We start from the raw sequence: 57025 nt of genomic DNA, 5'->3' as shown, positions 1-57025 counted from the left end.
GCTTCATCGCAACGGATAAACTCATCGACAACCGTCCATCCCTGTTTCGCTGCAAATTCAGTACAGCGCCGGACCTGATCTTCAATCGAGGTGGGGCGTTGCAAATCAGAGGAGAATCGAGCGTATATGGCGCATCTCATGGCTGCTCCTTGCCGTCGAGTTTAGCTCTTAAAGTGCCCGCGATCATGACTCTTTGTTGACGTTTTTCCGACCACAAAACACTAGATTAGCGCCGATATCTAGTCTTCGGATTCCACCTTCTGTGAATCGCAATCTGTGTCCCGATCCATTGGCGCAGAAGGTTTCCGATGGCGGCGGATATAGTGGTCTACCAAAGCCGGCACGAACCAGTCGTCGATAAATCCCTTCAACTTCGCGTCTGCGTCCTCAACGCCACAGGCATTGATCACTATTCGCGGGGTGAGTGGATGCGACTTGTCTTGGGCTGCCTTGCTCATCAGAAGAGCACTCCAGCCCCTAAGCTAGGTCAACAATCGGACCGCAATTATTACCTTTTCATCCCGCTCATTCCATCTGCGTCAATAATCGAGAGTCTCTACTTCGGCACGGAAGTATTCTCTGCTGGTCGATTTCAGAGCTTGCCAATTCGATCTCCAATCCCATGTTCTGCGCGTTGACCGGACACTGCTGCGGGTCTTAACCGCCGCCCGGCGGACAGCGCGGGCTCTGCTTGCCTTGGGAGGCGGGACCCTTGCATCGCTTCGCGTGGTGTGTCCCGGTCGCCTTCAGAGACAAGGGACCAAAGGAGATTTCAGAGATGGCAACCACGTCAGTAGCAACCGCACAACAGAGCAGCTTCACCAACCAGATCCTTCACGGCGACTGCATCGAGAAGATGCACGAGATGCCGGCCAACAGCATCGACTTCATCCTCACCGACCCGCCGTACCTGGTGAACTACCGCGACCGCGATGGACGCACCATTCAGAACGACGCCGATGCAACCTGGCTCAAGCCCGCGATGCGGGAAGCTTACAGGGTACTCAAGATGAATCGCGTAGCCATCATGTTCTACGGCTGGACGAAAGTGGATGAGTTCTTCGCAGCCTGGAAAGACGCGGGTTTTCAGCCGGTCGGACACATCGTCTTCCGTAAGGCATACAGCTCGAAATCGAGGTTCCTTAGCTATCAGCACGAGCAGGCGTATCTACTGGCCAAGGGTAGGCCGCCGTTGCCGAAGCAGCCGGTAGCGGACGTGATCGACATGCCGTACAGCGGCAACAAGCTGCATCCGACGCAGAAGCCGGTAGAGCCTCTGGCACAGTTGATTCGCAGCTTCACGTTGCCAGGTGAGTTGGTGCTCGATCCCTTCGCTGGCAGTGGTAGCTCCTGTGCGGCAGCATTGCTGACAGGCCGCAAGTACATCGGCGTGGAGATGGACGATGCGTACTACCAGCAGGCCAACGAACGCATGGGAAGAGTTCAAGCAAGGGGCGCCGCAAGGCAGTCCTCGTAGTTCGGCATTCCCACTCTCGTGGGATGTTGCCCGCGTACGCGCCACGCCTCAAGGCGAGCTATCGCTCTGAGTTGCGATGACCGCGGCCTTGACTCGCGTCACGTACGCGGATTGTTTGCCTGTCATGGTGGGAATGCCAATGTCTGCGCCTGCGCGGCGCGTATCGTGCAACTCTTCCGTGCCGTCCTCCATTGTGCGTCTCGCAGCCCTCAGCCTGTGCCTCTGGATTATTGACGCAGATGGAATGACCGGGACGAAAAGGTAATAATCGACCCCCCATTTCTCGCCTACCTTCGCTCCATGACATTGCAACGGGGAGTGCCACTCACCGACACGCAAATGAAAGGAGCACATGCAAACACTCATTCACATCAAACGCTCGCGCCTTCCGGCGCTGCGCTCGCACTGGCGGAGGGTCCTCATGCCTTCGCTGCTCTTCCTTACGGCACTGCCCGTGTACGCGCAATCGACAGGCAGTGATCCGTGGGACAACGCAGTCAACGTCCTCAAAACCTCTTTCACCGGCTCGATTGCCCAAGGTCTCAGCCTAGTCGCCATCGTGGTCGGAGGACTGATGTTCGCCTACGGCGAAGGCCAGTCCAAGAAGACCCTCGCTGGCATCGTCTTCGGCGTGGGAATGGCTATCGGCGCGGTCAAAGTTCTTTCGCTCCGAAGTGAAGACGTCCATCGTCCAGGGCATCGCCGTTTTCCTCTCGCTCTTCGAGACCGACCCGGATGTGCGCCGTGTCTTCTGCCCACCCAAAGAGCTCTACCAAGGAGAAGGCTGCGGCTCTGATCCTGACGGCATCGTCATGCCACCGTTCGACGAGCTGATCGAATCCGGCAAGGTCGTGGGTCTGAACTTTCCTGTTGCTTTGAACCCGGCGCTCGCCAAGACAATCGGCACCATGATGAAGATCGACTATCAGCGGGCGATGCTTCTGCGTATCCCCCGGATGGATGCCGAACCCAAAAAACACTATCGCCCATCGGTCTTCATCTGCGATGAGTACCAGAACTTCGCTACGGTAGGTGGCGACAACCCAACGGGCGATGATAGATTTTTGTCTCTGTCGCGGCAGCCCCGTTGCATTCCCATCGTCGCAACTCAGTCCGTCGCCAGCCTCAAAGATGCTCTGCCGAACGAAGGCGTGAAGACTCTCCTGCAGGCATTTCGCTCGAAGATTTTTTTCACCACTTCTGATCCTGAGACTGCCCGCTACGCGTCGGAGCTATGCGGCAAGGAAGACCGCACCCGGATCGGCTACACACTCTCCGAGACTTCGACCAATGCCAATGTCGGATGGCTCTCGGGCCGTACCTCCGCCAGCAAAGGCTCGGTCGCCGCCGTCAAGCAGTATCAAAAACAGAAAGAACCAGTCTTCGAGGAGAAGGTCTTCTTCGACCTCAAGAATGCGCAGTCCATCGTCGTCGCTTTCGATGGAATCAGCCCACAGCCAGCGACCTACTGTTATCTCAAACCGGACTTTCTGCCTATCACCATGAACTGGTTCGAGCAGGAAAGGATCGACTTCGATCCACAAAGGTTACAGCAATGAACCTTCGTGTCATCCCCGCATAGGCGATCGCAGCTAACAGGTTTTCAAACCACCCAACCTGCACAAACAAGAGGTATCAAGCATGAGCTTTGAAATCATTATTCCGTTCCTCAAACCCATCGCGCATCTACTCGCCAGCCGCACCATCTCTGAGATCATGGTGAACCCGGACAACTCCGTCTGGATCGAAGAGAAAGGGCAAATTCAGCGGCTCCCCGATATTCAATTCGACGATGGAGCATTACAAACCGGCCTCGAAGTCATCGCCAACCGCTTCGGTAAAAAGCTGGACGCTGACTCGCCCATCCTCAACCTGCGCCTGCCGGACGGCAGCCGACTGGCGGCGATGATTCCGCCTGTGGTCAATCCCCGGCCTTTGGTCACGATACGACGGTTCACGGCCAAGGACTTCAAGTTGGATGACTTGATACGAGTCGAGATGCTGACCGAAGAACAGGCGGAGATATTGACGGACGCAGTGCGCGCAGGTCAGAACATCCTCATTGCCGGTGGGACCGCCAGTGGCAAATCGACGCTCCTGGGTACGCTGGCCGATGCCATTCCTGACCATGAGCGTATCCTGCTCATTGAGGACACCGCGGAGCTGCACATCCGCAAACCGCACGTCGTCTCCGCCGAGTCCCAGACCGACACGCATCACAGTAGGATCACTTTCGACGATGTACTCAGAGCTATCCTCCGGCATCACCCGGACCGCATCATCGTGGGTGAAGTTCGTGGCGCGGAAGCCCTAACGCTGTTGGACGCCACAAATACCGGCCACCGTGGGACGCTGGCCACCATTCATGCCAGCAGCGCCGAAGAAGCTATCCGCCGACTCGCAAGCCTTGCGATCCGCAGTGCAGCCAATCTGCAACTGAACGTAGCCGAAGAGGACGTTCGGCGCGGCATTGATCTGATTGTCTATATCAGCCGACATCAGGGAAGGCGACACGTACAGCAGGTACTGAGCATCCGCAATTAGAATCCCGCACGGATCGACCGCGCATCGAAATCTTCGGAAAGTTCGCGTGGCATCCCCATTGAGGATTACAGAGAGCGCGCTTTCACGACACAACTGCGTAGGTTGCGGCGGAAGTTCGACGATGGATTGGCGCTTCGAATCTCAGGAGAACATGAAGTGCGCTGCCCATCTAATAAAGGTGTAACGCAGACCAGAACAGCCTGTGAAAGCAGTGTCGATTGTTCTGGCTGAGCCATCTGACATCCACTGCGAAGAAAGTTGCCAGTTCGAGGTCGAATTCACTGATTCAGAACCTCCCATCCCCGGTTGGTCAACTGGAGTCGCGCGATTTCGTTCGCTTTTGACGCGCCGTTTACTATCGCGAGCACGTCGCCGAATTCGTGCTGGATGTCGGGTCGCTGCGCCCAGGGCGCGAGGTTCGCAATCTTATAGGTGTAGGTGACCTCGGTCTGAGAAGATGCTCCCATCGTCACCGGCTCCATCCATTTCACAATCGAATAGACCGTCTTATCCCCGTAGCAGAACCCCGCGCGTTGACCGAGAGCGCCGGGAACCTGCTGCAGATATTTCTTGCCCTCCTCGGTCGGTTCATATCGCTTCACGCGTCGGGGCGCGCTCGGACCCAAGATGCCCGGAACAGCAGCTACGGTGTCTGAAGAACGGAGCAACCCGGCTACTTCAAGAACTGCCATCTGTGGGGCTGCTCCTGACTGGAGCTTCTGTTCGGATTCCGAAACATCCACGGGAAATGAGGTGACGACCCACGTACAGGTTTTTCCCTGTTTCGCCAGATACTGGTCTATGGCTTTTCTGAAATTGCCGGCGCTGGGTTTCCTTGCGCTGTCGCATGCGGTGAGAGCTACGACGCCTGCAAGTAAGAAAATTGAGAAGTTACGCATCCTATCCTCCGTATTGAGTTGTTCGATTCAAGCTTGGAATTCAATTGATTTCAAGTTTGCGCGCCAATAGTTGAGCGAAGAGACTGTCGACGATCTCCTTGAGCTTTCCGTACCTCTGATCGCGCCGCATAAAGAGCATCGTCTCAACGCCCAGATAGCGATCAGTCAGTGACTTGAATACTGTTCCCGAAAAGGAGATACGGGCGCTAGAACGGGGGAGCAGAGCGAGGCCCGCGCCATGAGAGGCGAACTCCAAGGCGTGCGCTACACTCCTTACTTCTCTGAAGACTGGTTGCACTCCTAGACTGCTGACGTATCTCATCACTCCCGCATAAAAGCGCGGCTGCGAAGATCGCGGCATCCAGAAGACCGTTTGGCGATCAAGATCATGTACAGTCAAAGCGGTTTTCTGAGTCAGCCGGTGGCTCCTCGGTAAGCAGACCGAGAATCCCTCCTGTCCGACACGCTGCACCCATAGATCCCGATCCACGATGGGGCCAACACCCAGGGCGGCATGCAGCTTCCCTCGAAGAACGCGCTCCACCAACTTCAGGGTGTTCGCCGTCTCCAGCACAATGCCGGAAGGTTCATCGCCGGGAGGATGAGGCGCTGGACTCAGCGCATTAAGAAGCGGCAGAAACGCGCTATGGGTGTACGGCGAGTAGCCGACGCGGTAGGGTCCACTATCGATCTGTGCCTGAAACCGGGCGAGATCCCAAGCCCGTTCGGCATGGCTCAGGGAGAGAGACGACTCCTGAACAAAGAGCCGACCGGCTGCGGTCAACTCCACGTTGCGCGTCGATCGATCAAACAGCTTGACGCCAATGCTTCTTTCCAGCCACGCAACCCTTCTGGTGAGGGACGGTGGCGCAATGCCCAGCTTCTTAGAGGCCCTGATAAAACTGCCCTCCTGAGCGATGATCACGATCAGGATGTTGACTTCCAGTGGGTTCCTGCTCTGCATGGAGACCTGCCTATAGGGTTACGCCGCATTTGCCCGAAGGCACTTTTGAGCGTCCCGCCATTTCAGGGATGTCCTTCGGCTTCCGCGCTTCAATCTCGGGAGAGGTTCGGCAGCCGCGGGAAAGCTGCCATGCACGCCTCAAGAGCGGATCATCTGACAAGCCAGGGAAGTTGATCTCGTAACGGTGAAGTCACCCTCGAAATCCTTGAGAATACGATTCGCCCCTTGCTTGCAGGAAGTCCAATGCTTTTTTGTGAGTCGGTTATTACTGCCAGTAATAAGAAGCGGCTACGCAAGTTTGGAACCAGAGATCACTCTGATGCGTCTAACGGAAATGGCATGTTGCGAGGGGATGGCCTTCGTCTCCAACTGAACGACAGGAACCTGAACTAATTGTTTGCCACTTGTCCCAGGAAGTATCGCTCGCAAGGGTAGTCTTCAGAACTACCCGAAATCAACGAAGGCATAGACACTGACCATCTCGTCCCTCCCATCCATACACCGTCGAGCAGGACAGGGGAGCAGGACTATGGCACGCAACGATACAAAGCACATGGAGTCGGTGATTGCCGTCTTTGAGGAATTGAGCTTCACCCTCGCGGCGCAGAAGACTCGCATCAGTCAACCAATGCTCACAAGAAACGTAGCCGAGGTAGAGGTCAACCTTGGTGTTCGGCTCTTTGAGAGAGATCGTAAAACCGTGAAGGTGACGCCCGCAGGTCGAGCCTACGTGGAGAAAGCTCGACTGTCGCTCCTCTATGGCGAACGGGCGTGCCGGGCGGCGCGCGCAGTCGGTCAGAATGCAGATGCGATATTGAATGTCGGCAGATCGCCCTACACCGATCCCTTCCTGATCTCGACGCTCCGTTCGCTCCAATTGCCGTCCTTCCCGCGCCTGAAGATTGAGCTATCCAGCCAATACTCGTGCGATCTCGTCCATGAGCTGCTCGCGGGAGGACTGGATCTGGCGCTTCCAACGAAGCCTCCCAAATCGCCGCTGCTGACAACGATCAAGGTGGCCGAATCGCCCTTTTACATTGCGATGTCAGAGCAGGACGAACTAGCGACGAATTCGTCCGTCACGCTCGATGCGATGGCTGGTCGAACATGGATCATCTTCGAGCGTCGGCTGCACCCGCCTCTTTATGACTCCGTCATGCTGGCCGCCGAAAAGCGAAAGGTCGTCCCGGCCAGGATTCAGCACATCACTGCGCCGGAAGAAGCTTTTCCGTTCGTACTCAGAGAATCCTGCGTGGCATTTCTAGTCAAAGCGGGTGCGCTGCTACTTGCGCGGAATGGTGTCACCGTCCGTCCTCTTCTAGAGGACGGACTTTCAGTGAAGACCTATCTTGCGTCCCGCGCGGATAACCGATCTAAGGCCATTAGTGAGCTGGTAAGAACCTTCATGCGAAGAATCTCCACCCCGAGTAAGTCCATGCCAATCCCAGCCTCTATCTCTGGATGAGTGATCAGGACAATGTTGTGACCTTGAAAGCATCGGCGGTGCATGTACTGAATCTCAGTGAGGCGGAGACGCGGTCGCATGACTTCCACTAAGAGATCAGCCGAAGTTGCACAGGGGAGCCATACCACCGCATGTTCCCAGCCGTTAAACAAGGAAGATCGTTATCTTGGGATATCCAGAGAACTGTAATCCTTCAGTACCTGAGGTTGCCCGCCTTCATCCAGCGTCAACTTCGCTTCGATCGCGCTCTTCAGGCAGACATTGAAGTTACTGCCATCCCCGAATTCGAAGTTGACCTCGGGTCCGCAATCACCATCCTCGAAGATCGTCACTTGACGAACCACTTTACCGGCAAGTTCTTTGCATTCAATCATGCTTTTCCCCCGATGTTTAAGCAAAACATAGCCAAGCTACGGCGTGCTTTACAAGTAAACGGATTCGTCAGATTTTAATTGCCTCGACAAACTACCCTGCTCGCTTCCGCGATTACCCATCCAGCGATGTATTGCTTCGGTCCAGCCCAGCCTGTTCGCTCAACCCGAAAGCGCATAAACGGTGAAAGAGTGCATGCACTAAATATAGTGCTTGCACTAAGTCAATGCTAGGGGAATGTCCTCTGATGTCTGCGTCCAGGTCGGCGAGAGAATCCGGAAGCTCCGTAAGAAAAACGGCTGGCGACAGATCGACTTGGCAGAACACTCCGGAATCCATGAGGTCCACATCTCCGACCTGGAGCGGGGGGTGCGCGAGGTAGGACTTCATCATCTGGCAGCTCTTGCCGGTGCCTTCGGATTGTCCCTGAGCGAGTTTCTCAAAGGGATCAACGGCGAGTAACCTCCGCTATTGGTAGGCTCCGATCCACGGCGCTCTGAATGGTGACGATGGTGACTCGGACGAGCCTTACAAGCGGATTGTCGGATCTCGCAAGTTGGCGATTTAGTTCCCATAAGCGACTTGCTTTTGCAACGAAGACCGGCGCTTTGCTTATGGCGCGCAATGGGGTCACCGCGCCCCCCCTCAACGATTCGAGCCTAAGGCTGAAACCTGTCTGGTCTGCCGTGCAGATGATGATTCAAAGATCGCTAGCGAATTCGTCCGCGCATACATGCGCAAATTGCGGGACAATAAGAGGCACCGACAACTGTCGCTCCCGATTTCGGCATGACGCAGTCACTCGGCCGAAGACGGCTTTCTCCGAGGCACATCAGCGATGACTTGTATTTCTATCTGCCCCGGCCATTCACAGTTCGGACAGTTCGCGATTCCGGTGGTGATTGCTCTTAGGTCCAATTCCGCAAGATTGATGACGTGTCCGCATTTTGGACAGACGTGAACACTCTCCCAGGATTGTCCATCTCCTTTGTGTGCGGAATCTACGCTCATAGTGCTCCCAAAGCTGCGCGGTAACTCAGGACAGGTCGACTTCTGAGAGCTTTCAGTGCTGCCCGCATGGACGGGACGGAGATCGCCACTAAGCGATGAGGGACACTTTGTCCTGCCATTCGGCAGCAAAGTGTCCCCCCCCACAAACGGGTGAACGAGACTCAGAGGCTGGCCATACCGCCGTCTACGAACAACTCGATTCCTGTTACGTAGGAAGACTCGTTCGAAAGAAGGAACAGCGCAGCCTTCGCGATGTCGTCTACGTGTCCGATACGCTTCAAGGGGTTTCTCTGCATCATGTCAGCGGCAAAAGCCTGAATCACATCGGAAGGCAAACCGAGCTTTCCGAAGATCGGGGTTTCAATCGGTCCAGGGCTAATCGTGTTGACGCGGATCTTCGGAGCCAACTCTGACGCGAGACTACGTCCGAAAGACCGGAGCGCGGCTTTGGTCGCGGAGTAAACGCTTGCCATGGGTTCCGCGATGCTCGTCACCATCGACGCCGTGAAAAGAATGGCGCCCCCGTCGGCAATGAGCGGAGCTGCGTGCTTGGCTGTGAAGTAAGCGCCGCGCACGTTGACGTTGAACTGCTCATCGAACATTTCGGGGGATGATTGGTCAAGAGGAGCAAACTTCGCTACACCGGCGTTCACAAAGAGCGCATCGATTTTCGTATACCGTTCCGCAATGGTCTTGAAGAGTTGCTCGACCGCCTTGAGATCACTGGTATCTGCCGCGATCACATCTGCCCCAGCCCCTAATGTCGTCTTGGCTTGGCCGAGTGTTTCCGGGTTACGGCCAGTGACGATAACCTTCGCGCCCTCTTTGATGAAGAGCTGCGCTGTGGCAAGACCGATGCCGGTGGTTCCACCGGTAATAAGTGCGATTTTGTTATCTAGTTTTCCCATTGTTTTCGTCCTTTCTGGAACGATTGGTCAAATTTAGCAAATGAAAGATCATAGAGTGGCCAGAGTGACTGCCACCACATTGTCGATCATTGCTTTGGTGGGTCGAGTCTTCGCCATAAGGTTAAGACCGAAAAAAGCATTGACCAGGAACTGCGCCAACGCAGAGACAGATGATGAATTCTTGAGTTCGTGAGCGTCACTCGCCTGGACCAGACAGCGCGTGAACAGTTCCTCCAGGCCGTCGCGGCCAATGCGAATTCTCTCTGCGACAGCCTGGTCGGAGGTGCCCAACTCCACAGAACAATTGGAGCCAAAACATCCGCGAGGGTCGCAGACTGTATGGGAAGCACGACTTTCAAAGATCGCCCGTATGAGCGGCAAGCCGCCTTTGGGATGCATCTTCATGATGTCGCTTAGCTGGTGCCCCTCCAACTCCTGATACCGCATCAAGGTTTGCAGAAACATCTCATGCTTCGATCCAAAGGTGTCATAGAGGCTTTGACGTTGGACGCCCGTAGCCTCCACTAGTTCTTGAATCGAGGTCGCTTCGTACCCCCGCTCCCAGAACAGGTGCATGGCGGCATCAAGAGCCTGTTCCTGATCGAACTCCTTTGTACGCGCCATTGCTCGGTTATACCTTTTCTGGAACGATTGGTCAAGTATTGAGCAAATGATCCAGATCCACTATCAAATGGCCCATATGCTCGCGCAACGCCAGACGGATCGATACGGACTCTTCATATGGTTGGGGACGTAACCGTCGTCGAATGGTAGTTGGTCAACATGAATAAAACAAAAAGCACCGCAGCGAACGCCCAGGTGAACACCTTCGCGGGAGCTTCAGTGGCGTAGTGCAACAAGAATGGCGCAGGAATGAGCCCGATTGAAACTGCAAGCTCGACGTACCCGTGAATCTGCAGTGGAACCAACTTCACCAGTCCCACAGAGAAGTTGGTGCAGGCGGTAAGCAGCAGATGGATTACAGCCAAAGCAATCAACAGGTGTGAGAAGTAAGGCGAGAAGAAGCCGAAGAGACCGGTGCCGATCAGAAAAACTACCGTCAAGTAGTCGAGGGTGCCGTGGATTCGTTCATTCAGTTTGAACATAGTTCTCCTTCAAAAAAGTGGGGTGACGCAGGTGATTATTGCCGTGCGTTGTTTTTATACATTACAGTATAAAAAGCGATCCTGGAGGATATTTGTTCAATATGGTACAAAAAACTGCAACGAAGCTCCGCGGCCGACCGCGTAAGTACGAAACGGAGACGGCGCTCAATCAAGCTATGGATGCCTTCTGGCGCGCTGGCTTCGCTGGCACCTCCATGGACGACCTGAGCGAGGCAACCCAGATGAATCGCCCGAGCCTCTACCATGCCTTCGGAGACAAGCGACAGCTCTATCTCTCACTTCTCGATCTCTACATTGCCAACACTGGGAGTGCCGTAGCAGAAGCCCTCGGTCCAGGTCGATCGCTTCGCGAGGCCCTAAAGGACTTCTACGCTACAGTCCTTAAGGTCTACTTCAGCCCCACCGGCGTTGCCCGCGGATGCTTTCTGATTGGTACGGCAGTGACTGAAGCGGGTGATGATGACGAGGTTCGCACGAAGTTAGCCGAAGCCCTGAACGGTTTTCGTACAGCGCTATCTACACGCCTGCGACAAGCCCGCAAGCAGGGCGAACTCGCGCCTGGAACGAACGTTAGCGCGCTCGCGGACCTCGCTTCCGCAGTGCTGCATTCTTTGGCGATCCGCTCCCGAGCTGGAGAATCTCTAGAGTCCTTGCTGAAGACCTCCAGTGCAGCCGTCGACCTTATCTGTACAAACTCGCTCAGCATCTGACTGAGCAGCTTCGGTCATAATTTCTGAAAGCAGGACGCCACTGTCACGTTGTGTGACATCCCGGCAGCATGTCTCGCTTTCGAGCGGTGCTGAGATCGAGTTCGTGGGTTACACAAAGTCTTCGAAAAAACGATGCACGAAGAGGACGAAATCAAGCCTGTGGGCTCGCCCGGAGCTTTCGCTGCTCCTGCACCATTACGCCGGTGCAAGTCTAATGTCGATATGCTTGATGTGAAGCATCCATACCCGATTGATCGAGCGTCCGTGAAGATGGATTTTCTCGCGACACCGCTTATACCTCTGCCACCGAGACACTGCCGAGTTTGCGCAGCGTTGCGAGAATAACTTCCGGATCGAGCCGCTTGGTGTAGTCCTCGTCGACGAACGACAAGATTGTGGTGCCACCCTTGTCCAACACGAAGGTGGCTGGCATAGGCAGTTCCAGGGCACCTTCCTTCCCGTTCTTTTTTTCGAGTCCGTGATTGAAATCTTCGTACGTCTTCAACAATTCGTCGGGCAGTCGGAATGCAATACCAAATCGTCGCGCGATGACGTTTCCGACATCACTGAGCACAGGAAAGGTAAGCGAATTTTTCTCTTCAGTCGAAAGCGAGTTGTCCGGTAACTGTGGCGAGATTGCGATCAACGACGCCCCGAGTTCCTTGATCTCAGGCAGGGCACGCTGCAGGCCGCGCAGCTCGATGTTGCAGTAGGGACACCACCCGCCACGGTAGAAAGTGACCACAACTGGACCTGTTTCAAGCAACTGCTGCAACTGCACCGGTCTTCCATGAGCGTCCATCAGAATGAAGTCGTCTACGCGGTCCCCCTCTTTGACTGCGGTTGATCGCAGGCCGCTGCGGACTAATGCGCTTGTGGCTTCGTCCATGATCTTCAATCGTTCGGGCGGAATCACGCGAGAGCGATAACGATCGCGCGCCTGATCGAGTTCAACCGTGGTTTGCAGGGCCTGCGTGGGCATCGTGCATCTCCTCGACGAAGTGAGAACCTTAGCTACTTTAGTGGTGACGCTCCAATGACATCGGCGTTAGCCTGGAGAATGAAATTACTTTGCTTGATCCGGCTTGCACCTTCGCCTCTGGAACACTCGGTCTCCAGTCCTCGCAGGGGCCTGCAAAGTGGAGGTACGTCAGCGTCTTCGGATACTAGCGCTCTATTCCAAACCGCATTCCTTCGAGTCTGCGGAAAGAAGAGAGAGGAGCTCCCGCGAGGGATGCTCCTCTCTTTGCTTGAGTTCACGATAGTGTCCTTGAGTTGCTTGAGTTCACGATAGCGTCCTTGAGGTCGCGTCGGCTCCTTGGAGTTTAGCCCACTAAGAGAGTTGTGCCGGAACAGTGTTTCTCGTTCCTTTCTTCATACTTGACCAACCGTTCTAGAAACAGTATAACGGTGCCATGGCTCGTACAAAGGAGTTCGATCAGGAACAGGCTCTGGATGCTGCCATGCACCTGTTCTGGGAGCGAGGCTACGAAGCGACATCGATTCAAGAACTGGTCGATTCTACGGGCGTCCAGCGCCAGAGCCTCTACGACACCTTTGGATCGAAACATGAGATATTTCTGCAGAGCCTGATGCGGTACCAGGCGTTGGAACACCACCATGCGAGCGACCTCATACAGAGTCATCCCAAGGGCGGCCTGCCGCTCATCCGGGCGATCTTTGAAAGCTGTGCCTCCCAGGCGGTCTGCGATGCTCGCGGATGCTTTGTTGTGAACTGCGCTGCAGAGCTGGGCACCTCGGACGCGGCCGTCGCAGAGAGGGTGCGGATCGGGCGCGACGGCATAGAAGGCCTCTTCACGCGCTGCCTGGTGCAGGCGAGGGAGGCTCGCCAGATCAAGAGTTCCTCTTCTGTTTCTGCGTTGGCTCAGTTCCTGGTCAATGCGATTTTCGGTCTTCGCCTGATGGCGAAGACGCGACCCACCAAAACAATGATCGATAACGTGGTGTCAGTCACTCTGGCCGCCCTCCGTTGATTCATTTGCCCCGAACTTGAACGCTCGTTCCAGAAAGGACGAACACAATGGGAAAGCTAGATAACAAGATTGCACTCATTACCGGTGGTACCACCGGCATCGGTCTCGCAGCAGCACAGCTCTTCATCAAAGAGGGCGCGAAGGTCATCGTCACGGGTCGTAACCCGGAGACACTTGAGCAGGCTAAAAAGGCACTAGGGTCTGGCGCAGATGTGATCGCGGCAGATACCAGTGACCTCAAGGCAGTTGAGCAACTCTTTAAGACCGTCGCAGAGCGGTACAACAAAATCGATGCTCTCTTCGTCAACGCCGGTATTGCGAAGTTTGCTCCTCTTGACCAGTCATCCCCCGAGATGTTCGATGAGCTGTTCAACGTGAATGTGCGTGGAGCGTACTTCACCGCCAAGCACGCAGCTCCGCTCATCGCTGACGGGGGCGCCATTCTGTTCACGGCGTCAATGGTGACGAGCATCGCGGAACCCATGGTAAGCGTCTACTCCGCCACCAAAGCCGCGCTCCGGTCCTTCGGGCGCAGCCTTGCGTCAGAGTTGGCTCCCAAGATCCGCGTCAACACAATCAGCCCCGGGCCCATCGAGACCCCGATCATCGGGAAGCTCGGTTTGCCGGCAGAAGTGATCCAGGGTGTTGCCGCTGACATGGCACAGCGCAATCCGCTGAAGCGGATGGGACACGTAGACGAAATTGCGAAGGCTGCACTGTTCCTTCTTTCGAACGAGTCTTCCTACGTAACGGGAATCGAGTTGTTCGTAGACGGCGGTATGGCCAGCCTCTAAGTCTCGTTCGTAAGGGACACTTTGCTGCAAAACCGTAGACCAAGGAGATTTAAATGTCAGTACCAACAATCGCGCAAAAGGGTCCATATCCGGTTCCAGTTGAAGCCGGCAAGAGCTACTACTGGTGTTCCTGTGGACTGAGCAAGTGTCAGCCCTTCTGTGATGGCAGCCACGCCGGCACAGGTCTTTCTCCGATCAAGTTTGAGGCCGCAGAAACAAAGACTGTTTACCTTTGCGGCTGCAAGAGCAGCAAGAGTGGCGTCTTCTGCGATGGTAGCCACGCTGCCCTCTAAAAAAGCGCTATCGTTCGCGGCCTGCCCCGTCAGTCGTGATCGCTTTTATTTCAATCTCACAGCCGCCGAGAGCGGACGAATCGAAGGAGAATATCATGAACACAATTAACCAAGTTACCCTGCAATCGGCCGGCCCTCTGGCCTTCAGTCCGGACGGGGTTCTCTTCGTAGGCGACAACAAACTCGGAGCAGTGTTTGCCTTCGAGACGGAACGCGGCCAGGCTCCTGCCTCGCTCGATCCCTTCCTCTTCGAGTCGATCGACGAGAAGATCGCCAAAGCGCTGGGCGTAACGGCGAAAAGCCTCGTCATAAACGGGATGGCCGTCCACCCTGTGACGCGCGAACCTTACCTGTCAGTCGGCGTTCGCAATGGCGATCGCCTGGAGCCCGCAGTCGTGAGCGTCTCGCTTGCCGGCGAGGTCCACCCATTTGACCTCTCATCGTCGAAGGTGACAGTTCACCAACTGTCCGACGTTCCCGACGAAGGTAAGACCTTTCAGTCGCGGGCCGGTTTTTTCCCATACCCGCCTGCGGAGGTCTTCAACGAGAAGGCGCGTACGCCGCTCCGTTCCATGACGATCGTGGACCTGAAGTTTCATGACGGTGAGGTCTTCGTCGCTGGTGTCTCGAACCAGGAATTCTCCTCCACGCTGCGGCGTATCTCGTATCCATTCACGGGAGCCGCCAGCGAAACCCAAGTGGAGATCTACCACCTCGCACACGGCAAATACGAAACGCGTGCGCCGATCCGGACGATGCAGTTCGGCACGGTCGATGGCGAAGACACGATCATCGCAGCCTACGCCTGCAGCCCGCTCGTTACCATTCCAGTCTCAGAGCTGAAGCACGGCGCGAAGGTGAGGGGCAAGACGATCGGAGACATGGGCAACGGTCAGCCCATCAGCATGGTCGCCTTCCGTGATGGAGACGAGGACAAGTTATTCATCACCAATCTCGCTCGCGGTCCCGTGATCGTTCCGCTCTCCGGAATCCGCTCCGCCGAAGGCTACACGCCTGCGAACCGGCCGACCCAGGACAAGATGCTGGACCAACACCCCACCATGCCTGCCGGGCCGGTCGGCAAACAGGTGCTGTTCGTCGGATCGTCATTGCGGGCAGACCTGTTCAGCGACCGCTTCTTCGTCTCGCTGACCCGCTACGCGGATACCGGCGATCTGACGCTTGAGACCCTGATGTCCAGCCCTCTGCCCGCGCGGCTGGACAAGATCTGGGTGGAGGCCGATTTCCCAGGCGTCCAGCAAAACCGCCTAAGCCAGCTACCTCAGCAGCAGGCTTGACCTCTGAGGGTGTCAGAGATGTACCTCTCTGACACCCCCCAACCCAGAACCGAAACAGCAAGAAAAGGAAAAATATGAAGAAACTCAATCTCCTCGCCACAGCAAGCGGCCTCATGATCGCCACGTTGGCTTTTGCGCCCGTGGCGGCTCAGGCAGCCCCCGTATCTGCTCCCGTCGAGTCCTCACGAGCCGCAGCGAAGCTACAGTACGCTGGGGCGCTTACGTTCAGTCCAGATGGTGTCCTGTTTGTTGGCGATAACATCAGCGGTGCGGTCTTTGCCTATCAGATGAGTGAAGGGGCGGCTTCCACGAAGGCAGCGGCTTTGGACATCGAAGGTGTCGATGACCGGATCGCTACGCTGCTCAAGACGCCCAAGTCCAGCGTCCACATCAATGGTATGGCGGTCCATCCCACCAGCCACGACGTGTATCTGTCGGTTTCATTCGGCGCTGGAAGCCCAGCCTTGGTGAAGGTCTCGCCATCCGGCGTTCTGACCCAAGTGAATCTGGCGCACGCCAAGCCCACCAGTTGGGTTATCTCCGACGCCCCAACGTCGGACGAACACTTCCGCGACCGGGCCGGCGATTTGCCCTTGCCGACGGCCGCCCGAGATCACCTTAAGGCGATGACGCCGATGCGTTCCATGACCATTGTTGACATGAAGTTTCACAATGGAGAGTTGTTCGTCGCGGGCATCTCTAACGAGGAATTCTCATCGACGCTTCGGCGGGTGTCCTATCCCTTTGACGGTCATTCTTCATCGACCGCCGTTCGTATCTACCATGTCGCCCATGAGCGCTATGAGACACGAGCGCCCATCCGCGCCATGGCGTTCGCCACCATCGATGGCCAGGACACGCTCATCGCCGCCTACACCTGCAGCCCTCTCGTCCTGATTCCGACCGCGGACTTGAAGGATGGCGCCAAAGTGACTGGAAGGACCGTCGGCGACATGGGCAATGGACAGCCACTCAGCCTTGTTTCGGTATCGTTCCACGGAGAGCCGAGCCTGTTCGTGACGAATGTGGGTCACGGCCCACGCATGATCCCGATTTCCGGCTTGCAGAAGGCGCTCGCCTACCTGCCTGAAAATTCGCCTCATGGCGGCGTTGGAGATTGGCGTCCCGAATACCCGCTGGGCCCGGTAGGCAAGTCGCTGATGTTTATCGGTTCCTCCCTGTTTGCGGACAAACTTGACGACAATTACCTGGTGTCCGTGACGCGGGACGCTCCTACGGGCTCTCTCAATCTTCAGGCAGTGCTGACGTTTCCGTTGCCGATTAACAATCTGGGCGAGGTCTGGGCGGAGCAAGATTTCAAGGGCGGCGGGCCCGCCGGAAAATGATCGCGGCCCTCATAGCCGGGATGGCGCTGGCCTTCACCAGCGCCGTTCCGCAAGTGGTGTCGATCTCGCCAGCGGCGAGATCGATCCCGGCCAACACCCTCCGTCTGTATGTCACCTTCGACCATCCGGCGCGGGGCGTTGTCTCGACGCGCGATCTACGACTGCTCGACGACGCTGGTCGAACAATCGACGGGGCGTTCATGGATTTCGGTCAGGATCTCTGGAGCCCCGATGGTCGGCGGCTCACAGTTTTATTTGATCCAGGCCGCGTCAAGCGGGGCGTCGAAGGGGACGGCGAAAGCGCCGCCCCACTGCAAGTCGGCCACAGTTTTACAGTCGAGGTATCCGGCAAGCGCTTTCACTATCAAGTCACACCTGCGGTTCGCACAGCGATCAACCCGCAAACCTGGCGCCTTGCCTTACCCAAGGCTGAGTCGCGTGACGCCCTTACGGTTACCTTCGACCGCGAGATGGACGACGCTCTCCTGCGCGATCAACTGGAAGTTGAAGACGCTCGGGGACGGCTCCAAGCAGGGCAAACGACAACATCCTCCAGCGGACGTGTCTGGTCTTGGCGACCGAAGCACGGCTGGCGCACCGGCGACTATCGACTCATTGTAGGAAACAGCCTGGAAGACGTTAGTGGGAACAGAGTCGGTGAAGCGCTCGACCACGAGGTTGGTTCACCGGACGCGGCCCGCGAGAGTGTGACCGTCCCTTTCACGGTCAAGCGTCATCGGGAGTGAATTTATGACTGAGATACCGATCCGCATCTCTCCTGAAGCCAAGGTGCTCCCGGCCAACACCCTGCGGTTCTACATCCATTTCCCAAGGCCAGGAGAGGCGCACTTCGATCGTGACCAGCTCTGCTTGCTGGACGACAAGGAACAGGTAGTCCATGACCCTTTTCTCGTCCTGTCGCAGGAACTCTGGTCACCTGACGGGCGTCGCCTGACGGTGTTGATGGAGCCAGGAAGAATCAAACGCGGTCTCGGAGCAGACCCGACCCACGAACCGGCGCTTGTTGTCGGGCGGACATACAGCCTTGTCATAACGGCGCTCGGACAGACAGCGCGCCATACCTTCCGCGTAAGCGCTCCAGTTCTGGACGCGGTCGACGAGACCGACTGGCGACTCATCTCTCCAACAGTGGGGAGCCTCGATCCCTTAGTCGTGCACTTCGACAGGGTGATGGATGCCGCCCTTTGCGAGGACGAGATCGGAGTCCTGACCCCTTCCGGAGAGGTCGTTCAGACGAGTGTGTCACTCGCATCGAGCGGAACCACAGCGCAGATTATCCCGAGCCGCCCTTGGAACGCCGGGGAACACCGCCTCGTTGTCTCTGAACGTCTCGAAGACGTTTGCGGCAACAGGTTGGGCGAGGCTCTGGATCATGACCTGAATACGGACGGACGACCGCGGGCTGGGACGATCAGCTTCACTTGCCATGACAAACAGGGCAAACAAGCTCCGCGGAACAGTTCCACTACCCCGGCACACCCGGACGCAACATCTGCTTAGGAAGGGGAACTATGACAAGCGAGATCCAAAATCCAAACACCCAATCCACCACTCCCATCGGCAAAGTTCTTGTGCCGGTTTTTCTCATCGTCTTCACAGACATCATGGGCTTTGGCCTGATGATCCCTCTGTTGCCTTTTTACGCAGAGCATTTTGGGGCTTCTGCCTTCACCGTTGGTCTGCTACTGTCGGTTTTCGCTCTCTGTCAGTTGCTCGCTGGACCGCCGCTGGGTCAGCTCTCGGATCGAATTGGCAGGAAACCTGTGTTGGTGCTTAGCCAGATCGGCACACTTGCGGGATACATACTGCTCGCGCTATCGAACACCCTATGGCTGATCTTCTTGGCAAGGATCATCGACGGCTTGACTGCGGGGAACATTTCGGTCGCGCACGCATACGTCTCGGACAATACGCCGCCCGAACAGAGAACAAAGGCATTCGGTATCGTTGGAGCTGCTTTTGGTCTAGGCATGCTTGTGGGGCCAAGCCTCGGCGGGCTCCTGGTCAGGCACAGCCTGACGACGCCGATTTGGGGGGCCTGCGTTCTTTCGGCTCTCAGCATCGTGGCGACGACCGTGCTGTTGCCTAAGGGAATAAGGGCTGAGCACAAAGGACCATCCAAGACTTTGCTTCCCGTCAAACCGATCCTGGCATGTTTTCGCGATCCAGCGACAAGCGGGCTCTTTTTACTCTTGTCTCTTTTCTATTTTGCCTTCAACACATTCATATCCGGGTTCGCTTTGTTTTTGGCCGGGCGCGTCACCTGGGGGGGAGAGCCGATCGGACCGCAGACCGCTGGCTTTATGTTCGCTTACGTCGGTCTCCTGGGTTTTTTCTTTCAGGCGATCGCTCTGGGACACCTTTTACGGTGGTTCCGGGAGCGCACCTTGATCTTCGCTGGTTTCCTGCTGATGACAATCGGATTTGGCGCGCTCTCGCTGAGCCACACGGTCCTCGTAACGCTGGTATTCCTTACCCTGAGCCAAAGTGGTGCGGCGGTACTCAGGCCGACGATCATGGCGCGGATTTCTAAACGTGTTTCACCACAGCGTCAGGGTCTGGTGATGGGCGTCAATCAATCGGTGATGTCGATGGCTGCAATCCTCGCACCTCTGGTGGTAGGCATTTTGATCAATCATGGTTTGTACGTTGGCTGGGCGCTCTGGATGTCCGCAATCGCCGTTGCGGGAGCTTTTGGCGTATCGCATATTTCTTCCATGAGCGATGAACCAGTGGTGAGTTAGCTACAGAAGGTTGAACGGAGGTCGATGCTACCTGACCCACGGTGTCCCACACTCGCTAAGAGATTCTGGATTCAACTGCATGAAAGGGTCTATGGACACCTCGCTGAGGGCATCTAAATACATCAGTGGCTATCAAGAAAAAACCGCCGGTGATGACGGAGTGCGAGGTAAAGGTGCGTGGGCGTTGGCTCCCATGCACGATCTACGAAGCCCTTACGGAACGCGATCAAGTCATGCGGTGCAAATATTGTCATGGCCCGGTACAAGCGCTCAAAGAATCCAGTAATGGAGCCCGAGCCCACATTGAACACCTGCAACGTCACCCCGGCTGCCGGTTCCCAGTTGGCACGTTCAGCGGGGTCGAATCGGAACATCCCCTCGCGCTGGAATAACGCGAAACCCAGAGTTGAAATTGCTGACGACATGCCGACTTTTCGTTCCTAATCCAGATCAGTCGGCATGTAAGAAGACAGACCCCTTGGCTAAATTCCGGCAGCTCGGAGTGACACGGGCGCCGCCTTTTCTCCCGCCATTAATTTAGCCCAGACCTCACGCAATAATTCCTAGGGACACTCTTGAACTGCGCAGCAAGTTTTTTCATTGCTGTATTTTCACGGATAACTTCACCAGCCTCTTTGCTGTGCAGAGTTATCTCTGCAGCGATTGAGCGACCGAGAATTCGCTGATCAATATTGCCATACGACCCAGGAACGAGGCTTCCCAACCAACCGACCCAGGCCGGAGTATGAGCGTTGCCGACAATGATGCCGGGGCGAAATACGGCGAGGCGGGCAAAGCCGACATGACGCACGGTGTCTTCCTTCATGCCCATTACTCGCGCATAGCGGAACCGGCTGCGAGCTGAGCTTCCTGCCGCAGAAAGCAGGCAAAACTGGGCGATTCCGGCGTCATGGCAGCCACGCGCAAAGGCACCCACGACGCCGAGCTCAAGTCGTCGCAATTCTTCTTCGCTCCAGCGCATCGATCCGGAACCGACACCCACACAGCTCACGGCGCTGGCGGGACCTTCGCTTAATACTCTGCGTGCAAGGGCGGCAGTGTGCTCGGCAAAGTCCGCAGCGCCCGTATCAAGAACGACGTTGCTCACCCGCGATCGCGGCGCAATGGGCTTTCTGGTGACCATCACCACTTCCCGGCATTCCGAAGTTGCCAGCAGCTCCGCGACGGCTGCACCGCCGACTTGTCCGGTGCCACCAAGGATAATTGCTGCGAAACTCTGCTTCACAAATGGGACCTCTGGTTAGGGTAAGGATGCTACACAACATCGGAGAGTGCGCCGAATTTCACGCCCGTCAGGCGCTCAGATTCTAGCCAAAGCCGCTTCGCAACCGTTTCGTCCAGCGCATTTTTCGGAATCGACGCAGCCCTCGGATTACCCTTCGCCTCCATGAAGCCGTCCGGGCCGTAATACCCGCCGGCGACTGCTTCCGGGGCAATCGCCGCATACAGCGTTGGTAATGCCCCGTGCGCAGCATCTTGTGCAAGGAACGGCTTCATCACTGCCAACATCATTAGTTGTGCCCGTCCCAAATGAGGCGCCTGAAGATTGGTCACTGCGTATCCGGGATGTGCGGCTGTGCTCAGAATGGGAGACCCGACTGCCTTCAGCCGCCGTTGCAACTCCCGCGCGAAAATAAGGTCGGCCAGCTTCGATTGCGCATACGCCTGCATCATCGGCTTATACACGCGTTCACCCTGCAGATTATCGAACTCGATTTTGCCTTGATTACTTGCACCACTCGCTACCGTCACCACGCGCGAGCCCGCCCTTTGTTTCATCGACGGCAGCAGCAGCCCGGTCAAGGCAAATGGCCCAAGATAGTTCGTCGCAAACTGACGCTCAAACCCATCCTCAGTTATTTCACGCGTCGGCAGCGCCATTACGCCCGCATTGTTGATCAGCAGATCGAGCGATTGTCCGGGAAATCGTTCCATCATGCGGTTCGCGAAAGCGTGGACGGAAGCTTGCACGGCCAGGTCGAGTATCTCTGGGTAAAGCTGCGCGCCCGGGACCTGCTTCAGAATGCGCGCGGCTGCATCGTCTGCCTTGGCCTGCGTCCTCGCGGGCAGAATCACTTCTGCGCCCCTGCGGGCCAGCGCCAGCGCCGTCTCAAACCCGATGCCGCTGTTTGAACCCGTTATCAGAGCCCTGCGCCCAACCTGCGAGGGAATATTTGCTGTAGTCCAATTCGTCTTCATGGGGCTATCTCCAAAGTTGAGTGTGGGTTGGTGACGGTGAGCGCTAAATGCTGGTCAGGCCCGCTTTGCCACTACGGCAGGCTCGTGCCGGTGAGTCGCTCGGCCTCGCTCCACAGCCGGGCTGCGAGCTCCATTGACCGCCCCGACCGCGGGATGGACGCCCGATGTGTCCGACCCACCATCGCCCACCAGCGGGGGCCGTAGTACGCGCCTTGCTCGGCTTCCGGTGCCGTCGCAGCGTACAGCAGTGGCTCCGAGCCGACCTCGACCCCCTGCGAGGGGAGCACGGTCCAAAGGGAGATGCCCGACGGACCGATGCCGGAGTTACGGATCGGCTTCAACTGCGCGTCGGTGCTGCGGCCGAGGTTCTTACCCGCGGTCTGCAGGTTGGTGCGGGTGAAGCCGGGGTGCGCGAGGGTGCTCTTCAAATCCCAGCGGCGCTCCCCGGCGACGGCAGCCAGATGCCGGGCGAACAGCAGGTCCGCGAGCTTCGAAGCAGCGTAGGCGCGAACGGGTGAGAAGCGGCGGCGCGTCCAGTTCAGATCCGTGAAGTCGAGCTTCCCGAAGTTTGCGGTGCCGCTCAACATGGTCGCGACGATGGCGTGGGGCTGCTCGAGCAACCGCGGCAGGAGCAGGTTGGTCAGCGCGAACGGGCCGAGAAAGTTGGTGCCGAACTGGAGCTCGAACCCATCCACGGTTTCGTAGCGCTTCGGAGGCGCCATCACCCCCGCGTTGTTCACGAGCGCATGCAGCGGCTTCTTGTCCTCGATGATCCCGGCAGCAAACGCCCGCACAGAGGAGAGGTCGGCGAGATCGAGGCGGCGCACTTGGATGGCAGCGCCCGGAGCATCGCGCAGGATCTCAGCCCGCGCCGCCTCGCCCTTCTCGGGCGACCGGACCGCCAGGATGACCTCGGCGCCTGCGAGGGCCAGTCGGCGGGCGGTCTCTCGGCCGGTGCCACTGTTCGATCCGGTGACGATGAAGCGGCGGTCGCGCTGTGTGGGGACCTGATAGAACATGGCGTTCTCCTCGTGAGGTTAAGAGACCATCGGTCTGGCGGTGCTTCTCGATAACAGACCGATGCTCTCTAAGGGAATAATCGCTGTAGTCCGATTCGTCTTCATGGATGTACTATTACGCCGATAGTATCCTTTGGCAATAAGGCACCTTTTCTTCCTGTACACACCTTGAGGTAACTAATGAAGAAATCCACGAAAGAATCGAGACTCACCTGGGAACGCATCAAGGATTTCTGCGAGACACTGACCGAAGCCGAAGATGCACTCACACGCGAAATGATTTCCCGCATATCCGACAAGTGGTCGCTCTGGACCATGGGCGTGATTGCCGAACATAGCCGGCCCATGCGCTTCTCCCGCATCATGGATCAGGTCGAAGGCATCAGCCAGAAGTCCCTGACGAAGACGCTCCGCGGACTGGAACGCGACGGACTCATAACCCGCGAGGTCTTTGCCGAGGTTCCACCCCGGGTTGAATACACCATCACGGCTTTCGGCTCCGAGATGCTCGACAACGTCGCTCCGCTCTGGCTCTGGGTGTCGACAAGCGTTCAGCGCTTTCAGGGTTGCCAAGCCGCGTTCGATCGTCGCGGACTGCGGCCCGGAAAGAATAACTGAGGTTGAGATGGCGAGCGCGTGAAGGATCAACGAGCGCTGATTGATGCCGGCCTTGATCATTAGTCCCGACAAACGCCCTTCTCGTCATCTGAGTCTGTCACTTCTCACAAGCTGCCTTGTCGGGATCGATCAGGTGTGTGGAAATCGGCCAGCGGCAAGGTTGCAGAGTTCTATCTGGTCTAGTGCGTCCCGATATAAGTGGCAGCTAAGGCAGCGAGGATCACAGAAAGCGACGATGAAACAAGCTCCTCGCCCGTTGCATAGGGATAGTCTTTCCCGGCTGTGACGTATTTGTTTCTGCCCTCTCTACTCCAAAGGCGGTAATGCGCTGCCATGGTGAACGGATGAGAGGCAATCAATACATACCCGGCTCCCAGGACCATGCGCGAGAGCCAGAAATATGAGCCTGTCGCGATCGGCACCACGATCAGGCAAATGACTGTCGCGAGCAGGCTCATGATATTGAGCACGTCCGGTATTGGTATCCAGGTCGCCCTCCCGCCGTCGCCGAGGTTGATCTCTCGATTCACCCGTCACCCGAACGCGGCAAACTGTAGCGCGATCAACGGTGGAGCAAGCCTGTAGAGAGTGTCTGGGGTCATAGCAGCGCCAACATTTGTCATAAAGAATGAGACTCTCAAGTAAGGATTAGAGAAGCTGTCCATATAGCGTCTTCATCGTCGACGCGTCAGACTAAGCTTTCGGCATAACGAAAATGGCGGCCCGGCTCTGCTGCCGTGACAGCATCCAGGATCGCCGCCGCGATTGTGGGCGCGGGATTGATGTGAAACTTCTTTGGGAGAATCGGCGCAAAGATGCTCATCAATCGCAACGCGACGCCTTCACTGAACCGCGGTTCGTCCCGCTCTCCGCCGATGAGGCTTGGTCGAACGATGGTGAGTGATTCGAAGCCCACTTGCTCGATGTCTCGCTCGATCTCGCCCTTGATTCGTGGATAGAACATCGCAGAGTTGACAGAGGCGACGCTCGCCGAGACGAGGACAAAAGTCTTGACTCCATATCCACGTGCAGATCGCGAGAATGCTAGGGGCAGCACGTAATCCACTTCGCAAAATGCCTCTTTGGAGCCAGCCTTGCCGATCGTCGTTCCCAGCGCACAGACGACGCCGTCAACTCCTTGAGTTGTATCGAGCAGCGACTCCAGACGATCCGACACAGGATTGATGAGCTTTGGATGAGGCGCCAATGGTTGGCGGGTGGGCGCGATCACACACGTAATGGCAGGATGAGCAAGAGCCTGCGCCAATACATTCTTTCCCACCAGACCCGTGGCGCCCAATAGCAGTATCTTCATCGTCGAGCTGCTTTCTATTTCACCATTGCTTTTACCAGCAACCGTCGCCATGCCGCATCCGGTAAGAATCGGTTCATCCAGAAAAATGGGCCGGGTTTGGCGAGGTAACGTAGCCGATTGCTAGAATCATTCGCAGCGCGGTAGATCACCTTCGCCACCTCTTCCGGTCTGGCCCCTGTTGAGTTTCCTTTTGCAAAGACACCCAGAAACTTATTCATGCTTGCTCGGTACGGGTCGCTCACCGCTATTTGCTTGCTGCCCTTGCCAAATTCGGTAGCAATGCTGCCGGGTTCGACCATCTTGACGCGGATATGAAACGGCTCCAACTCGTAGCGCATCGATTCGCTAAGACCTTCTACTGCGAACTTTGTTGCGACGTACGTCGAGGCGTACGGAAGGGCAAAACGGCCGACGATGGAAGAGATGTTGAGGATCAAACCTTCGCCCGCGCTCCGCATGAACGGAAGAACCTGCTGCGTGACACGAATCAGTCCAAAGAGATTCGTCGCAAACTGCTGTTGAATCTGATCGCCATCAATCGCTTCGATGGGGCCGAACAAACCGTACCCTGCGTTGTTCAGTAGCACATCGATCTTCTGATAGCGGTCCAGCGTAGCGGTTATCGCCTGCGCGATGGAATCCGCATTGGTCACATCCAGAGCGAAGAGGCTGATCTGGGGGTGCTGAAGTACGGGATCAGCCTTGAGCGGGTTGCGCATGGTTGCGGCCACGTTCCAGCCTCTTTCGGCGAAGTAAAGCGCCGTCGCTCGCCCAATGCCGCTGGATGCACCTGTGATCAAAATTGTCTTTGCCATAAAACTCCTCGCGGCGGTTGCCGTGTTCGTCACACCGAATTCGCAGCAAGGGGTGTCCCCGCCACGGCATTCTATTCAGTATAGACATACCGTATGGTATTTCGGTTGCAAATAGTTTTCGTGCGTTATTCTGAAATCGTGCCTAAAGCGATCAAGCAGAGATTGACCCGCCAGGAAAGCCGGCTTGAAACCAGAACAAAGCTTCTGGATTCAGCGGCACAACTGTTTGCGAGGGACGGTTATGAGGGCGCGTCGGTCGATCTGATTGCGGAGAGCGCAGGCTTTTCGAAGGGAGCGTTCTACTCCAATTTCGACAGCAAGGAAGCTATTTTCCTGGAGCTTCTCAACGCCCATAAGCGGCGCGAGATCGATGCGTTGGCGCGGCTTCTGGAGCAGGATATTCCTGCGTCTGAGCTTGTTTCACTGATCCGCAACTCTGAAACTGGTCGTGTCTCTGATTTCGACTTCGGTTTACTTTCGGCTGAGTTTCAGTTGCAAGCCTGCCGCGATAAAACGTTCGCGAAGACCTATGCCAAGCTACACCGCACGCACGTGGACACCATGGCCGGACTGATTACCAAGCTGTTCACCAAGCTTGATCGGACCCCACCGTCCGAGCCAAGGGATCTTGCCGAGATCATCATGGCGTTGACCACGGGTCTTTCTTTACAGCGAACGAGCGTGCAAGGACCGCTGCGAAAGGGATTCCTTACTGCAGCGATTCTTCTGGTTCTTGGCCTTGACCGTACCGAAGGAGATAGGTAACCGCAAACGCGCATTCGGCATCTGGCAGACACTTCATATGAGCGGACCTCCCACTATTGAATTGACTGGGCTGCTGGCGGACAGGTTGGGAGAACTGCGCCTGTCCGCCGGAACGACTAATCCAATGTGATGCTTCAGGCGTTTGAAATCACAAACTTTGCTGCTAGAACGGAGAGGGTTGATTGAGAATGATCACGAGACTGACGATCTTGCTATCTCTGACACTGAAGTAGCTCGTCAGGATCAACTCTTTGGGAAGATTCGTCTTGTCGTACTGGCCGTCATAGGCACCCCTAACGATCGTGTCGCCGTAATGATCGAGTGCCTCTCGTACTTCAATGGTTAATTTGTCGCCAACCACTTCCTTCTCGACCCAACGCCGGATGGCGTCACTACCAGTAATCTCCCGTTTGTTGTCGTTCACGTATGCGTCCTTGGCGAACGTTGCCATGATTGCGTCCGTATCGTGCGCGTTCACGGCCCTGTTGTATTCGGCGATGATGCCTTTCAGTTCGATTCCCATTCGCTTCCTCCTCCTGAGGTAGGACAATCATCGAGGCGGGCCCGATGGGAGAGTCAAGACGCATTCGAGCATTTGACTCTCCCCCAGGGGGAGACCTGACAATGGCTTCGTGCCAGCACTTCTTGGAATCGGGAATTTCGCTCAGGCGACCCACCTCAGCATCAAGACGCTCCGCCGCTACCACGAAAGTGGTCTACTGGAGCCTGCAAACGTGGACCCGCAGACGGGCTATCGAACGTATACGACAGCTCAAATTCCAACCGCTCAAATCATCCGCCGATTCCGCGATCTGGACATGCCATTGCCCGAAATACGGGCAGTCCTCACCGCCCCGGACTTACGCGCCCGCAATGACCTGATTACCGCGCATCTTGGTCGCCTGGAACAGAGTCTCGCCCGGACACAGAGCGTAGTGGCATCCCTGCGAGACCTTTTGGATCAACCAGTATCCGCACCGAGCTTCGAACACCGCAGTATCAAAGAGGCATCTGTAGCCGCAATCACTGAGGTACTTGATGTTAAGGACGCTCTCTCGTGGCTTCAGGGCGCCCTCGGAGAACTCCAGGCCACGCTTGCAGTCCAACGTCTACCCATCACTGGAGCTGCTGGGGGAATTTTTTCAAATGCTTTGTTCTCGGAAGCACATGGAGAAGCGACGATCTTCCTACCCTGCGATGGGACAGTGCGACGGCTTGGGCGAGTCATCCCGTTCGTAGTGCCTGCAACGGAAGTTGCGGTTGTTGTACACGCTGGGTCGCACAACAATATTGATCTTGCATATGGCGCATTAGCTACCTATGTCACACAACATGCACTAGCAGTAGACGGCCCCATACGCGAGTATTACGTGATCGGGCCACAAGAGACTCCTGACGAAACTGCATGGCGGACCGAGATAGCGTGGCCCATCTTTCAAACCCAGCGCGAAAACCGAATCGATTCTCTCGATTCCCGCAAAAAGCGCCAGACGCGTCCACGGCCTTGAAGCGGAACGCCGCAGGCGGAAAAGGGGAAACGTGCAAGAAGCAGGAACAAGGCTGTTAAGAAACCTCCCCTTATGGGGATCACTGGCAAACAATCGCCCCAGTAGCAAAAGCACTCGTCCGTTAGAGCGAAATTACAGGATTCGGGACTCGATCAGAATCAGCATCTGAGCTGCTTTGGTCTTCGCGTGCCGCAAGAGTGCCTCCTCCTCAATAGGCTGGATTCCGAGCAAAACAGATTCGAACCAGCCCGAGCGCAGTAAGCCAACGAAGGTATTCGCGGCGCCAAGTGCGTCCTTGATCTTCCAACCCTGCGACGAGCTCCATCGCTTCAGGTATTCCACCATGAGCGTGTTGCGACCATCGACAACCTCTTGTGAGTACTGCGTACCAAGTTCAGGGAACCTCCCTGCATCGCGTAGTACAACGCGGTAAAGCGCTACCTGTTCAGTTGACAAAGCATGTCGCAGGTATTCGATTGCAGCAAGGTTCAAGCCGACGCGCGGCGCTTTTTCGGGCCAGCTGCGCTGCACGGGGCGGCCGCCCTGAGCTTCTGTGGAACAAGCGGCCTGCATCACCGCAAGAAACAGATCGTCCTTGTTCTCAAAGTGGCGATAGACCGTTTTAATGGAAACGCCCGCGCCCTTCGCGATACTGTCCATCGAGGTATCCGCGTATCCACCGCTCAAGAATGCCTCACGGGCGGCACTCACGATCAGGTCACGCTTCCTCTTCATCAGCGAGGCCTTTGGGTCGTTGTCCTGCCAAGTTTTCAAGGTCGCTCCGAAGCAAGTTTCTTGACACATCATACGACAACGCATAGTGTTATACATGCGACATCAATCGTTGTCGTATAGAGGTTTAAAAATGGTCAAACAAATCAGGTTTTCCTACAAAGGAAAGTTTGCCCTTGTAACGGGAGCGTCGAAGGGCCTGGGCAAGGCCTATGCGGAAGAGCTGGCCGCCCGGGGCTCGAATCTTGTGCTTGTGGCACGCTCGAAGTCGGAGCTGGAAGCGTTGGCTGAGGCGTTGCGCCGCGACTACAAGGTACGAGCTGAGGTGATTCAAGCTGACCTGGGAGACTTGTCTGCGCCTTCTCGGATCGTCGAAAGCCTGGAGCGGATGGGCATTGAGCTCGATTTGCTGATAAACAACGCCGCTGTGGGCTATAGCGGAAAGTTCTTCAGCAGATCCGTTGAAGAGGAGTTGACTCCCGTGATCGTAAACGCGCACAGTCTCGTGGCGCTTATGCACGTTCTGGGAAAAAAGATGATGGCGCGCGGAAGTGGCGGCATCATCAACGTCGCCTCAAACGGAGCGTTTCAACCTATTCCATACAACGCGACCTATACCGCGACGAAGGCGCTCGTTCTTCTGCTCAGTGAGGCCGTGGCGCAGGAGATCAAAGGTTCTGGTGTCCGGGTGATGATCGCAAGCCCTGGCCCTACGGCGACGGAGTTTTTCACGCAGAGTCCCACGACGGTTAAGCTGGAGAAGATGGACTCCGCCCAGAGTGTCGCGCGCCGGACTCTGGATGATTATATACGGGGAAAGGTCCTATCGTATCCGGGCCGCTTTAGCACTCGCGCGGGAACCTGGATCAGTCGCATCCTCCCACGCGAGTTAACGACTGCACTTGCGGGACATATATCCAAGAGCATGGGATTTGACCGGTAGTAGGTGGTCAAGATGAGTGCAAGCCCAACTGCTTTACTCTCAGACAGCTCCTCATAAACGCCCTTCTCGTCAGTTGCGATTGCTGACGAGAAGAGCGTTCAGCTGAATGGAGATGACAATTGGTGAGCGCGCCGGCATGCTGAAACAAACTCCACTATGCTGACAATTTTGGGGGATTATCGTTCTGCTCTTTACACCACGAGTGGCAGCTCCAGTTCTACGATAAGGCCACCATCCAAAGCATTCGCTGCGCTCACGCTTCCACCATACGTACGCACGATGCGCTCAGTGATTGCAAGTCCCAGCCCCGCACCGATGATCGCTTCACCGGTGGGTCCAGGTATCCGGTAGAAAGGAAGAAAAATCTTCTCAAGATGTTCGCTGGATATACCCGGGCCATGATCTCGGACCTGAATTACGACCCGAGAAAGATGAGGAGCGCGGTGCTTTCGTATAGTGATCTCCACATTGGTGCTGGATTTCGTGTGTCGAATGGCATTGCGGACCACATTCTCGACCGCTCGACGCAGTTGTTCTCTCTCGCCCACTGTACTGCATACGTCGTCGAAATCGATCCGCACAGCACAGTTCTTGGTCTGCGCTTCAAAGTTTCCATCGACCGCAACTTCCTGAACCAGACTACTCAATTCGACCGTTTCTTTGCGGCCCGAGTCACCCCTACTGTCGATTCGAGCCAAGGTCAGGAGTTGGCCGATCAATTGATTGAGGTTTTCCACTTCGAGAGCAATCCGGTCTAAATATTCTTCTCTCTCTCCGGGAGGACATTGACGAAGCAATCCTTCGGCGACACTCAGGCGTGCAAGAGGCGATCGTAATTCGTGAGAAACATCTCCGAAGAGCCGCTGCCGTCCCTGCACCAATGATTCGATCCGTTCCGCCATACGATCGAAGCTCAAGCCCAGATACCCAATCTCATCACCTCGTAGCCGGACCTTTGGATCACTCCGTGTATCGAGCCAACCGTCGGTAATTCGCCCCGCGGCCCAACTCAATTGCGCGATTGGAGTAGCAATATGGCGAGCTAGCCAAAAACAAAAAACTCCTCCAACCGCCAAAATTGCGAACAGGTCTAGCCATGTTTTGTAACCAAGGTCGGCGAGTAAACCAACGAGAGGTCGATCCGTGAAGTCGACGAGGATCGTATATCTATGCCCACTTGCTCCGATCACCTGTTGGGCAGCAAGTCCCTTCCAGCCCGTGAATTTGGTGACGAGAGGCGTATCTATCATGGCTGTCTTCGCAAATTCGATAGCCTTGGCTGGCGGCCGGCGGTTCAGCACATCATTCCAGTTTTCGTCCAGGAGATAAGGTTCGCTGTACCCATCCTGTACTATCTGATCGAAATGATGCTGCAAAGCGGATTTACCTTCGCGCTCATAGATATCGGTGGCGTGTGCCGCTTCGAAGGGGAGCAAAACCGTCAATCTATCTACCAACGTTGCGGCTGAGCGAGTAATCGGCACAATGATAGCCAACGTCACCCCAACGATCACAACTGCCGTCCAGAACCATAGAAATATCTTCAGGAACAGGCTTTTCATTTCGAGTCATCTTTCCCGGATCGATCAGGCAAGGCATAGAGATATCCGACGCCACGAATCCCCTTGATTCTTTCGCTGCCATCCGAGGCATTTCCCACTTTTCTGCGTAGACTCCACACATGGGTGTCGATGCTCCTGTCAAACGGGGAAAACTTTCGCCCAAGCACATCTTTGGTGAGTTCTTCGCGCCCCACAACAGATCCTGCCGATTGCAATAGCCTCTGGAGCAGGTCAAACTCAACAGTCGTCAGATTGAGCATCTTATTTCCATACCGTACAGTTCTGGCTCCAGCGTTCAACTCCAGATCGCCCAATCGCAGGGACGTGGATTCTGAGGGGGCGACGGCCGTATTCTCAGAAGCTGCTCTACGCAGGATGGCCCGAATACGGGCGGAGAGTTCACGAGTGTTGAACGGTTTCGGCAGGTAGTCATCAGCACCCATTTCCAAACCGAGAATGCGGTCAAGATCATCGCCCCGCGCCGTGAGCATCAAGATGGGCGTAGCGGATTTTATGCGGATTCGCCGGAGCACTTCAAAGCCGTCTAACTCCGGCAGCATCACATCCAATACGACCAGATCGTAGTTTTCTGTCATTACACGTTCGACACCGAGTCCACCCGTGTGAACTGTGTATACGGAATATCCTTCTGCCCCCAGGAAGCGTGACACTAACTTACAGAGTTCGGCGTCATCATCGACGACCAGAATGCGTGCGGCAACCGAGTCCGGTTTGTGATCTGAACCCACGCTCGCGCTCACTCTATTCACTCCGAATCTCTCTCAAGAAATTATTGTAGGCCTCTGCGATTGCGCACACTGTCAAAGACTGTCAAGCGTGCGGCCTTCTATCTTGACAATTCTTGACAGTCGCTTGACCCAACTAGACGCAAGTTTCACTGCCTTCCGAGTCAAACTTCCAGTAGTGCAAACGACCTCTATACCGAGGGCGAGATGGCATATCGGTGGACAGCGAATGGCTTCACTGGCAACGCACATTTCCGACCGACGCATGGACCAACTGGCTAGCACTGCTTCAAAGGAGATTTATGAAAACCCTGACTGGTGCTTCGCTGGCCCTTATCCTTCACTCCTCTTTTTGTGTGCCAACCCCTCTCTCAGCTATATCCGTTCAGGCCATCACCCAAGATCCTTCAAATCTCACCTCTGCCGCAGTCTGGCAGTCCACCAAGGCTGAACACATCTACGGATTGCCTGACATCAAGCACAACAAAAACGGCACATTGACGCTCCACACGGATGCTCTTACCTTCACAGCGAAGTCGGGCAACATGTCAATACCACGTAGTTCTATAACGGCAGTGAGCGCAGGCAATCAGAGAGTCGAACTCTGGGGTATCGAGGGAAGACTGCTGCGTATGGCGATTCCTAATGGTGGAGGTCTCGGAGCGGCTGCCTTCATGCATCACCGTGTAGACCTGCTTACTGTCGAATTCAACGATCGCAACGGCGGCAATCATACTGCGGTCTTCTTCCTGCCCTCGAACGAAGCAGACCACGCTCTTCGGACCTTTGCCCTCGCTCCTGCTGGGCGTCGGCAAATCTCAAGCGTCGGCTGCCAAAATGCCCCAGTTGAACCCAGGAGCGTACTCGTCTCTGCTCCGAACTGGGATAACGCTGCGGTGCCGGCTGCGTATCGAGGACTTGTGTATGAGCATGTGGTCGATCGCCTCCGTCGCAAACAAGATATCGGGCATGTGTACAGAGACGGCGAAAACGATGGTCACGGTGTATGCCCTCAGTACACCGTTCATATCTCTATTGTGACGTTCAAGGAGGGTAGCTCAGTAGAACGCGCAGTCTTGGGACCTATTGGCGAGTTTGTTGGGACTACACAGATGAAGTTCGACGTAACGATCACTGACGCGTCAGGAACGCTAAACATCAGCAAGCAGATAACTGCCACGATACGAGGCGAAGTCGAGAGCACAGACGTCGCGGATCACCTCGCAAAAACTGTGGCCAAACATTACGTCAACGTGTTGAAAAATGCCGCCAAGGGCGCGACGGATGCCCCTAAGTCCTAATGGCAATCTTTGCCAAAGCGTCGATCTGCAGGAAGCTTCGCGACAAAGCCATGAGTAAAGTTTCTCGCTACTCCTAGCCTGGCGCCGCTCGTTAATGCAGCACGGGTTCGTATCTCTAGCATGAGGTGGCAGCACCAGATGGTAATCGAAAGATGGATAGGCTCGCTAATGTCTTTTCGGCGATTTGGAGGGTGAAATCACCTGCTGGCAATTCGGTGGCCGCTAATGTCTTGTGTAGAAGGAGGATAAAGATGAAGCGTCCAGCCTTGTGAGAGCTATTTGAGGATTACGCTAGACTTTATCGCGTGGCGCCTGACCTTTGCTGCATCCCCCTTGTGGATCGTGGCAATATGCGCGATTCGGGCACTAAGATTTCGACGATATTTTTCAAGCTCGCCAGGCTCCAAAGCTCCGATAGCCAACCGAAAAATTGCAGCGCGAAGTTCACTCATTTTTTTGTGAGTGACCCGAACTTCAAACCGCCCAAGTCGCGTGCCCGTGATGTTCTTCTGGTCTTTCGGTCCGAAAATCTCTCGCTTGTCTGGCGCCATCTTGAAGCCATGCGCAGCCAGTGTCGCTCTCACTGTCTCCATGACGGTGTGCGCAGCAACGCCCGAAAAGATTAGATCATCCACCCACGTAGTGATCGTGAGACCGGCCTGCTCACTTGCCAGGCAGATGGGCGCATAGATTGATGCAAGAAAGATATTGGCGATTGCCGGACTAGTGGGAGCCCCTTGCGGGAGATGCCAATCGAACGTGGTGAGTTCTGTCAGTAACCTCGCAATGGGTGGAGGACACCCCAGCACCACGTTCCAAACGTAATAAACATGCTCACAGGTGATATTGGGGTAGTAAGAAGAGATGTCCATCCGTACCACGATGGAACTCTGATTTGGGACATGCTCTTTTGCATGTCCCAGCAATGTTCTGCCGGATACCGCGCCGAACATATAGGCAGGAAGCTCAACCCGAGACAAAACGGTAGCGAGGATTCGCCTTTGGATATCCTTCAATTGTTTGACGGGATCGTCGATCTGTCTGTATTTGACGGGTTCGGATGCCTTGAGACGCCGCAGCTTTCCAGGATATGGATGCTGCTTCTTCGGAATCTTAAAAGGACGGTAGAGGCCAGCTCTGCACTGAAGCAGGACAGCTAAGTCGCCCCTCTTTATGCCGAGCCGATGCTCAAGGTCACTAAGGCTTCCCACTATCGGTTTTGTCTGCGGAAGATCCATCGTCATTTTTAGGTGTGTTCAGTAGTAGCTGTGTGAGTTGTTTCGCCAGTCCGAGAACTTGCTCTTCATTGATGTTCTTGGAGTCTTCTTTTTCAACTGCAAGCAGCGTTAGTAATGGGAAAGGTATCTCCAAAGCGTCCGAAATGCTTTGAAGAGTTTCAACTGTTGGCTTTCGTTTGCCGCCTTCGATTAGCGAAAGATAACTTCTATCAAGCCCGGTCCGGTCTGCGAGTTCCCCTTGGGATATATCGGCGATGGACCGTGCAATCCGAACTGCTTTGGCATATTTCATATGGTCCTTTTGGAGAAGAATCACCCCCCGTTAGGAATGACTGTTTCACTTCGGCCGAAGTCATTGCAAAATCTTCGAGACTGTCAGCGCGACTTCCTCAACGATGCGATAGACCTCATCGCGGCTCATCTTCGGTTGCCGTTGCAGGCTCTTGAGCTTGCGGATTTCTTTAGCAAGTGCCCTCTGTTGTTCCGACCCCAGTTCGTTGGACTGATCTCCCAGCATCCCTTTTAGGATTTGGATGCAAGAGTCAAGGTACTTTGATTGATTCATAGATTGCCCCTTTCCGGCTGATGCCGGGCGTGTGTCGGTAAGCCAGAGGTAGGCAACGAATGGAGTCCGGGGGGTGCATCTCGGAGCGCGCTCAGCGCTAAGGCGTGAATAGCAAGAGATAGAAGATACCCATCACTTCGGCCATTTACGGACGGGTTTCAAACCCCGCTAGGGGTAGTGGGAAACACTACCGCCTCATAATGCCCTTATGGGGCGCCTGACCTATACAACACACAGAGCAGTTATCAAAGACCTTGAAACGCAGACGGTATCGCCTGCCCACTTCCAATATGCAGGAGGCAGGACAGCGTGTCAACACAAAAAATGACTGACAGCAACTAAAATTGCTGTACCGAGGCGATCAAGAGCCAATCTTGAAGTTCAACTCTCGATAGAACTCAAAATCATTGATGGATCGAATGCCGAATGTTTTGCAAACATCGGGAACCCTTCGATTCGCCCGCTGCTTACTGGGAGCGGAGACTTCCTTCGTTACGACGGTAAAGTTCGCAACGTCGGCCAATGCGTATCCAATAAGAAAAGGGTCTTGCCCGATCTCTTCGATCTCGCTGTCGTTCAAGTCCGACGCATACCCCTGCGTAAGCACCAAATTAAGGTTGGCGGGATCGATCTTCTGATCGAAGAGCATGGCTTTCGAGATTGCGGCGTCGGTCAACCAGTCATGCAATGGGCCGGTCGAAACAGCAATTTCACCATAGATTTCATAGGGAACCTTTGCGGCGCCCGCTTCTCCCAATGCGGCAAGCCACGTCCAGAACTGCGGAATTCGATCGATGGGGTAGTAATCCTCATGGGCGCGGATCATGACGTTGGCATCAAGAAGATAGAGCACTCTAGCGCACCGCCTCGCGAGCGAACGATGCAGGGCTCTTCTCGTATCTACGCAGCAGGGGTTCGACTGAAGATGGGTTTACGCCGAGCACCTTCGCTGCCTTTGTGTGGGTTAGCCGGCTCTCGCGCAGCGTGCGGCGAACAACATCAATCAGGGCGGCTCCAAGCCTGCTCTGTTTGAGCACGTAGTAGCTCGGTCCCCCTTCCTTAAGCTGGTTGGCTGCTTTCGTGTTGGCTTTATACGACGACCAACGGGCCGCATACGAGCTGCTCAGATCCCGGTAAAGGGATGCAGTAATCCAACCCATCCGCCGGAGCCGAAAAGCAACGAGTGGCTCGCTGACGATCCAGTGTTTCGCCACTTCCTCGATATAGCGGCCAGCGGACACTTGATCGCCACGGGCGAGTTCCACCGGCCTTTGGAGAGCGAAGCTTTTCGGAAGCAGCACAAGTCCAGCTACATCGTTGCAAAAGTGCTCAACCCGTCCTTCTTCGGAGTTTTCCTTCACGGATTCGGGAGAGCCGCTTACACCGCTCTGGCCAAGATAGATATGCGCCAGCTCATGAATGAGAGTGAATGAGCGAGCGGTTCTCGCATCATGGTCGTTGATAACAATGAAGGGTGCAACTGGATCTGCAAGCGCGAATCCGCGAAAGACCTCTTCGCTGAGCGCGGAGTGATGCGAACCAAGATCTCCCACAAGGAGAACGAAAACCCCAAGCTCCTCAGTCGCTGTCCTGAGCCGCTTAAAGAAGTCATCGGCTGTACCGCCCCAATCTGTGCGTCGTGTCGGCAGTTGCAGTGCAGTTGAAATACGTTGCGCGACGGTCTCGGCTCCATCGGCGAGTGAGGAGGACGAGACAAACCTTTTTAGATGTGCCTCATCTAGGTCTTCCAGAAGACCTCGCACCATCTCTTGACGTGCTTTGACGTCGCGAAGAAGGGCATCGAGCAGTGCGTTGTCGCGTGGCGAGACCTCCGCGCCCGTAGAGCGAAAATCCTCTCCACGCGGCCCCTTGTGTGGTGGGGTCGTCATGTAGAAGGCAAGAAGAGGCCGCCGATAAGTCTTGGCGATCCTACTCAGTTGCGTCCGAGTCGGGAGACGCGCGCCCCTCTCCAGTTCAAGGAGTTTATGCTCGCCGCTTTCGCTCTTGGAGTCCCCAAGGGCGAGACGCTTCGCCGCGTCTTCGACAGCGAGTCCAGCAGACTCTCTTGCCCAAACGAGGATAGCCGGGTTGATCTGTTCTCCTTGCGGCATAATATGAACCTTGTCGAGGCCGGGCGATAGGCCCCGAGATCCCCTTAAACGAGTATATGAAATCCTTCGTTCCGTATGGGCACTGGCCATCGTTTTGCGGCAAGTTGAGGCGATTCAACGCCCTCGGCCTCGGCCAGGGAGCGTGAAACCAGGACCCAATGATCCAAACCCACCGCCCTGTGAGCCCACTCCGCCTTCTACGCCGCAACATTGCGGCGTGGGTCCAGTACCCTTCCGACCGTCGATATCTGGAAGGGGGTGTGCATCACTGAACGAAGCCGTCTCTAGCCACCGTTACTGATGCACACCCCATCCCTTGGGTCGTTTCCGTTGAAAATTTCGACACTACCGGAGATTTCGCGACCCGGATCCTCGGGTGTGCCTTTTGGCGTAAGCGCCGCGCTCAACGTGCGGTGACCGTCACGGTTCCTGACCGTCGGGCGCTAGGTGTATGAGTAGTGGTTTTTATTCTTCGACCACTACATAGCGACCAGCCATTAGACGCATTTTTATTCCCGCGCTCACGATTTCTGTTTTTTGAGAAAAGTGGCTGAAGAGAGGTAGCAATGTTCTGGTGGGGGTACATGGGGGTATTTCAAGCAACTTAATTTCAACAATTTACAGAACGATCCGGCTCCCTCACCTCAAGGGAGGCCCGGCGTGGATGGACAGCGATCGCTTCGATGTCGAAGCCAAGACCGACCACGCTTACAATCTTGACGACCTGCACACGATGTACTAGAACCTGCTCGCCGACAGGTTCGGCCTCAAGTTTCATAAGGAGACAAAGGAAGGTCCCATCTATGCCCTCACCATCGATCCTGCCGGACTGAAGATGAAGGCCAACACGACCCCGCAGGATTTCAATATCCCGGTCAACGGTCCCCCGGAGCATGTCGTCGGAACCCGTGTCCCGATGAATTATCTATGCTGGTGGCTGGGCCAGGTACTGCAGAACGACGAACGTCCCGTCGTCAACATGGCAGGGCTTGACGGCAACTATGATTTCACTGTGGCGTTCACGCCGGTGCTCCCGCCGGGCGTCTCTGCCGATAACCTGTCGGAGAACTTTCGCGATCTTCCCTCCATCTTTACCGCTCTGCGCGAGCAGATGGGCTTGAAGCTGCAACCGCAGAAAGGGCCGGTCGAGTATTACGTCATCGACCACGTTGAAAGGCCCTCGGCGAACTGATTCCGTGGTGCAACATTACTGCATTTGGCTTATATCGTCATTGCAAGCAGTGTCTCGACTCTCTCTAAGATGGTGTCCATGCCAAGGATCGCTTTTCTGCTCGTGTGCTGCTGTATCTTCTGCACTGCCTGTAAAAAAGATGCGGCGGTACACCGTTCGACGCCGCCTAAGGAAGCAGTGGCCGCTTCGCCAAAGCCTCATAGCGCAATCGACCTGCCGCCGCCAATAGAGTCGATCATCTCCAGCTATGCGGACGAGTGTAAGCAGATTGGCGGAACCCTGAATGGCGAGGTCAGAGTTCCGGAGATAACGACGACCGATCTGGATGCGGATGGAAGACCTGACTACATCCTTAATCCCAAGAACCTGCAGTGCAGTGAGTCAGCAAGCCTCTTCTGTCCCAATGCGGGTTGCGATTTCAGGATTGCGGTCTCGGGCAACGCATATCGGGATGCACTTTCCGTAGCAGGTGGAGAGGCGAAGATTACAGAAGGTACTCACGGTAAAGTTGTGGAGATATTGGTCCAGAGCTTCCACTGCAAGGGAGCGAAAAGAACGGACCAGTGTGTCGACTCCATTGCATGGTCGAATCACACATTAAACGAAGAGTTTCGAATAAGACACTGAAATAGCTTGCTAACGCTCCTCCAGGTTGATCGAGTAGAGATTGCCTGTGCCGGTGCGTGAGCGCACGATGGGGACATCTCCGGCTGTCAGTCCGCAGAAGAAGTAATCCGCCGTCGCGCCACCCGCGAAGCTGGCGAGGTTGGCGATCTGCTCCAGTTTGCCCTCCGGCACCGATATCCGATAGATCGGCTGTGTCTCCGCCAACGATGCGTGGAAGTAGATCGCCTTGCCATCCGCCGACCAGACTGGATCGGCTGCCGTGGTGTCCGCGATCGTTCGCCATGCGTCGGTAGTCGTGTCGAAGAGCAGGAGCTTGCTCTGGTCCAGCGAGAGCGCCGCGATGTAGCGGCCATCCGGCGACCAGCGCGGGCTGAATAAGCCCTCGGAGCCCGGCACCGTTGTCACATGGTGCGTGCGCAGGTCGAGCACTTCGAGCGCGCGCGGACCTTCTTCCTTGCCCATCACATCGCTGACCCGCCCGAAGACGATCTGCTGCCCATCCGCGGACCATGATGGGTCTGCGGCGTTGCGCTTCTCTGCCAGTGGCCGGTCCGGTGCGCCGCCCTCCGCCCCGACCAGATAGATCTGCCATGCCTTGCCCGGCTCGCGGGCCATGAGCGCTATGCGATGTCCGTCGGGCGACCAGTGTGCCAGGAAGACCTGCAACGAATCCGGCGTTACCTGGATTCGCTCCGATCCGTCGGCGTGCGCCCGCCAGAGCCTGCCCTGGCCGTCGGTCCACAACACCCAGCCGCGGTCTCGCGTGTACTCGACCCGCGTCGCCTGGGCCAGAAAGACCGGCGCGGGGACGAAGACCCTTTGGGCCGCGTTGTAGATCTGCAGGACCGACTGCGTCTCCAGCCCGAGAAAGAAGATCTTGCGGCCGGTCTTCGGGGAGACCGGCGCGGCGAAGTTCAGGGGACCGTCCGTCACCCGTACCGGCGCGGTATCTTTCTTGCCGTCCATCCGCCAGAGATCGCTGCTGCCGCCGCGGTCGGCCTGGAAGACGAAGTAGCGACCGTCTCCGGTCCAGACACCGCAGCACTCAGAGCCCGGTTTGCTCCAGTTATCCAGAATTCTGCGCAGGCCCTTGCCGTCGCTCTTCGCCTCCCACAGCCCGAGCGTGTGGCCGATGGGGTCCATCAGGGTGAAGCGGAGGAGCTTGCCATCGGGCGACCAGCGCATCCAGAAGGCGCGGCCCGGAAGCGTCGCGAAGGGAGTCGAACCGCCGTCCGCAAGCCGGTTCACGATGAGCTGATTTCCTGTTGCGAAGAGCACGCTCTTGCCGTCCGGCATCCAGGTTGCGTCGTGGCCTACGACGTTGGCGAGGCGCAGGGCGCTGCCGCCGCTGGTCGGCACGAGCCAGAGCGGCTGCTCGGACTCCGGCGAGAGATGGCTGCGCAGCAGCAGGGTGGAACCGTCGGGCGAGAGGTCGCCGAGGGAGGGCGAAGGAAGCTCCTGCGGCAGGGACATCCGCTGGAGATCGCCGGTGTGGACGTCCACCTGCGACAGCACCGGGCGGCCCTCCTCAATCTCCGGGACGAAGATCCGCACGCCATCGGTGGCCGCAGCCGGAAGGCTCTCCATGGTGGGCATTCCCGGTGCGATGCGGCCGGTGCTGGTCAGTTGCTGAATCCTCAGCAGAGGGGGACGGGAGGGCCAGCTTATATAGAGGACTGTCGCCGCAATCAATGCCAGGCCGCAGAGTAGTCCGGCGAGCCACCAGCCCTTTCCGAGGGTGGAGACGGATTCGTCCCACGGCTTGGCGGGCACCGAGGTGGGAAGTGGGGACAGGGTTTCCCCGAGTACGGGCGTCTCGATCAGGCTCTCGACCTTGCCCGCCAGGTCAGACACGGGGGCGATAAAGCGGTAGCCGCGCCGTGCCAGCGTCTCCACGAAACGCGGGTTGTCGGCCGTGTCGCCCAGCGCCTCGCGGATCTTATTGATGGCGGTGCCCAGCGAGTGGTCGAAGTCGCCGACTGAGTCCTTTCCCCAGAGACGAACTTGAAGCTCCTCGCGGGTCACTACCTCGCCGGGACGCTCCAACAGAGCGGTCAGCACCTTGAAGGGCTGGCTCTGCAGCTTCAGCTTCTTGCCCGCCTTCCAGAGCTCTCCCGTCTGGAGGTTGGCCTCATACAGCCCAAACCCCACCCGGACCACGGCCTCATGAGAGGAAGACATATTTTCAACTACCCTTCAACAATCTACTTTTGTCGGAAACCCGACCCTACCGGCGTCATCCAGTCTAACTCCGATGCCCGAAAGAGCACACTTCTTAGTTAAACAGAGCTTGCAACTCTCTTGGATAGAATGACTTAGCGGATGATCCAAAGTAGATGAAAAGAATATCGCGGGAGGATTGTGTACAACTCTTCGATTCGATCAAGGTTCTTCGGCAGCCGGATCAGCGTTTCGCTACTGCGGGTCCGGCTCTGCAACTGGAGGCCGTCTTTATGAACATCTGTGTCACCAAAAGTAATATTGCCCTGAAGCTGGCAGCTATAACACTCGCCGTCGTCACCGTGGTCTCACCCGTCGGCCTGCGCGCCCAATCCGATAATGGACGGGTCACCGGCATCGTCACCGATCCCAGCGGAGCGGTCGTTCCCGGCACCACCGTCACCCTGACCAATATTGATACCGGAGCGGTCCAGACGCTTACCGCCGGTCCCGACGGCAACTTTACCTTCGGAGCTGTGCCGCGGGGCAACTACCGGGTCGAAGCCGCTCACTCCGGCTTCCAGAAGACCAGCCAGAGCATCGTCCTTCAGGTGTCGCAGGTCCAGACCATCGAGTTCCATCTCCCTGTTGGAGTGGAGACCCAGACGGTGGAGGTGACCGACGCTGCGCCTGTGGTCGACCTCTCCACCTCTTCTACCGGGTCCGTCATCGAAGGCAAGCAGGTTACCGACCTGCCGCTGAATGGGCGCAACTTTACCTCGCTGGCCGCGCTTGTCCCAGGGGTTACTCGCGGAGCTTTCTCTTCGGACGCCAGCGGTCGCAACGGCAACGTCGAGAGCTTCCGCTACTCCGACTCGGGCGGGGCTGCGCTGACCGTCAACGGGCTGCGTTCTCAGTCCAACAACTTCCTCCTCGACGGCGTGGATAATAACGAGTCGTTGGTCAATACCATCGTCTTCTTTACTCCTCCTGAGGCAATTCAGGAGTTCCGCGTCACTACCTCCATCGCCCCGGCTGAGTTTGGCCGCGCCGGTGGCGCTATCGTGCAGAACTCCATCAAGTCCGGAACCAACGCGATCCACGGCTCTGCCTTCGGTTACTTCCGCGACCAGATCTTTGACGCTAATCCCAACTACTTTTCGCCCACCAGTCCCTCCCCAGCCTTTCAGCGCAAGCAGTTCGGCATCGCCGCCGGTGGTCCGATCTGGAAGGACAAGCTCTTTATCTTCGGCGACTATCAGGCACTCCGGCAGAAGCAGCCTAAGGATGCGGGCTTCCATACTGTTCCCACGGCCCTGATGCGCCAGGGTAACTTCTCCGAGCTGCTTGGCCAGAGCGTCACCACCACTCCGGGGCAGTATGCCGAGACCGGCTGCCCCATGATCGCCAATCCTGTGGCCGGAGCCATCTACGACCCCACCACCTGCCAGCCCTTTGCCGGGAATATCATTCCCACCGATCGCATCAACGTCGCCGGGCAGAACTACCTGAACGCCTTTGATGCGCCCACGCGTGCGGGTATCACGAACAACTACTATGTCGTGCGGCACTCGATCCAGAACTTCAACGACTTCGACGCGCGGCTGGACTACCACCTTTCGCAGAAGGACTCGCTCTTCGCGCGCTACAGCTATGGGCAGGACAATCTGCTCGTCAACAGCCTCTTTACCAACCTGCCCGCTGGATTCTCTTCGGGGTATAACGTCAGCCATCCGCGTGGAGTGTCCGCCGGGTATACGCGTATCTTCACCTCCAACATCATCAACGAGTTTCGCTTCGGTTATATCCGTCCGCAGTTTGCCTATATCAATCCTGACCAGGGCACGCCGGTATCGGCCAACCTTGGCATCGTGAATGCTAACCGTACTCCGCTGCTTGGTGGCGGTGCTCTCATCGGCTCGGGTGATGGTTCTCGCCTGGAGTACACGGGCGATGGCGGCCCTTACTCGGTTCCGGAGAAGACCTTCCAGTTTCTTGATGCACTTACCTACACACACGGCAAGCACACCTTCAAGGTCGGAGCCAACATCATCCGGCGTGAGGTTGATTTCTTCCAGGGCAATAACTCCAAGGGCTTCTTCATCCTTGGCGGCGCAGCTACCTCCCCCAACACCGGCCGCTTCACCGGATATGAGACCTCGGAGATTCTGGCCGGCTTCTCCGACTATGAAGTTGGCGCGGCCAGCACTTACTACAAGACCTTCAACTATGAGACCGGCTATTTCGTTCAGGACGACTGGAAGGTCAATCGGCGTCTTACGCTCAACCTGGGGGTCCGCTACGACCTCTATACCTATCCCTACGAGCAGAACAATAACCAGGCTAACTACGATATCGCCTCGGGCACGCTGCGCATCGCAGGCGTGAACGGGAACTCGCGTTCGCTCATTAATACGGACACCAATAACATCGCGCCGCGCATAGGTTTTGCCTATGACCTCTACGGCAATGGCAAGACCTCCATCCGCGGTGGCTTCGGCATGTTCTACTTCCTCGATCGTGGAGGTATTGGGAATCAGCTCTCGAATAACCCCGGTTTCAATGGCGTCGGCGAGTACACCGCAGCCGCGGGCTATCGTATTACCTTCACAGGTCAGAGCCCTACTGTTCCTAATAATGCTGCCACTGCCAAGGCTCCGCTTCCGCTGCCTGCGTTCGGGGCCGGAGCAGCGGCGGCGGCTGACTTGAGTGCCTCCTCACTGCTGTCTCTGCAACCCAACAACCAGAACGGCACCGTCACCCAGTACAACCTGCAGATTCAGCAGCAGCTCGATAAAGCGACCTCGCTCAACATCGCCTATGTGGGCAACAAGGGCGATCACCTGATGACCTTCTACAACGCCAATGGACCGCAGTTTGGCACTGGGGTTGGCATCTTCCCCAACCGCCAGACCATCACCAACGGCTTTGCCGGCGGCTCTTCGAAGTACGACGGATTGCAGGTCTTCCTCAATCGCTCCGTGGGCTCGAGCCTGCTTGCTACTGTTGCTTATACCTGGTCTCATACTCGCGACAACTCCAACGGAGCCTTCAATACCGGCACCTCGGGAGCAGGCACCCGTCTCTTCCCGCTGCCGAGTGGGGCCGCCAATCTCGCTGCCAACTACGGCAACTCCGACAACGATCAGCGCAATGTCTTTGTCGCCAGTGCGGTCTACTCCCTGCCCTTCGGGAGGGGCAAGATGATCGGCAACAAGATGAACCGGGCGCTCGATGAGGCTGTCGGCGGATGGCAGCTCAATACCGTCATCACGCTCGACAGCGGCACGCCGATTGATATCAACACCGGATCGCTCGGCAGCTTCGATAACCGCCCCGACCTCGTCTCCTTCAAGAAGGTTCCGCGTGAGCTGCAGGGCAGCAACTCCAACGCTAACGACCGCACCTTCTTTACCGGAGTCTTCGCGTTGCCTCCCGTCAATGCGGCCGGTAAATATATCCGGCCCGGCAACCTGAAGCGCAACGCCTTCTCCGGACCTGGATTCAAGACGATGGACCTTGGCTTGTTCAAAGGCTTCCACGTTACTGACCGGGTCAATGCGGAGTTCCGTGCACAGGCTTACAACCTCTTCAACACGCCGCAGTTCTCTAACCCCGATACCAACCTAGCTGATGGTACTGCGGTGGCTGGCTCCACCAACCTCTTCACTACGGGAGCGAACTCCGCTGGAAGCAACAACGGCTTCGGCAGCATCTCCAGCATTCGCCTCAACACCGAGCGTCAGCTTGAGCTTGCCGTCCACATTAACTTCTAACAACCCAACCTAACCGGCGGCACCTTCATCAGGTGCCGCCCTCCCTTTGGCAAGCCAGCCCCAGGAAAGCTCATGCGCCGCTTACTTTTACTGCTCGTCGCCTCCACTGCCTTCGCGCAGTCTCCGGTGATCTCTAAGATTGATCCGCCGAACTGGTGGCCTGCGATGCCTGCTCCCATGTTGCTGCTACGCGGAGAGAACCTTGCCGCTGCCAGCTTCACCCTGAGCGATAAAAGCCTGCACATCACGAGCACGCATATCTCTCCGAATGGTCACTATGCAGAGCTTTTTCTTTCCGCATCTCCTGCACATTCTGAAGAGGTGAAGATTACCGCACGCAACGCCTCCGGCCAGACAGTGACACCCTATGTCTTCGCGCCGCGCCGCGCCTCATCTGAGGACTTCGCCGGGTTTTCGTCGAAGGACGTCATGTATCTCATCTTGACGGACCGTTTCGCTGATGGTGACGCCTCCAACAATGGGGCCACCGACAGCTCTCCACGAGGATGGCATGGTGGCGATCTACGCGGCATCCTGCAGCACCTCGACTATCTTCAGGAACTTGGCATCACGACAATCTGGATTACACCTGTCTATGAGAACCACGGTAGCTCCAGCTACCACGGCTATGGCGCGACCGATATGTACGCCGTCGATGAGCACTATGGCACGCTGGCCGACCTGAAGGCTCTGGCTGCGGCCCTGCACGCTCGCCGCATGAAGCTCGTACTCGACACCGTACCAAACCATGTGGGTCCAGCTCATCCCTGGGTTGCCGATAGCCCCGAGCCTACTTGGTTTCACGGAGACCTTGCTCATCACACGGTTGCCCAGCAAGTCTTTGCGCCCATCACCAATCCCCATGCGCCCTGGCGGGATCAGCGCAAGATCACTGAGGGCTGGTTCGTCGATACCCTTCCCGACCTGAACCAGGAGAATCCCGCGGTCTCGCAGTACCTGATCCAGAACGCCGTCTGGTGGACCGAGCAGGCCGGTCTTGACGGGTTTCGCATCGATACCTTTCCCTATGTGGGACGGCCCTTCTGGCATGAGTTTCATGCGCGGCTCCATGAGCTTTATCCGCATCTCACCACCGTCGGCGAGGTCTCCGATGCTGACCCGACTGTTGTCTCCACCTTTGCGGGAGGAGCCGTCCGTACCGGCTCGCAGATGAGCGTCGATACGGGCCTCGATACACCCTTCGACTTTCCTACCTACTATGCCCTGCGCGATGCCCTGCTGAAGGACGCGCCTATGACGAGGCTCGCCGAAGTTCTGCGACTCGACAACCTCTATCCTCATCCCGAGCGGCTGGTTCCCTTCATCGGCAACCATGACAACTCTCGCTTCGCCAACGATCCGGCGGCAACTCCGCAGGTGATTGACCTTGCCTTTACGCTGCTGACCACGATGCGTGGGCTGCCACAAATCTATTCCGGAGATGAGATCGCCATGCGTGGTGGCGACGATCCGGATAACCGCCGCGACTTCCCTGGTGGCTTCCCTGCTTCGTCTACGAATGCGTTTCTTGCAAGCGGCCGCAGTGCCGAGCAGCAGCACACCTTCGCCACGTTGCAAAGGCTACTTCTGCTTCGCCGCCAACACCCTGCTCTGCAATCCGGCGAGGAGCAGGTGCTCCATGCCAGTCAGGACGTGCTTGTCTATACGCGGACACTCACCACGGCCAGCGAGAACGAGCACATCCTCATCGCCATCAACAAGGGCCACAGCTCCAGCAGGACGTCCATTGCTACCGACGACACGGCCGTCGCGGATCTTACTCATGCAACCTCCTTGTCTGAGAGCGTTGGGACGCTCTCCCTCGAACCGAAGTCGCTCACGCTTAGCCTCGCTCCGCAGACCGCGGCCATCTTCAACCTGAAGTAATGCCCTTCCACCAAGGAACCCCGATGAACTTCAAAGCGATTCTTCTGGCCATCTGTCTCCTGCTTACACGCGCGTATGCGCAAGCGCCCGCTACCGATGAAACCTGGTGGAAGCACGCTGTTCTCTACGAGATCTACCCGCGCTCTTATCAGGACTCGAACGGTGATGGGATCGGCGATCTCAACGGCATCACCGCACGGCTCGACTATCTCAAAAGCCTTGGCGTCGATGCGATCTGGATCTCTCCGATGTATCCGTCGCCCCAGGTCGACTTCGGTTATGACATCTCGAACTACGAGGCCGTCGATCCTCAGTACGGTAGCCTCAAGGACTTCGACCGGCTCGTCGCCGAGGGGAAGAAGCGCAATGTTCGCGTGGTGCTCGATATGGTGCTCAACCATACCTCGGATAAGCATCAGTGGTTTATCGACGCTGCCAGTTCGAGCACCAATCCGCACCATGACTGGTATGTGTGGAGCGATGGCAAGCCCGGCAGCGGGCCGGAGGCGCACGAAGGGAGAGTGCCGCCGAACAACTGGGTTTCGCTCTTCGGCGGCTCCGCGTGGGAGTGGGTTCCGGCGGTTCACCAGTTTTACTATCACAAGTTTTATAAGCAGCAGCCCGATCTCAACTGGCGTAATCCCGCTGTGGAAGAGGCCATGTTCAACACCATGCGCTTCTGGCTCGACCGCGATGTGGCTGGTTTTCGTCTGGATGCTATCCCTACGCTCTTTGAAGATAAACAGCTACGTGATGAGAGATCGCTGGGCGGCACCAACGCGCAAGGTGATCCTAATCTCGATGACTCACTTACCAGCAACCTGCCTGAAGTTCACGATGTCATCCGTCGGATGCGAGCCATGGTCAGCTCTTATCCTGGGGATCGAGTGCTTATCGGAGAGACTTATCTTCCCAATACTGCTGAGCTTGATAAGTGGTATGGAGGCGCTAAGAAAGATGAACTTAACCTTCCGATGGATATGTTGCTCGGGTTCTCGAACAAGCTCGATGCCGGTGCATTTCGTAAGCTGATCGACGAAGCTGATACTCAACTGCATGGTTCGCAGCCGCTCTTCGTCTTCGACAATCATGACAATATCCGCTCCATCGATCGCTATGGCGACGGAGTTCACAACCAGCAAATATTGAAACAGCTAGCTGTGATCCTGCTTACGACTCGCTCCACGGCCCTGATGTATCAAGGCGAGGAACTGGGCATGGTTACCGCGACTCCTACGCGTGTGGAAGATGTCAAAGACCCTATTGGTATTACCGGATGGCCCAAGGAGAAGGGCCGCGATGGGGAGCGCACGCCGATGCAGTGGGACGCCTCTAATCTGCAGGCTGGATTCAGCACCAACCCTCATACGTGGCTGCCTGTTCCGGCCAACTACACCACCATCAATGTGATGGCTGAAGCGAAGGACCCCGGCTCGCAGCTCAACTGGTACAAGCAGTTGATTCGTATGCGTCGCGAGTTGCCTGCCCTTCGCAACGGCGGCCTCGCCATGCTCGACACTGCGAATCCCAGCGTCCTCTCCTACGTGCGCACGCCGTCCGATGGCTCTCCTGCGGTCGTAGTCTCGCTCAATATGTCGGGCACGCCGCAGACCTTGTCCTTTGACCTTCGCTCCACCGGCATCAAGGATAAGACTGCCAAGACTCTGCTCACGGATGCTCCTGAGTTATCGAACGTGCATAGCCTTCATAGCATTACTCTGCCGCCCTTTGCTTCCTGGGTGGGAAGCGTTCAGTATGCTGCTCCCTAGATGGATAAGGACGACAGGGACTAAACGTACTGCGCGATACCGGCCTGTGAGATGGGCCGGTATTATGTAGGGCGGCTCTAGAGGCTCTCTTTGGCCCAGTCGGGCAACTTCTTCTTCGTTGCGAAGGCAATGACATTGTTGCCATCAGGGCACTGATACAGGACCGTGTGCCCCTCGAACACGCTGTTCATCCGCCAGAGCCAGGTTCTCCAGTCGAAGCCGCAGAGGTTCACAACCAGAACTCCATCGGCGGAGAGTGCTCGATGGCAGTTTCTGTAAAATTTGCGCGCCCCGAAGTGAGGAGGATAGCCGCCTTCATCGAAGGCGTCGATCATCAATACGTCGTAGATGCCCGTGCCCGCTTTGACCATCTCGGCCCCATCCATCAGCCGCACTTTCAGCCGCTCGTCGTCATCGGGGATGTAAAACGATCTGCGGAGAGAGATGACCTCAGGGCTGATCTCCGCAACCGTGATGCGGCACGCCGGCAGGTGATGGTAGCAGTACTTCACCAGCGAGCCGCCTCCGAGGCCAATCAGGCCGATGCTGCGTGGAGCGGCGGTGAAGCGCAGGAAGCCCATCATGATCTCGGTGTAACTGAGCATCAGACGCTCGGGAGAGTTGCGGCTCATGATGCTGTGAACGTCCATCACCGAATCGCCGACCATGTGGAGGGAGACAAGATCTCCAACCTCATAAACATAAGGTCCGGCCTGTATGTTGCCGGGCTGTTTGCTGGAGTAAGACGTGACGCGATCTTTGGATATCTGGAAGTCAGCCGCAGGATCGCGGAATCGGCCCCTTGTAGCTAACCGGCTCCAAGCTGCCCGCAGTCGCCGGAAGAGAGTGATCTTCGGTGGCTCTCTGTATGGCGATGCGCTCATGCGTCTGGGGAGCCGAGCCGAAGCGTTCTGGTTAGGTCTTCGATCAGGTCGTCGGTATCTTCGATGCCGAGCGAGAGGCGGATGAGGGAGTCGGGGATTGCGCGGGAGAACTTCAGCTCGGCCGGTGTGCTGGCGTGGGACATGCGGGCGGGCAGGCTGATCGTCGAGTGAACGCTGCCGAAGCTGACGGCGATGCGAAAGAGCGATGTGTTTTCGGCGATGTGTTTAGCCTGCTCAAAAGAGGGGACGGTGAAGCTGAGGACTGCTCCTGCGCCTCGGGCTTGACGTTGGTGTACTGCGTAAAGAGGATGGCTGGGCAGGCCTGGGTAGTGGACGGCGGAGACCTGAGGATGGCAGGAGAGGAACTCCGCGACGGTCTGGGCACTGCGCTGTTGTGCGTCCAGGCGGAGCTTCAGGGTCTTGAGGCCGCGCAGGACGAGGAAGCAGTCGAAGGGGCCGAGTGCAGTGCCTTCGGCGTTTTGCAGGAAGTAAATCTTCTCCGCGAGGGCCGGGTCTTTGACGACGATCGCGCCGCCGGTGACGTCGCTGTGGCCGGAGAGGAACTTGGTTGCCGAGTGGATGACGAGGTCCGCGCCGAGGTCGAGTGGGTTTTGCAAGTACGGAGACATGGCGCTGTTGTCCACGCAGAAGAGGAGGCCGTGTTGGTGGGCAATGTTTGCTACGGCTGCGAGGTCGATGATGCGTAGCAGCGGGTTGGTCGGCGACTCGACGTAGAGGATGCGGGTGGCGGGGGTGATCTGCTCGGCGAGCTTCTCCGGCGTGGACGCATCGACGTAACGGATGGTGATGCCGGAGCGGCTGAGGACCTTGGCGAAGAGGCGCGTGGCTCCGCCGTAGAGATCCCAGTCGGCCAGGATCTCGTCGCCGGATTGGAGCAGGTGGGTCATGGCGGAGATGGCCGCCATGCCGCTCGAGAAGCAGAAGCCGCGAGTGCCGTTTTCAAGCGCTGCGAGCTGGTCTTCGAGGACCTTGCGAGTGGGGTTGCCGCTGCGTGAGTAGTCGAACTCGCCGAAGCTGTCGGCGTGCTCCTGCTCGAAGGTCGCGGTCTGATAGATGGGCGTGCTCATCGGACGATGAGGATCTTTGGGGCTTACGTCGTAGTCGACGAGGCGCGTGGCGAACTTCATCGGGCGTCTCCGAATACGGCGGCGAAGGCCTGCTCGAAGTCCTGGATGAGATCCTTCGGGGCTTCGAGTCCGACGGAGAGACGGATGAGGCGGTCGGAGATACCGAGGCGCTCGCGCAGCTCGAGGGGGATGTCGCAGTGGGAGGCGGTGGCGGGGTTGGTGATCAGGGTCTCAACGCTGCCGAGGCTTTCGGCGCAGGTACAGAGCTTGAGCGCCTCCATGAAGCGCAAGGACTGCTCGGTGGTGGCGTCGAGCTCGAAGGAGAGCATTCCGCCGAAGGCCTTCTGTTGGCGCTCGGCGAGGGCCTTTTGCGGGAAGGAGTCGAGACCGGGGTAGTAGACCTTGACGACGCGCGGGTGCTGCTCCAGCCATGTTGCGACTTGGGCGGCGTGGTCGCAGTGAATGGCCAGGCGGGCGGGCAGGGTCTTGATGCCTTGCAGGGCAAGCCATGCGTCGAAGGGAGCCTGGATGGTGCCGATGATCTTGCGAACGAAGCGCAGACGCTCGGTGATGACCTCGTCGTGCGTGGCGAGGGAGCCGCCGATGGTGGCGTTGTGGCCGTCGATGTACTTGGTCGTCGAGAGCATGGAGATGTCGGCGCCGAGTGCGAGGCAGTTTTGCAGCAAGGGCGTGAGGAAGGTGTTATCGACGGCGACGAGGATGTTCTCGTAAGAGTGAGCGAGAGTCGAGATGGCCTCGATGTCGGAGAGCTTGAGCGTGGGATTGGCGGGGGTCTCGATGAAGATGAGGCGGGTGTTGGGACGGATGGCCTGACGGACGGACTCGGTATCGGAGGTGTCGGCGTAGGTGTACTGGATGTCGAAGTTCTTGAGGACCTGGTGGAAGAGCCGCGTGGTGCCGCCGTAGATGACGTCGGAGAGAATGACGTGATCGCCTGCCTTGAGCAGGGCAAAACAGAGCGTGGTGATAGCGGCCATGCCCGAGCGGAAACAGAGTGCGTGCAGCGTGCCTTCGACTGCGGCAATAGCCTGCTCAAGCGCGTTGACGGTGGGGTTGGCTCCGCGGGAGTAGCCGTAACCCTTGGTTACGCCGACACTCTCATGAATGTAGGTCGCGGTCTGATGGATGGGAAAGAGAATCGAGTTCGACTGGTTCTCGTAGCTGCGATTGGAGTGGATGACGAGTGTAGACGGCTGGAAATCGGGGCGATCGGACAAGACTCCTCCTTGGGTAAGAGAGCAGGGATGGATGACATCGGCCTAGAGGGATGGGTGGCCCCAGGCGGCTGCTCAGAGAAGGATGGGCTATCGAACTATCGGACTATCGATTCAACCGATCCAGTGCTGGCCTTACACCGCCTGGGGCGCACATGGCCATACATCGAGTTGTCCCTTGAAGGATTCGCATTAGACGCTTTTCTCTTTCACTATAGTAGCCCTGTTGCGGGGCTGCTAGGCAAGAGAGCATATGAAATCGCCTATACTCGGGGAGAGTAAATCGGGTGTCCGGAACGGAGTAGCTATGGCGTATCGCGATCTGAGAGAGTACCTTGCGCGGCTTGAGGAGAAGGGCCTGCTGTGCCACGTAACTGCTGAGGTGGATAAGGATTGGGAGCTGAGCGCGGTGTGCCGGAACGCTTTTCGGACGATCTCGCAGGAGAACCGGCCAGCGCTGATGTTCGACCGCATCAAGGGCCATGATATTCCGCTGGTGGTAGGGATTCTGGGTGGGTCGAGAGAGATCTATGCGACCGCGCTCGACACGGACGTGGACCATGTGTGGGAGGTGTGGGAGCGGGGGAAGACTCCGATTGCGCCGCGTCTGGTCGAGTCGGGACCGTGCCAGGAGGTGGTGCTGCGCGGAGAGGATGCGAACCTTGAGATTCTGCCTGCACCGATCTGGACCGTGGGGGAAGATCCGGGGCCGTATCATAGCTCGCCGTTCATTGTGACGAAGGATCCGGAGACGGGGGTGCCGAATCTCGGAACCTACCGGGTGCAGGTGAAGGGACCGCGCCGGGCGGGCATCATGATTAATCCCAATCGGCATATGAATCACCACATCGATAAGAACGAGGCCAGGGGCAATGACACGGAGGTCGCTATCGTCTTCGGCACCGATCCGGTGATTGGGCTGACCTCGGTAAGCCCCTTTCCTTATGGGGTCGATGAGCTGTCGGCGGCGGGCGGGATTCGCGGAGAGGCTGTCGATGTGGTGAAGTGCCTTACGGTGGACCTGCTGGTACCTGCGACTGCGGAGATCGTGGTCGAAGGCAGGATTCGCTGCGGCGCACGTGAGGCCGAAGGGCCGTTTGGAGAGTATGCGGGCTATATGGGCACGGGGGGGAATAATCCGCTCTTTGAGGTGACCTGCATCACGCATCGCCGCAACCCTATCTACCAGGCGTTTCTTAGCCAGATGCCGCCGAGCGAGTCGAGCTGCATCAAGAGCCTGGGACGAGAGATGGAGGTGCGGCGGCACCTGAAGAACAACCTCGGCCTGCCGGTGCAGGACGTTTATGTGACCGAGAGCAGCGGTGCGGCGGCGCGGGTAATTATCTCGATGAAGAAGACCAATCGCTTTCAGCCGTTGAAGGCGATGCTTGGGGTGTGGTCGCTCGAGATCGCGGTGGGCAAGATGGTGATCGTCGTCGATGAGGACATTGATATCCGCGACTCGTTCTGGGTGGAGTGGGCCTTGAGCTTCCGGATGCAGCCTGCGGAGGATATTCATGTCCAACGGGATACGAACCCTATTACGCTCGACCCTTCGCAGCCGTTGAAGGACGGCAAGCCCGTGCTGCCGAGCCAGCAGGTTAGCTCGCGGGTTGGGATCGACGCCACGCGGAAGCATCCGTATCCGGCGCTGGCCGTGCCGCCGAAGCGCGATCTGGACAAGGTGGCCGCGCAGTGGGAGAGCTATGGGATCGTTCCAGTGAAGCGGGACTAGCCGCGTCGCAGTTGCGACGGGAACTCGACTTTCCCGGCGCAACATTGTAGAAAAGAGATGGTCCCGCGTTCCGCATGAATCGCATTGTGAACATCCCGTGTTCCCGCTTCGCCAACGACCTTGGTTGTTGTTGTCGTTGATCGTCGATTTTTAACGCTCCCCTCCCATTACGCACAACTTAGTCTTTGAATCGCTCCGGCGCACTTCGCCCGGCTGGCTTTTTGGACGCACAGGCAAAAGGAAAACTCCATGTCACGGATCGATGAAGTAACAGTCACGGCTGCTTCGAGAATCACCCGCCGCTCCATGCTGTTGCAGAGCGCGGCGCTGCTGGCTACCGGGATGATGCCGCTGGAAAACAGGCTTTGGGCGCAAGAGAAGACCGCACGCGTGGAGCAGCCGAACCTCGGCACCGCGGGAGCCATCTGGCGCACGCTGATTGAGAAGGAGGCCGTGAAGGCCGGGGTCAACGCGCAGTGGGTGGGCGGAGATCCTGGCCAGTCGCAAGTGCAGTTGCTGGCGGGCGCAATTGATACGGGCTTCTTTGGCCCGATCGGTGCGGTGGAGACCGCGCTGCGTGGGCATGATGTGGTCATCTTTGCGCCGGGCCTGCTGAATCATGGATCGTGGATCGTCAAAGGCAACAGCCCGTTCCGGTCGGTGCAGGAGCTGAAGGGCAAGCGCATTGCGACACAGCCGGAGACGACGGAGACCTATCGCCAGGCGCGTCTGGCCGCGGGTTTTCTGGGGCTGGACTTCAAGCATGACTTCGAGTTCATCTTCGGGCCGCCTACGGCTAACCTGACGCTCTTCGAGCGTGGGGATGTGGACGCGGTCATCACGATTGAGCCTATCTCCACGCGGCTAATCGCGGGTGGCGCGAGAGAGATCGCTCGTGTTCGCGACCAGTGGCGTGATGGAACGCATGATGCCCGGCCGCTCTTTCTGGGCGGGCAAGGAACGAGGCGGGAGTGGCTGGATCAGAATCGCGCGACCGCGAGCAAGCTGTCGAAGCTTTATCTCCAGGCCAATGAGCAGATCCGCGCGCGTCCGGCGCTGCTGGCGGAGATGCACCAGTTGATGGGAATCCCCGCGACCGACCGTGCGGCGATTGAGCTGCTGGTCAAGCGGCTGCCGGAGATCTATGGCGTCGAGTGGTCGCCCGCGGTGGCGACGAGCGCGAATCATGTAGTCGATGTGGCTGTGCAGAAGGGCATACTCAAGGGCAAACCCTCAAGGCCGATCTGTGAAGCGGTTTAGTAAGATGATCGCCAGAGAGAGTACAAGGCTTTGAGCAGCGCTACTCAGGAACCCCGAACGCAACCCGGCAAGGCTGCACGTCCGTCTGATCGAGGACGTGGCTTGGCTTGGTGGAGTGTATTTAAATCGGCTGTTCTGCCGCCGGTCTTGTTCCTGCTTGTCATCGCTGTTGCGTGGCAGATCATGGCGCATCGCATTCACTCCATGCTGGTGCCTGGGCTGGGTGAGATTGTGATGGAGATCAAGCGGGTTGCGATCACCGAGGGAGCGTTCTACCAGATTGGTCTGACATTAGAACGGATACTGCTGGGCTGCGGACTCGCCTTTGTCATTTCGCTTATCGTTGGCATCGCGGCTGGGCGCAATCGCTGGGTGGAGGCTTTCTTCCGCCCCGGCATTGTGCTGGGACTTACCATTCCCGGGCTGGTCTGGGCATTGCTTTGCGTCATCTGGTTCGGAGTCGATTGGAAGTCGCCCGTCGTCGCACTCGCCCTTGGAGTCGCTCCTGCGCTTACGGTGAATATGATTCAGGGCGTGCGCTCTGTCGACTACTCGCTGATCGAGATGACGCACGTATTCCGCTTCCCGCCCGTGGCGCGGCTGCGGCATCTCTGGCTTCCAGCTATGGCTCCGTTTCTGCTGAGCGGCATTCGCCTCAGCTTCTCGCTCGCATGGAAGGTGATCGTACTGGTCGAGATCTTCGGAATGTCGAGTGGCGTTGGGTATCAGTTGAACCAGGAGTTCAGCTCGCAGAACGTCGCCGGGGTTCTGGCCTGGACAATTATCTTCGGCGGTGTGATGGCCGCGATTGAGTACGTGCTGATACAGACATTCGAACGGCGGATCACTCGTTGGCGGAGGACCGCAAACGTATGAGCGGAGGCATCTCTTTTTCGCACGTCTCGAAGTCCTTCCGCGTGCCGCGCACCGGAGAGGTACGCCAGATTCTCGATGACTTTTCTCTTGAGGTTGGCGCTGGTGAGTTGGTTGCTTTTGTTGGACCTTCGGGGATCGGCAAGACAACGCTGCTGCATCTGGCGGCCAATCTCGATCAGCCTGATGGCGGCACGGTTACACTCGATCTACCCCCGGATCGCTCGCGGGTCGGCATGGTCTTTCAGCAGCCGCGCCTGCTCGAGTGGCGCTCGGTGGAGAAGAACATCGAGTTGGCAACAGAGGCAGCCGGGGTGCCGCGCGAGATGGGCCAGCGGATGTTGCAGGCAGTCCAGCTTGCGGGACATGCGCAGTCGTACCCCTTGTCGCTCTCTGGCGGTGAGCGCCAGCGTGTGGCCCTGGCGCGCGCCTTTGCGATCCAGCCGGGCGTCATCCTGATGGATGAGCCCTTCAGCGCGCTCGATGAGCTGACAGGCCGACGCCTGCGTCTGCAGGTGCAGGAGCTGTGGCGCGATCAACAGCCCACGGGACTGCTGATCTCGCACAATACGCTCGAGGCAGCCTTTCTCGCGGACCGCGTCGTCGTACTGGGCGGGAGCCCATGCAGGATTCAGAAGATCATTGAAGTGCCTGTTCCCCGTCCCAGGTCGCCGGATGACCTGGTCATCTTTGAGTGTCACCGGCAGATTGTAGAGGCGCTGCTTGCAGCATCCACAGAGGTCTCGTAGATCCGCTTCGGTTGACATACTCCCTCGATCTTTGACACCATCGAGTTACTAGACATGCAGAGCGTTGAGCCAATCCGACGTAGTTCCGCGCTGCTTGTGCGTTGTTGTTGTTGCTGCTAACTCTTCGGCATCCCAGGCCGAACAGGTAGGTTCGCCAGAAACTCTCCCTCCCTACTCCTGTTCCAGATCAGATTCACATCGAGACTACCCCTGCAATATCTGGCGAAGCAGCACTCGCACCAGGGATAGGTCTCATTCGCATCAGCGTCCGACCCAATGGACGCGAAGGAGCAACAACTCCAATGAACCTGCATACGATCATTCGCTCGATAGCCATCTCTGCAAAGACTCTGCTTGCTGTGACC

The 57025-nt window shown here is 57.1% G+C and carries 56 protein-coding genes and 1 pseudogene (2 of these 57 cut by a window edge); 28 read left to right on the top strand and 29 right to left on the bottom strand.

Annotated elements, in window-relative coordinates; genetic code table 11:
- Positions 1-140, bottom strand: partial view of a recombinase family protein gene (locus FTO74_RS04220; protein ID WP_162537019.1) — the beginning only. It extends 403 nt beyond the left edge of the window; the window shows 140 of its 543 coding nt (coding positions 1-140); it begins with the start codon at positions 138-140; the stop codon falls past the left edge of the window.
- Between the two features lie 99 nt (positions 141-239).
- A complete protein-coding gene (locus tag FTO74_RS04215) occupies positions 240-458 on the bottom strand; it encodes a hypothetical protein (protein WP_162537018.1) in 219 nt (72 codons plus the stop codon).
- Positions 459-778: 320 nt separating this feature from the next.
- Between FTO74_RS04215 and FTO74_RS04210 the strand changes: the two genes are divergently transcribed.
- The gene (locus FTO74_RS04210) at positions 779-1477 is read left to right on the top strand and encodes a DNA methyltransferase (protein WP_162537017.1); all 699 of its coding nucleotides are present in this window, start codon (positions 779-781) and stop codon (positions 1475-1477) included.
- Positions 1478-2024: 547 nt separating this feature from the next.
- Here FTO74_RS04210 and FTO74_RS19350 read toward each other — a convergent pair.
- Complete coding sequence (locus FTO74_RS19350) at positions 2025-2177, bottom strand: hypothetical protein (RefSeq protein WP_174242198.1); 153 nt, start codon at positions 2175-2177, stop codon at positions 2025-2027.
- On the opposite strand from FTO74_RS19350, the gene FTO74_RS04200 reads away from it, so the two are divergent.
- Both FTO74_RS04200 and FTO74_RS04195 read left to right on the top strand, forming a co-directional pair.
- On the top strand, positions 2152-3036 hold the full coding sequence (locus FTO74_RS04200; RefSeq protein ID WP_162537015.1) for a TraM recognition domain-containing protein: 885 nt from the start codon (positions 2152-2154) through the stop codon (positions 3034-3036). The two genes, FTO74_RS19350 and FTO74_RS04200, sit on opposite strands and share 26 nt — an antisense overlap.
- Before the next feature lie 82 nt (positions 3037-3118).
- Positions 3119-4021, top strand: coding sequence for an ATPase, T2SS/T4P/T4SS family (locus FTO74_RS04195; protein WP_162537014.1), 903 nt, complete (start codon positions 3119-3121; stop codon positions 4019-4021).
- 278 nt (positions 4022-4299) lie between these two features.
- Here the strand turns inward: FTO74_RS04195 and FTO74_RS04190 are convergent, their stop codons facing one another.
- Together FTO74_RS04190 and FTO74_RS04185 are read right to left on the bottom strand one after the other, a co-directional pair.
- The gene (locus FTO74_RS04190) at positions 4300-4920 is read right to left on the bottom strand and encodes a hypothetical protein (protein WP_162537013.1); all 621 of its coding nucleotides are present in this window, start codon (positions 4918-4920) and stop codon (positions 4300-4302) included.
- A gap of 40 nt (positions 4921-4960) precedes the next feature.
- On the bottom strand, positions 4961-5884 hold the full coding sequence (locus FTO74_RS04185; RefSeq protein WP_162537012.1) for a LysR family transcriptional regulator: 924 nt from the start codon (positions 5882-5884) through the stop codon (positions 4961-4963).
- A gap of 529 nt (positions 5885-6413) precedes the next feature.
- On the opposite strand from FTO74_RS04185, the gene FTO74_RS04180 reads away from it, so the two are divergent.
- Complete coding sequence (locus FTO74_RS04180) at positions 6414-7349, top strand: LysR family transcriptional regulator (protein WP_162537011.1); 936 nt, start codon at positions 6414-6416, stop codon at positions 7347-7349.
- Between the two features lie 161 nt (positions 7350-7510).
- On the opposite strand, the gene FTO74_RS04175 is transcribed toward FTO74_RS04180, so the two are convergent.
- A complete protein-coding gene (locus FTO74_RS04175) occupies positions 7511-7723 on the bottom strand; it encodes a hypothetical protein (RefSeq protein ID WP_162537010.1) in 213 nt (70 codons plus the stop codon).
- A gap of 235 nt (positions 7724-7958) precedes the next feature.
- On the opposite strand from FTO74_RS04175, the gene FTO74_RS04170 reads away from it, so the two are divergent.
- On the top strand, positions 7959-8183 hold the full coding sequence (locus FTO74_RS04170; protein WP_162537009.1) for a helix-turn-helix transcriptional regulator: 225 nt from the start codon (positions 7959-7961) through the stop codon (positions 8181-8183).
- Between the two features lie 710 nt (positions 8184-8893).
- On the opposite strand, the gene FTO74_RS04165 is transcribed toward FTO74_RS04170, so the two are convergent.
- The 3 genes from FTO74_RS04165 to FTO74_RS04155 all read right to left on the bottom strand — a co-directional run bounded on the left by FTO74_RS04165 (position 8894) and on the right by FTO74_RS04155 (position 10746).
- Positions 8894-9640, bottom strand: coding sequence for an SDR family oxidoreductase (locus tag FTO74_RS04165; protein ID WP_162537008.1), 747 nt, complete (start codon positions 9638-9640; stop codon positions 8894-8896).
- A 48-nt stretch (positions 9641-9688) separates the two neighbouring features.
- On the bottom strand, positions 9689-10264 hold the full coding sequence (locus FTO74_RS19475; RefSeq protein WP_220399073.1) for a TetR/AcrR family transcriptional regulator: 576 nt from the start codon (positions 10262-10264) through the stop codon (positions 9689-9691).
- Positions 10265-10377: 113 nt separating this feature from the next.
- Positions 10378-10746, bottom strand: coding sequence for a hypothetical protein (locus FTO74_RS04155; protein ID WP_162537007.1), 369 nt, complete (start codon positions 10744-10746; stop codon positions 10378-10380).
- 101 nt (positions 10747-10847) lie between these two features.
- Here FTO74_RS04155 and FTO74_RS04150 point away from each other — a divergent pair, with 101 nt between their 5' ends.
- A complete protein-coding gene (locus FTO74_RS04150; protein WP_162539690.1) occupies positions 10848-11477 on the top strand; it encodes a TetR/AcrR family transcriptional regulator in 630 nt (209 codons plus the stop codon).
- Between the two features lie 292 nt (positions 11478-11769).
- On the opposite strand, the gene FTO74_RS04145 is transcribed toward FTO74_RS04150, so the two are convergent.
- Positions 11770-12459 carry a peroxiredoxin-like family protein gene (locus FTO74_RS04145; protein ID WP_162537006.1) on the bottom strand — a complete coding sequence of 230 codons (690 nt, stop codon included), beginning with the start codon at positions 12457-12459 and terminating at the stop codon, positions 11770-11772.
- 433 nt (positions 12460-12892) lie between these two features.
- On the opposite strand from FTO74_RS04145, the gene FTO74_RS04140 reads away from it, so the two are divergent.
- The 7 genes from FTO74_RS04140 (at position 12893) to FTO74_RS04105 (ending at position 19967) form a co-directional block, all read left to right on the top strand.
- Complete coding sequence (locus tag FTO74_RS04140; protein ID WP_162537005.1) at positions 12893-13471, top strand: TetR/AcrR family transcriptional regulator; 579 nt, start codon at positions 12893-12895, stop codon at positions 13469-13471.
- Positions 13472-13518: 47 nt separating this feature from the next.
- Complete coding sequence (locus tag FTO74_RS04135; RefSeq protein ID WP_162537004.1) at positions 13519-14265, top strand: SDR family oxidoreductase; 747 nt, start codon at positions 13519-13521, stop codon at positions 14263-14265.
- A 388-nt stretch (positions 14266-14653) separates the two neighbouring features.
- Entirely contained in the window at positions 14654-15856 is a 1203-nt protein-coding gene (locus FTO74_RS04125) for a hypothetical protein (RefSeq protein WP_162537002.1), read from the top strand.
- Between the two features lie 74 nt (positions 15857-15930).
- Positions 15931-17202 carry a hypothetical protein gene (locus tag FTO74_RS04120; RefSeq protein WP_162537001.1) on the top strand — a complete coding sequence of 424 codons (1272 nt, stop codon included), beginning with the start codon at positions 15931-15933 and terminating at the stop codon, positions 17200-17202.
- On the top strand, positions 17199-17948 hold the full coding sequence (locus FTO74_RS04115) for a hypothetical protein (RefSeq protein ID WP_162537000.1): 750 nt from the start codon (positions 17199-17201) through the stop codon (positions 17946-17948). The genes FTO74_RS04120 and FTO74_RS04115 overlap by 4 nt, the downstream gene beginning before the upstream one ends.
- A 4-nt stretch (positions 17949-17952) precedes the next feature.
- Positions 17953-18723 carry an Ig-like domain-containing protein gene (locus FTO74_RS04110; RefSeq protein ID WP_162536999.1) on the top strand — a complete coding sequence of 257 codons (771 nt, stop codon included), beginning with the start codon at positions 17953-17955 and terminating at the stop codon, positions 18721-18723.
- Positions 18724-18734: 11 nt separating this feature from the next.
- Positions 18735-19967 (top strand): MFS transporter, encoded by a 1233-nt coding sequence (locus FTO74_RS04105; RefSeq protein ID WP_162536998.1) that lies wholly within the window; start codon positions 18735-18737, stop codon positions 19965-19967.
- Positions 19968-20499: 532 nt separating this feature from the next.
- Here the strand turns inward: FTO74_RS04105 and FTO74_RS04100 are convergent.
- The 3 genes from FTO74_RS04100 to FTO74_RS04090 form a co-directional block, all read right to left on the bottom strand.
- Entirely contained in the window at positions 20500-21213 is a 714-nt protein-coding gene (locus FTO74_RS04100) for a hypothetical protein (protein WP_162536997.1), read from the bottom strand.
- Positions 21214-21242: 29 nt separating this feature from the next.
- Positions 21243-22187 (bottom strand): oxidoreductase, encoded by a 945-nt coding sequence (locus FTO74_RS04095; RefSeq protein WP_162536996.1) that lies wholly within the window; start codon positions 22185-22187, stop codon positions 21243-21245.
- 71 nt (positions 22188-22258) lie between these two features.
- The gene (locus FTO74_RS04090) at positions 22259-23206 is read right to left on the bottom strand and encodes an SDR family oxidoreductase (RefSeq protein ID WP_162536995.1); all 948 of its coding nucleotides are present in this window, start codon (positions 23204-23206) and stop codon (positions 22259-22261) included.
- A 180-nt stretch (positions 23207-23386) separates the two neighbouring features.
- Here FTO74_RS04090 and FTO74_RS04085 point away from each other — a divergent pair, with 180 nt between their 5' ends.
- The gene (locus FTO74_RS04085; protein ID WP_162536994.1) at positions 23387-23824 is read left to right on the top strand and encodes a helix-turn-helix domain-containing protein; all 438 of its coding nucleotides are present in this window, start codon (positions 23387-23389) and stop codon (positions 23822-23824) included.
- A gap of 179 nt (positions 23825-24003) precedes the next feature.
- Here the strand turns inward: FTO74_RS04085 and FTO74_RS04080 are convergent, their stop codons facing one another.
- From FTO74_RS04080 to FTO74_RS04070, 3 genes are all read right to left on the bottom strand, one after another.
- On the bottom strand, positions 24004-24354 hold the full coding sequence (locus FTO74_RS04080) for a hypothetical protein (protein WP_255462492.1): 351 nt from the start codon (positions 24352-24354) through the stop codon (positions 24004-24006).
- 158 nt (positions 24355-24512) lie between these two features.
- Positions 24513-25190 (bottom strand): NAD-dependent epimerase/dehydratase family protein, encoded by a 678-nt coding sequence (locus tag FTO74_RS04075; RefSeq protein WP_255462491.1) that lies wholly within the window; start codon positions 25188-25190, stop codon positions 24513-24515.
- The gene (locus FTO74_RS04070; RefSeq protein WP_162536993.1) at positions 25154-25954 is read right to left on the bottom strand and encodes an SDR family oxidoreductase; all 801 of its coding nucleotides are present in this window, start codon (positions 25952-25954) and stop codon (positions 25154-25156) included. Before FTO74_RS04070 ends, FTO74_RS04075 begins: the two co-directional genes overlap by 37 nt.
- A 138-nt stretch (positions 25955-26092) precedes the next feature.
- Here FTO74_RS04070 and FTO74_RS04065 point away from each other — a divergent pair, with 138 nt between their 5' ends.
- Positions 26093-26719 carry a helix-turn-helix domain-containing protein gene (locus FTO74_RS04065; protein WP_255462490.1) on the top strand — a complete coding sequence of 209 codons (627 nt, stop codon included), beginning with the start codon at positions 26093-26095 and terminating at the stop codon, positions 26717-26719.
- A gap of 163 nt (positions 26720-26882) precedes the next feature.
- On the opposite strand, the gene FTO74_RS04060 is transcribed toward FTO74_RS04065, so the two are convergent.
- Positions 26883-27242, bottom strand: a complete 360-nt coding sequence (locus tag FTO74_RS04060; protein ID WP_162536992.1) for a nuclear transport factor 2 family protein — start codon at positions 27240-27242, stop codon at positions 26883-26885.
- Positions 27243-27351: 109 nt separating this feature from the next.
- Between FTO74_RS04060 and FTO74_RS04055 the strand changes: the two genes are divergently transcribed.
- Complete coding sequence (locus FTO74_RS04055) at positions 27352-28227, top strand: MerR family transcriptional regulator (RefSeq protein ID WP_162536991.1); 876 nt, start codon at positions 27352-27354, stop codon at positions 28225-28227.
- Positions 28228-28359: 132 nt separating this feature from the next.
- On the opposite strand, the gene FTO74_RS04050 is transcribed toward FTO74_RS04055, so the two are convergent.
- The gene (locus tag FTO74_RS04050) at positions 28360-29001 is read right to left on the bottom strand and encodes a TetR/AcrR family transcriptional regulator (RefSeq protein WP_162536990.1); all 642 of its coding nucleotides are present in this window, start codon (positions 28999-29001) and stop codon (positions 28360-28362) included.
- A gap of 91 nt (positions 29002-29092) precedes the next feature.
- On the opposite strand from FTO74_RS04050, the gene FTO74_RS04045 reads away from it, so the two are divergent.
- Complete coding sequence (locus FTO74_RS04045; protein ID WP_162536989.1) at positions 29093-29902, top strand: SDR family oxidoreductase; 810 nt, start codon at positions 29093-29095, stop codon at positions 29900-29902.
- A 191-nt stretch (positions 29903-30093) separates the two neighbouring features.
- On the opposite strand, the gene FTO74_RS04040 is transcribed toward FTO74_RS04045, so the two are convergent.
- Positions 30094-31464: an ATP-binding protein gene (locus FTO74_RS04040; protein WP_162536988.1), complete on the bottom strand. Its 1371-nt coding sequence runs from the start codon at positions 31462-31464 to the stop codon at positions 30094-30096.
- Positions 31461-32225 (bottom strand): response regulator transcription factor, encoded by a 765-nt coding sequence (locus tag FTO74_RS04035; RefSeq protein WP_255462489.1) that lies wholly within the window; start codon positions 32223-32225, stop codon positions 31461-31463. Before FTO74_RS04035 ends, FTO74_RS04040 begins: the two co-directional genes overlap by 4 nt.
- Before the next feature lie 287 nt (positions 32226-32512).
- Here FTO74_RS04035 and FTO74_RS04030 point away from each other — a divergent pair, with 287 nt between their 5' ends.
- A complete protein-coding gene (locus FTO74_RS04030; RefSeq protein WP_162536987.1) occupies positions 32513-33511 on the top strand; it encodes a hypothetical protein in 999 nt (332 codons plus the stop codon).
- Positions 33512-33786: 275 nt separating this feature from the next.
- On the opposite strand, the gene FTO74_RS04025 is transcribed toward FTO74_RS04030, so the two are convergent.
- The 5 genes from FTO74_RS04025 to FTO74_RS04005 all read right to left on the bottom strand — a co-directional run bounded on the left by FTO74_RS04025 (position 33787) and on the right by FTO74_RS04005 (position 37203).
- Positions 33787-34749, bottom strand: coding sequence for a reverse transcriptase family protein (locus FTO74_RS04025; RefSeq protein WP_162536986.1), 963 nt, complete (start codon positions 34747-34749; stop codon positions 33787-33789).
- Entirely contained in the window at positions 34709-35041 is a 333-nt protein-coding gene (locus FTO74_RS04020) for a helix-turn-helix transcriptional regulator (protein ID WP_162536985.1), read from the bottom strand. The genes FTO74_RS04025 and FTO74_RS04020 overlap by 41 nt, the downstream gene beginning before the upstream one ends.
- A gap of 60 nt (positions 35042-35101) precedes the next feature.
- Positions 35102-35314 carry a hypothetical protein gene (locus FTO74_RS04015; protein WP_162536984.1) on the bottom strand — a complete coding sequence of 71 codons (213 nt, stop codon included), beginning with the start codon at positions 35312-35314 and terminating at the stop codon, positions 35102-35104.
- Between the two features lie 361 nt (positions 35315-35675).
- On the bottom strand, positions 35676-36167 hold the full coding sequence (locus FTO74_RS04010) for a DUF4411 family protein (protein ID WP_162536983.1): 492 nt from the start codon (positions 36165-36167) through the stop codon (positions 35676-35678).
- Position 36168: 1 nt separating this feature from the next.
- Positions 36169-37203: an ImmA/IrrE family metallo-endopeptidase gene (locus tag FTO74_RS04005; protein ID WP_220399071.1), complete on the bottom strand. Its 1035-nt coding sequence runs from the start codon at positions 37201-37203 to the stop codon at positions 36169-36171.
- A gap of 796 nt (positions 37204-37999) precedes the next feature.
- Here FTO74_RS04005 and FTO74_RS03995 point away from each other — a divergent pair.
- Both FTO74_RS03995 and FTO74_RS03990 read left to right on the top strand, forming a co-directional pair.
- A pseudogene (locus FTO74_RS03995) lies at positions 38000-38617 on the top strand (TIGR03435 family protein).
- A 78-nt stretch (positions 38618-38695) separates the two neighbouring features.
- Positions 38696-39244 (top strand): hypothetical protein, encoded by a 549-nt coding sequence (locus FTO74_RS03990; protein WP_162536980.1) that lies wholly within the window; start codon positions 38696-38698, stop codon positions 39242-39244.
- A gap of 9 nt (positions 39245-39253) precedes the next feature.
- Here FTO74_RS03990 and FTO74_RS03985 read toward each other — a convergent pair whose 3' ends face one another.
- Positions 39254-41425, bottom strand: coding sequence for a winged helix-turn-helix domain-containing protein (locus FTO74_RS03985; RefSeq protein ID WP_162536979.1), 2172 nt, complete (start codon positions 41423-41425; stop codon positions 39254-39256).
- Positions 41426-41580: 155 nt separating this feature from the next.
- On the opposite strand from FTO74_RS03985, the gene FTO74_RS03980 reads away from it, so the two are divergent.
- The 3 genes from FTO74_RS03980 to FTO74_RS03970 all read left to right on the top strand — a co-directional run bounded on the left by FTO74_RS03980 (position 41581) and on the right by FTO74_RS03970 (position 48836).
- A complete protein-coding gene (locus FTO74_RS03980) occupies positions 41581-45180 on the top strand; it encodes a TonB-dependent receptor (RefSeq protein WP_255462488.1) in 3600 nt (1199 codons plus the stop codon).
- Between the two features lie 72 nt (positions 45181-45252).
- Complete coding sequence (locus FTO74_RS03975) at positions 45253-47067, top strand: alpha-amylase family glycosyl hydrolase (RefSeq protein WP_162536978.1); 1815 nt, start codon at positions 45253-45255, stop codon at positions 47065-47067.
- A gap of 23 nt (positions 47068-47090) precedes the next feature.
- On the top strand, positions 47091-48836 hold the full coding sequence (locus FTO74_RS03970; protein WP_162536977.1) for an alpha-glucosidase: 1746 nt from the start codon (positions 47091-47093) through the stop codon (positions 48834-48836).
- 77 nt (positions 48837-48913) lie between these two features.
- On the opposite strand, the gene FTO74_RS03965 is transcribed toward FTO74_RS03970, so the two are convergent.
- Genes FTO74_RS03965 through FTO74_RS03955 form a run of 3 tightly spaced genes read right to left on the bottom strand, consistent with a single transcriptional unit; the run spans position 48914 to position 52046 of the window.
- Positions 48914-49720 (bottom strand): fused MFS/spermidine synthase, encoded by an 807-nt coding sequence (locus FTO74_RS03965; protein WP_162536976.1) that lies wholly within the window; start codon positions 49718-49720, stop codon positions 48914-48916.
- Entirely contained in the window at positions 49717-50868 is a 1152-nt protein-coding gene (locus FTO74_RS03960) for a PLP-dependent aspartate aminotransferase family protein (RefSeq protein WP_162536975.1), read from the bottom strand. Before FTO74_RS03960 ends, FTO74_RS03965 begins: the two co-directional genes overlap by 4 nt.
- On the bottom strand, positions 50865-52046 hold the full coding sequence (locus FTO74_RS03955; protein ID WP_162536974.1) for a PLP-dependent aspartate aminotransferase family protein: 1182 nt from the start codon (positions 52044-52046) through the stop codon (positions 50865-50867). The genes FTO74_RS03960 and FTO74_RS03955 overlap by 4 nt, the downstream gene beginning before the upstream one ends.
- A gap of 304 nt (positions 52047-52350) precedes the next feature.
- On the opposite strand from FTO74_RS03955, the gene FTO74_RS03950 reads away from it, so the two are divergent.
- The 5 genes from FTO74_RS03950 to FTO74_RS03930 form a co-directional block, all read left to right on the top strand.
- Positions 52351-53778 (top strand): UbiD family decarboxylase, encoded by a 1428-nt coding sequence (locus tag FTO74_RS03950; RefSeq protein ID WP_162536973.1) that lies wholly within the window; start codon positions 52351-52353, stop codon positions 53776-53778.
- Between the two features lie 249 nt (positions 53779-54027).
- The gene (locus FTO74_RS03945; RefSeq protein ID WP_162536972.1) at positions 54028-55038 is read left to right on the top strand and encodes an ABC transporter substrate-binding protein; all 1011 of its coding nucleotides are present in this window, start codon (positions 54028-54030) and stop codon (positions 55036-55038) included.
- Between the two features lie 147 nt (positions 55039-55185).
- A complete protein-coding gene (locus FTO74_RS03940) occupies positions 55186-55914 on the top strand; it encodes an ABC transporter permease subunit (protein ID WP_220399070.1) in 729 nt (242 codons plus the stop codon).
- Positions 55911-56660 (top strand): ATP-binding cassette domain-containing protein, encoded by a 750-nt coding sequence (locus FTO74_RS03935; protein ID WP_162536971.1) that lies wholly within the window; start codon positions 55911-55913, stop codon positions 56658-56660. The genes FTO74_RS03940 and FTO74_RS03935 overlap by 4 nt, the downstream gene beginning before the upstream one ends.
- Before the next feature lie 302 nt (positions 56661-56962).
- On the top strand, positions 56963-57025 hold the beginning of the coding sequence (locus FTO74_RS03930) for a TonB-dependent receptor (RefSeq protein ID WP_162536970.1). It continues 3231 nt past the right edge of the window; the window shows 63 of its 3294 coding nt (coding positions 1-63); it begins with the start codon at positions 56963-56965; its stop codon lies off the right edge, out of view.

Source organism: Granulicella sp. WH15 (assembly GCF_009914315.1).
Lineage (GTDB): Bacteria > Acidobacteriota > Terriglobia > Terriglobales > Acidobacteriaceae > Edaphobacter.
The sequence above is the reverse complement of the archived record's forward strand: the minus strand, read 5'-3'. Positions and strand labels throughout refer to the sequence as shown.

Bases quoted from the DNA above. Each gene is read 5' to 3' on its own strand.
- FTO74_RS04215 (WP_162537018.1), bottom strand. From the start codon at position 458: ATGAGCAAGGCAGCCCAAGACAAGTCGCATCCACTCACCCCGCGAATA.
- FTO74_RS04210 (WP_162537017.1), top strand. From the start codon at position 779: ATGGCAACCACGTCAGTAGCAACCGCACAACAGAGCAGCTTCACCAAC.
- FTO74_RS19350 (WP_174242198.1), bottom strand. From the start codon at position 2,177: ATGCCCTGGACGATGGACGTCTTCACTTCGGAGCGAAAGAACTTTGAC.
- FTO74_RS04195 (WP_162537014.1), top strand. From the start codon at position 3,119: ATGAGCTTTGAAATCATTATTCCGTTCCTCAAACCCATCGCGCATCTA.
- FTO74_RS04190 (WP_162537013.1), bottom strand. From the start codon at position 4,920: ATGCGTAACTTCTCAATTTTCTTACTTGCAGGCGTCGTAGCTCTCACC.
- FTO74_RS04185 (WP_162537012.1), bottom strand. From the start codon at position 5,884: ATGCAGAGCAGGAACCCACTGGAAGTCAACATCCTGATCGTGATCATC.
- FTO74_RS04180 (WP_162537011.1), top strand. From the start codon at position 6,414: ATGGCACGCAACGATACAAAGCACATGGAGTCGGTGATTGCCGTCTTT.
- FTO74_RS04175 (WP_162537010.1), bottom strand. From the start codon at position 7,723: ATGATTGAATGCAAAGAACTTGCCGGTAAAGTGGTTCGTCAAGTGACG.
- FTO74_RS04170 (WP_162537009.1), top strand. From the start codon at position 7,959: ATGTCCTCTGATGTCTGCGTCCAGGTCGGCGAGAGAATCCGGAAGCTC.
- FTO74_RS04165 (WP_162537008.1), bottom strand. From the start codon at position 9,640: ATGGGAAAACTAGATAACAAAATCGCACTTATTACCGGTGGAACCACC.
- FTO74_RS19475 (WP_220399073.1), bottom strand. From the start codon at position 10,264: ATGGCGCGTACAAAGGAGTTCGATCAGGAACAGGCTCTTGATGCCGCC.
- FTO74_RS04155 (WP_162537007.1), bottom strand. From the start codon at position 10,746: ATGTTCAAACTGAATGAACGAATCCACGGCACCCTCGACTACTTGACG.
- FTO74_RS04150 (WP_162539690.1), top strand. From the start codon at position 10,848: ATGGTACAAAAAACTGCAACGAAGCTCCGCGGCCGACCGCGTAAGTAC.
- FTO74_RS04145 (WP_162537006.1), bottom strand. From the start codon at position 12,459: ATGCCCACGCAGGCCCTGCAAACCACGGTTGAACTCGATCAGGCGCGC.
- FTO74_RS04140 (WP_162537005.1), top strand. From the start codon at position 12,893: ATGGCTCGTACAAAGGAGTTCGATCAGGAACAGGCTCTGGATGCTGCC.
- FTO74_RS04135 (WP_162537004.1), top strand. From the start codon at position 13,519: ATGGGAAAGCTAGATAACAAGATTGCACTCATTACCGGTGGTACCACC.
- FTO74_RS04125 (WP_162537002.1), top strand. From the start codon at position 14,654: ATGAACACAATTAACCAAGTTACCCTGCAATCGGCCGGCCCTCTGGCC.
- FTO74_RS04120 (WP_162537001.1), top strand. From the start codon at position 15,931: ATGAAGAAACTCAATCTCCTCGCCACAGCAAGCGGCCTCATGATCGCC.
- FTO74_RS04115 (WP_162537000.1), top strand. From the start codon at position 17,199: ATGATCGCGGCCCTCATAGCCGGGATGGCGCTGGCCTTCACCAGCGCC.
- FTO74_RS04110 (WP_162536999.1), top strand. From the start codon at position 17,953: ATGACTGAGATACCGATCCGCATCTCTCCTGAAGCCAAGGTGCTCCCG.
- FTO74_RS04105 (WP_162536998.1), top strand. From the start codon at position 18,735: ATGACAAGCGAGATCCAAAATCCAAACACCCAATCCACCACTCCCATC.
- FTO74_RS04095 (WP_162536996.1), bottom strand. From the start codon at position 22,187: ATGAAGACGAATTGGACTACAGCAAATATTCCCTCGCAGGTTGGGCGC.
- FTO74_RS04090 (WP_162536995.1), bottom strand. From the start codon at position 23,206: ATGTTCTATCAGGTCCCCACACAGCGCGACCGCCGCTTCATCGTCACC.
- FTO74_RS04085 (WP_162536994.1), top strand. From the start codon at position 23,387: ATGAAGAAATCCACGAAAGAATCGAGACTCACCTGGGAACGCATCAAG.
- FTO74_RS04075 (WP_255462491.1), bottom strand. From the start codon at position 25,190: ATGGCGACGGTTGCTGGTAAAAGCAATGGTGAAATAGAAAGCAGCTCG.
- FTO74_RS04070 (WP_162536993.1), bottom strand. From the start codon at position 25,954: ATGGCAAAGACAATTTTGATCACAGGTGCATCCAGCGGCATTGGGCGA.
- FTO74_RS04060 (WP_162536992.1), bottom strand. From the start codon at position 27,242: ATGGGAATCGAACTGAAAGGCATCATCGCCGAATACAACAGGGCCGTG.
- FTO74_RS04045 (WP_162536989.1), top strand. From the start codon at position 29,093: ATGGTCAAACAAATCAGGTTTTCCTACAAAGGAAAGTTTGCCCTTGTA.
- FTO74_RS04040 (WP_162536988.1), bottom strand. From the start codon at position 31,464: ATGAAAAGCCTGTTCCTGAAGATATTTCTATGGTTCTGGACGGCAGTT.
- FTO74_RS04030 (WP_162536987.1), top strand. From the start codon at position 32,513: ATGAAAACCCTGACTGGTGCTTCGCTGGCCCTTATCCTTCACTCCTCT.
- FTO74_RS04025 (WP_162536986.1), bottom strand. From the start codon at position 34,749: ATGGATCTTCCGCAGACAAAACCGATAGTGGGAAGCCTTAGTGACCTT.
- FTO74_RS04020 (WP_162536985.1), bottom strand. From the start codon at position 35,041: ATGAAATATGCCAAAGCAGTTCGGATTGCACGGTCCATCGCCGATATA.
- FTO74_RS04015 (WP_162536984.1), bottom strand. From the start codon at position 35,314: ATGAATCAATCAAAGTACCTTGACTCTTGCATCCAAATCCTAAAAGGG.
- FTO74_RS04005 (WP_220399071.1), bottom strand. From the start codon at position 37,203: ATGACGACCCCACCACACAAGGGGCCGCGTGGAGAGGATTTTCGCTCT.
- FTO74_RS03990 (WP_162536980.1), top strand. From the start codon at position 38,696: ATGCCAAGGATCGCTTTTCTGCTCGTGTGCTGCTGTATCTTCTGCACT.
- FTO74_RS03985 (WP_162536979.1), bottom strand. From the start codon at position 41,425: ATGTCTTCCTCTCATGAGGCCGTGGTCCGGGTGGGGTTTGGGCTGTAT.
- FTO74_RS03980 (WP_255462488.1), top strand. From the start codon at position 41,581: ATGAAAAGAATATCGCGGGAGGATTGTGTACAACTCTTCGATTCGATC.
- FTO74_RS03975 (WP_162536978.1), top strand. From the start codon at position 45,253: ATGCGCCGCTTACTTTTACTGCTCGTCGCCTCCACTGCCTTCGCGCAG.
- FTO74_RS03970 (WP_162536977.1), top strand. From the start codon at position 47,091: ATGAACTTCAAAGCGATTCTTCTGGCCATCTGTCTCCTGCTTACACGC.
- FTO74_RS03965 (WP_162536976.1), bottom strand. From the start codon at position 49,720: ATGAGCGCATCGCCATACAGAGAGCCACCGAAGATCACTCTCTTCCGG.
- FTO74_RS03960 (WP_162536975.1), bottom strand. From the start codon at position 50,868: ATGAAGTTCGCCACGCGCCTCGTCGACTACGACGTAAGCCCCAAAGAT.
- FTO74_RS03950 (WP_162536973.1), top strand. From the start codon at position 52,351: ATGGCGTATCGCGATCTGAGAGAGTACCTTGCGCGGCTTGAGGAGAAG.
- FTO74_RS03945 (WP_162536972.1), top strand. From the start codon at position 54,028: ATGTCACGGATCGATGAAGTAACAGTCACGGCTGCTTCGAGAATCACC.
- FTO74_RS03935 (WP_162536971.1), top strand. From the start codon at position 55,911: ATGAGCGGAGGCATCTCTTTTTCGCACGTCTCGAAGTCCTTCCGCGTG.